Raw genomic sequence first — 55,942 nt, 5'->3', positions numbered from 1 at the left:
CCGCCAAGAACCACGCCAACGGCGCGCTCAACCCCTGGGCGCACATGCGCAAGGACCTGGGCTTTGAGTTGTGCAACACCGTGTCCGACCGCAACCCGATGATTGCCGCGCCCCTGCGCAAGACGGACTGCTCTCTGGTGTCTGACGGCGCGGCGGCGGTCATCCTGGCGGCCGATGATGCAGTGGCCGACTTCCCCCGCGCCGTGCGCCTGCGGGCGCGGGTGCAGGTGAACGACTACCTGCCCATGGCGCGCCGCCGCGTGGTGGACTTTGAAGGCCCCCGGCGCGCCTGGCAGCAGGCGCTGCAACAGGCCGGGTGCGCGGTGCACGACCTGTCGCTGGCCGAGGTGCATGACTGCTTCACCATTGCCGAGCTGCTCACCTACGAGGCCATGGGCCTGGCGCCCGCAGGCCAGGGCCACCGCCTGCTCGAAGACGGCACCGTGCTGCGTAGCGGCCGCTTGCCCGTCAACGCGTCGGGCGGGCTCAAGGCCAAGGGCCACCCGATTGGCGCCACGGGCGTGTCAATGCATGTGGTGTCGGCCATGCAGCTCATGGGCGAAGCGGGCGACCTGCAGGTGCCCGGCGCCACGCTGGCGGGCGTGTTCAACATGGGCGGATCGGCCGTGGCCAACTACGTGAGCATTCTGGAGCGCGCCCGATGAACATGGCCCACCTGCTGCGCCGCAGCGCCTTGCTGTACGCCCACCGGCCCGCACTGCTGCATGGCGACCAGGTGCTGTGGAGCTACGGCACGCTGGCCGCGCGCACCGCTGCGCTGGCCGCCCATCTGTGCACGCGCTGTGGCGTGGCCCCGGGCGACCGCGTGGCCATCTACGCCGCCAATGCGCCCGAATACCTGGAGGCCCTGCACGCCATCCTGTGGGCGGGCGCTGTGTCGGTACCGGTCAACTACAAGCTGCATGCCAAAGAACTCGCCTACGTGCTGGCCGACTCGGGCGCGCGCGTGGTGCTGACCTCTGAAGCGCTGGCACCCGCCGTGCGCGAGGCCGGGGCGCCGCAGGACGCGGTGCTGGTCTTTGGCTCCGACGCATACCGCGCCGCAGTCACCCACACGCCCATGGATGTGTGCGACCGCGCGCCGCATGACGTGGCCTCGCTGTTCTACACCTCGGGCACCACTGGCCGACCCAAGGGCGTGATGCAGACCCACCGCAACCTGCTGGCCATGACGGCCTGCTACTTCACCGATGTGGACGACATCCTGCCCGGCGACGCCATGGTCTATGCCGCGCCCATGTCGCACGGCGCGGGGCTCTACAACTACGCCCAGATGCTGCGCGGCGAGCGGCATGTGGTGCCGCTGTCGGGCGGGTTCGAGCCGGCCGAGCTGGTGCAGTTGGCGGCCAGCGTGGGCCAGCTCACCCTGTTTGCCGCACCCACCATGGTGCACCGCCTGGTGGACCATGTGCGCGCCACGGGCGCCGATGTGTCGGGCTTCAAGACCATCGTCTACGGCGGCGGCCCCATGTATGCCGACGACCTGCGCAACGCCCTGGCCGTGATGGGCAATCGCTTTGCACAGATCTACGGCCAGGGCGAAAGCCCCATGACCATCACCGCCCTATCGCGCGCCCAGCTGGCCGACCGCGACCACCCTCGTTGGGCCGAACGCATGGTGTCGGTGGGCGTGGCGCAGTCGCTGGTGGAGGTGCGTGTGGTCGATGCTGCAGGCCAGCCTGTGCCTACTGGCGAGACCGGCGAGGTCGTGGTGCGCGGCGACACCGTGATGCCCGGCTACTGGAACAACCCCACCGCCACGGCGCAGACGCTGCGCGACGGCTGGCTCTACACCGGCGACATGGGCGCGCTGGATGCCGATGGCTTTCTCACACTCAAGGACCGGTCCAAGGACGTGATCATCTCCGGCGGCAGCAACATCTATCCGCGCGAGGTGGAAGAGGTGCTGCTGCTCCACCCCCAGGTGCGCGAGGTCGCCGTGGTGGGCCAGCGCGATGCGGAATGGGGCGAGGTGGTGGTGGCCTTCCTGGTCGCTGGGGAGGGTGGTGCAGTGCCCGGGGCAGAGCTGGATGCGCTGTGCCTGGAGCACATTGCGCGGTTCAAGCGGCCCAAGGAATACCAGTGGGTGGAGGCGCTGCCGAAGAATGCCTATGGGAAGGTGTTGAAGACGGAGTTGCGGAGCAAGGGGTAGTCATGCGGCGGTGCGGCACGATGGGCAGTAGCGCGTCGAGACAGCCCGCTCTCACGGCGGGCCGTCGTCGGCGGGTTGTTTGTGGACAGGTGTCCGCGCAAGTTCGGACGCTTTTCAAACCGGCTTTCGACACCAGCGCCAGAACGTGGACCTGCTGACCCCCAGCTCTGCAGCGGCTGCGCCGGTGCGTCCGCCATGGCGCTCCAGCGCTGCCAGGGCCCGTGTGTGCCGGTCAGGTTTTTCTGGCGGGTGCTCTGTGGCGGTTGGGGTGTCTGGGGCTTCTTCGATGTGTGGCGTGCCCGCAAAGAGTTCCGGGCATTCGTCTCGCAGACTGCTCCACTCCACGCTGTCGCTGCGGCGATACTGGGACAGCCATACGGCGATGCGGTCGCACAGGTTTTCCAGCTCGCGCACGTTGCCGGGCCAGGGATGCTGTTCCATGGCGTCTCCCCATTGGGCCAACACCTCAGCGGCGGTGACACCGGACGCGCCGACCCGGCTCAGACTGTGGGCCAGCAAACGCGCGGCCAGGACTTGGACGTCGCCCTTGCGATCCCGCAGCGCAGGCAATGCCAGCGTGAGGGTGTTGAGGCGGTAGTACAGGTCCTGGCGGAATTGGCGCGCGTTCACCATCTGCAGCAGTGGCTGGTGGGTTGCCGCTATCACGCGCACATCGACCGGGATGGACGTGACGGACCCCAAGCGGGTGATGCGCCGCTCCTGCAGTACGCGCAGCAAGCGGGTTTGCAGCGTGAGTGGCATGTCGCCGATTTCGTCCAGAAACAGGGTTCCCGTGTGGGCTGCTTCAAACAGCCCGCGCTTGCCGCCGCGGCGTGCGCCGGTGAAGGCGCCTTCCTCGTGGCCGAACAGCTCGCTTTCGAGCAGCGTTTCCGGGAACGCGGCGCAGTTGATGGCGACAAAGGGGCGGCGCGCCCTCTGGCTCGCGTTGTGCATGGCCTGTGCAAAGAGTTCTTTGCCGGTGCCGCTCTCGCCAGTGATCAGAACGCTGAAATCGGTGGCGGCATAACGGCGGGCTCTGGCGATGGCTTGCAAAAACGCCGGGGCTTGCCCCACCAGGCTCTCAAAGCGGTGGCGCGCAGCATGGTCGCTGCGGCGGTGCTGAATGCGCAGGCTGTTGTCCGCCTCGTGGATGGTGCGTGCGTCGTACAAGGTCAGCGCCGCACCCGTGGTGTGGCCGCCTTCGTAAATGGGTGTGCGATTGGCAATCCAGTCGCGGCCTTGCAGGCGCAGCACCGCGCCATGTTCGGGCTGGCCGCCTTCCAGTGTCTCGCGCAGCGACAGATCGGTGGTGACGGACGCCAGCGGTTCACCCAGGCGCGGCGCACGCACCAGGCCCAAAATGCGTTGCATCGCCGGGTTGATGGCAATGATCTGCTCGGACTGATTCACCGCCAGGACTGCCTCTTGCAGCGTGTGCAGCACCGTGTTGAGCTGTTCGTATCGCCCGGCCTCCAGCTGCGCCACCCGCGCCAGCTCCAGGGCGTCTTCAAAGCCCTGGCGGATGCTGGCATGCGAATACGCCAGCAGGCCAACCAAGCCTGCGTTTTCTGCCAGTTCTACCACCAGGCTGGAACCCACGACCACGCGGATGCCATCGCTGTGCAGCTGGCGGATGCACGCGCGGGCCGTGTCGGGCGTCTGGTAGGCGTACTGGTGGATATCGATGTTCAGCAGGCCCTTGACGGATTCCAGCTCCGGAAGGGTGTGGCCGTACATCACGATGCCCACGCGGTCGGCCGTTGCCCGGGCCTTGATGAGCGCCTGCAGGATGTCAAACCCGCTCAACTGGATGGTGGCCACCGGGGCGCTGATCCCGCTGCGCAGCAGGCTGGCGTTGGACCCTGCGCTGACAAAGACATCGACCAGTCCGCTGTCCAGCCGCTTGCGGGCCAGGTCCAGCGCCACTTCAAAGCTGCCATCGATCACCTCGATCTCCGCTCTGTCCCGGTATTCCGCCACGATGGGCATGGCCATCAGCCGGATCTGGCGATAGCTCATGAAGCAAAGGCGAGGGCGACTGGCAAGTGGGGTGACGGGGGTTGGCATAGGGCGGACGGTTGTGCGGACGATGCGTTGGCTGTGCAAGCGTTTCAACGACAGGTCGTTGCGTTTCATTCTTGCTTGAGTGAAACACAAATATGAAACATTGGGGCGAATGGTGAAACATGCACGCCGCTGCTGTACGACATTGCTGCGGGCATGGCCAATCAAATCAATGCCTTACGGCAGGTGGGCGGGCTGGCACGTACTGTGCAGTAGCTGCCTTCATACCACCCTGTTTGCAACATCACTCCATGACCATGTCTGAATCTGCTCCTTCTTCCAAGCCCTCCATGCCCGCTGCCACCTCTTTGTGCCAGCGCCTGGCCCAGCCCGGGCTGGTGATCGCCCCCGGGGTGTACGACATGGTGTCGCTGCGGCTGGCCGACACCTTCGGCTTTGATGCTTTGTACATGACGGGCTTTGGCACCGTGGCCTCGCACCTGGGCTTGCCAGATGCCGGGCTGGCCACGTATTCGGACATGGTGGGGCGGGTGAAGGCCATGGCAGGCATGGCCCGCTCCCCGCTGATTGCGGACGGCGATACGGGCTATGGCGGTCTGCTCAACGTGCGCCACACGGTGCAGGGCTACGAGGCTGCTGGCGCGCAAGCCATCCAGTTGGAGGATCAGGAATACCCCAAAAAATGTGGCCACACCCCTGGCCGCCGGGTGATCCCCATGGAAGACATGGTGCGCAAGATTCGCGTCGCTGTCGACAGCCGCAGTTCGTCCGATTTCCTGGTGATTGCGCGCACGGACGCCCGTACCAGCCTTGGTCTCGATGAAGCCCTGCGCCGGGCAGAGGCTTACGCCCGCGCTGGCGCGGACATTCTTTTTGTCGAGTCCCCCGAGAGCGAGGACGAGATGCGAAAGATCGGCCAAACCGTGGACAAGCCCCTGCTGGCCAACATGGTGGAGGGCGGGCGGACGCCTGTGCTGTCGCACAGCGAGCTGGAGTCCATTGGCTACAAGCTCGCCATCTTTCCGGTCACTGCCTTGCTGGCTGCCACCCAGGCCATGAAGACGGTGTATGCGCAGTTTCAGCGCACGGGCTCGTCAGTGAACAGCGACGCTGGCTTGATGCCCTTTGCGGAATTGACGCAGCTCATGGGTTTTGAGGACGTCTGGGCGTTTGAACGCCAGTACGCCGAGACACCTTGACTTGCGAAGCGTGCGCCGGCTGCAGCCTTTAACCCCCTCGACAAGACGACCTCAAAACACAACACGAAGGAGACAAACATGAAGCCCCATCCATTTCTCGTCCAACACAGCCATGTGCCGCCTGCGTCCGCCATGCCGCGTCGGCGCAAGCTGCTGGCCCTGTCAGCCCTGCTGTGCCTGGGCGCGGTGGCCGGTATGCCCAAGGCCACGCACGCGCAGGACGTGTGGCCCAGCAAACCCCTTCGGCTGATTGTTCCTTTCACGCCCGGGGGCGTCACCGACACCAGCGGGCGTCTGATCGCAGAAAGTCTGGGCAAGCGCCTTGGCCAGCAGATTGTGGTGGACAACAAGCCGGGGGCCTCCGGAAACATTGGCACCGCGCTGGCCAAATCGGCGCCGGCAGACGGCTACACACTGGTACTGGGTTTTGACGGCACCATGGTGATCAATCCGCATGTGTTCTCCAAACTGCCTTTTGACACGGCCAAAGACTTCGCGCCGGTCGGCAAGATTGGGGATGCGACCCTGGTGCTGGTGGCAAACCCCGGTGTGCCGGTCAAGGGCCTGGCCGATGTGATTGACTTGTCGAAGACCCAGCCGGGAGGCCTCTCGTTCGGCACCTCGGGGACGGGGGGCACCCCCCACATTGCTGGTGAGCTGCTCAAGATCCGGACTGGCGCCAACCTGACCCACGTGCCCTACAAAGGTGGCGGCCAAGCCATGACCGATGTGCTGGGGGGCACGATCCCGCTGGTGTACACGGCGGTGGCGGGCGCGCATGGGCACATCAAGTCCGGCAAGCTCAAGGCCATTGCGGTGTCGAGTGCGCAGCGCACCAGCGCGTTGCCCGATGTGCCCACGTTTGTCGAGAGCGGTGTGCCAGATTTTGTCGTCAACTCCTGGGTGGGGCTGCTGGCACCGGTGGGTACGCCTGCGGCGGTCATCACGCGACTCAACACTGAACTGAACGCGGTGCTGAACGATGCCGCCGTGCGCGAGAAATTGCGTGTGATGGGCATCGAGCCGACCCCTGGCACTGCCGAGCAATACCGCGATGAAATCAAGCGGGACCTGGACCGGTATGGTGCCGTGGTGAAGGCGGCTGGCATATCGATCGAATGAGGCGGCTGGTCCTGCACACTTCACCTTTCTCGGAGCAAATCCATGGATCTGAATCTGAAGGACAAACATGTCCTCATCACGGGGGGCAGCAAAGGCATTGGTTATGCCTGTGCGGCGGCGTTTCTGGCCGAAGGGGCGCGCGTCAGCCTGGTATCCCGCAGCACCGAACACCTGGAGGCCGCACGTGGTCGGTTATCGGCGGATGTCCATGGCAGCGCTGGGCGCATCAGCGTCCATGCGGCGGACCTGCAGCAGCCGGAGGCGGCAGCGAAAGCGCTGGCGGCTGCTGAAGCCGCCTTCGGGGACGTCGATGTGCTGGTCAACTCTGCTGGGGCTGCCCGGCGCACCCCGCCCGAGGAGCTGAGCGCGCAGGCCTGGCACGACGCGATGAACGCCAAATTCTTCACGTACGTCCACATGGTGGATCTGGTGGTCAAGAAGATGGGCGCGCGGGGCCGGGGATCCATCGTCAATGTGGTGGGTGCCGGAGGAAAGGTCGCCAGCCCCATCCATATGCCTGGCGGAGCCGCCAATGCGGCGCTGATGCTCATGAGCGCGGGCATGGCGGCCGCCTATGGGCCGAGGGGCGTGCGCGTGAATGCCGTCAACCCGGGCGCCACCCACACCGAGCGATTGCAGGCAGGGATGATCGCCACGGCACGCATGCACAACATCTCGGAGCAAGAAGCGCTTGCGCAGGCCACGAGCAAGGTGCCGCTGGGTCGCCTGGCGCAGCCGGAGGAGGTTGCCAACGTGGTGCTCTTTTTGGCGTCCGAGCGTGCCAGCTATGTCACGGGCGTGGTTCTGACGATGGACGGCGCAGCAACGCCCATGGTGGTGTGATACTGGCGGCACACTCTGGTTGGACAGCGCTTCAATCGCTACCGGAGGCGCTCATTAAGCCTGCGGCCTCCGCGGTTTTGAAGCCCGTCCTACCATCCTGGCTTGCCATCCACAGACCTGACCCATGACCACCACCCTCAAAATCGATTTCGTCTCCGATGTCTCCTGCCCCTGGTGCATCATCGGCCTCAAGGCGCTGGAACAGGCGGCGGACCGGCTCCAGGGCGAGGTCGCGCTGGACCTGCACTTTCGGCCGTTCGAGCTGAACCCGCAGATGGGGCCTGAGGGTCAGGACATTGGCGAGCACCTGCAAGAAAAGTACGGCGCCACGCCCGAGCAGAGCCAGAAGAACCGCGAGGCCATTGCGGCGCGCGGGGCGGCGCTGGGGTTCACCTTCAGCATGGACAAGCGCAGCCGCATCTACAACACCTTTGATGCACACCGCCTGCTGCACTGGGCCGAAGAGAAGGGCGTGCAGGCCGCGCTGAAGAAGGCGCTGTTCAAGGCCTATTTCACCGACGGTCAGGACCCGAGCAACCACGAGGTGCTGGTGCGTGTGGCGAGCGAAGTGGGGCTGGATGCGGCCGAGGCGCGTGCGCTGCTGGCCTCAGACCGCTACGCCGACGAGGTGCGCGAGCGCGAGCAGTTCTATCTGCAAAACGGCATCCATTCGGTGCCTGCCATCATCATTAACGAGCGCCATCTGATCCAGGGTGGGCAGCCGGTGGAGGTGTTTGAGCAGGCACTGCGGCAGATTGCCACGCAGGGTTGATTGCTATTTATTTAATAGCTGATTGGGCATGTTGCACTAGCGCTACCGGTGGTTTTGATCAAAAAAGGGGCCCAAGGCCCCTTTTTTTGTGTGTGCGCGGTGCCTGGGCGGCCGCGTGGACCCGTCACTTGCGCAGCGGGATGGCGGTGGCGCGGTCCACCGGCACTGCGGTCACGCTGTTCTGCGGCGAGCCGTCGATGAGCTTGTCGGAGTAGGTGAGGTACACCAGCGTGTTGCGGGCCGGGTCCACCATGCGCACGATGCGCAGCCGCTTGAACAGGATGGACATGCGCTCGCTGAACACTTCTTCCTGCTTTTTCAACGGCTCGGGAAAGCTGATGGGCCCCACCTGGCGGCAGGCAATGGAGGCCTCGGCGCGGTCTTCGGCCAGGCCCAGGGTGCCCTTGATGCCGCCGATCCGGGCGCGCGACACGTAGCATGTGACGCCCTGCACGCCGGGGTCGTCATAGGCCTCGACGATGATGTCGTGGTCGCGGCCGATCCACTGGAAGGCTGTGTCCACGGTGCCGATCTTTTCGGCAGTGGCAGCCTGCGCTGCGCCGCCTGCAAGGGCGGTGAGGGCAGCAAGGGCCATAGCGGCTGCGGCTGCCAGCGTGCGCGCGGCGGTCATGCCGTGGTCTCGCCTTCGGTGCAGCGCTGGGCCAGGTGGGCCAGGGCTTCTTCGACCTGATCGACCAGCACCAGGCACAGGTCGCCAGGTTGCAGGCGCGCCAGCGCGGCGTCGATGGCGATGAACTCGCCACGGATCTCTTCCACATGCGTGGTGCGGGGGGCGCCCGCCAGGCCTTCGCGCAGCAGGGCCATCACTTCGCCATCGGCGCGGCCCCGCTGGGCGGCGTCCTGGTACAGGATCACGTCGTCAAACGCGGCACCCAAAATCACGGTCTGCTCGCGGATGTCTTCGTCGCGCCGGTCGCCCGCACCGCTGATGACCACGCTGCGGCGCTTGCCGGGGAGGGCGTCCACGGCCTGCACCAGGGCGCGCATGGCGTCGGGGTTGTGGCCGTAGTCGGCGATCACCGTCGCACCCCGGTAGTCCATGATGTTGAAGCGGCCAGGGGCGTTGTCGCTATCGTTCACAAAGCCCGACAGGCCCCGGCGGATGGTCTGCCAGGGCATGCCCACGCCCCAGGCTGCGGCCACAGAGGCCATCACGTTCTCGACCTGGAAGCCGATCTTGCCGTTGCGCGTGATGGGCACGTCACGCAGGTGGATGGTCTCGCGCCAAGAGCCTTCCGAGGCCACGATGGAGTCGCCATCCACATACACGGTGCGGTGGCCCTGGGCGCGGTGCGTGACCATCACGGGGTGGTGGCGGTCGCTCGCAAAGTAGATGACCTTGCCGGGGCAGGACGACGCCATGGCCGCCACGATGGGGTCGGCCGCGTTGAGCACGGCGTAGCCCGTGGGGGCCACGTTCTGCACGATCACGCGCTTGAGCACGGCCAGGTCTTCCACCGTGGTGATGTAGTTCAGGCCCAGGTGGTCGCCCGCGCCGATGTTGGTGACCACGGCCACCTGGCAGCGGTCAAAGCCCAGGCCTTCGCGCAGGATGCCGCCCCGCGCGGTCTCGAACACGGCGGCGTCCACCTCGGGATGCAGCAGCACGTTGCGGGCGCTCTTGGGGCCGCTGCAATCGCCGCTGTCAATCTGGCGGCCATTCACATACACGCCGTCGGTATTGGTCATGCCCACGCGCAGGCCCTGCGCGGTGAACAGGTGCGCAATCAGGCGGGCGGTGGTGGTCTTGCCGTTGGTGCCGGTCACGGCCACGGTGGGGATGCGGCCGTCGTCGCCATAGGCAAACAGTTTGTCCACCATGGCAGCCCCCACGTTGCGGGGCTTGCCGTAGCTGGGGGCCAGATGCATGCGCAGGCCGGGGGCGGCGTTCACTTCCACAAAGCCGCCGCCTTGCTCTTCGAGCGGGCGCAGCACGGTCTCGGCCACCATGTCCACGCCGCAGATGTGCAGGCCCACCATCTGGGCGGCGGCTACAGCGCGGGCTGCGACCTCGGGGTGCACGTCGTCGGTGACATCGGTGGCGGTGCCGCCGGTGGACAGGTTGGCGTTGTTGCGCAGGATGACGCGTTGGCCTTTTTCGGGCACCGAGTCGGGCGTCAGGCCCTGCATGGCCAGGCGGGCTACGGCAATGTCGTCCAGGCGGATCTTGGTCAGCGAGGTGGCGTGGCCTTCGCCACGGCGCGGGTCCTGGTTGACCACGTCCACCAGCTGGCGCACGGTGTGTTCGCCATCGCCCAGCACCTGGGGCGGCTCGCGGCGTGCAGCGGCCACCAGTTGGTCGCCCACCACCAGCAGGCGGAAGTCGTGGCCGGGCAAAAAGCGCTCGACCATCACGGTGCCATAGTCGGCGGCGTTCTTGTAGGCCTCTTCGAGCTGGGCGCGGTCGGTGATGTTGACGGTGACGCCCTTGCCCTGGTTGCCGTCTTGCGGCTTGACCACCACGGGCAAGCCGACCTTGAGGGCGACTTCCCAGGCTTCGTCCACGCTGTCCACGGGCTTGCCCAGGGGCACGGGCACGCCGGCCGCATGCAGCAGGCGCTTGGTCAGGTCCTTGTCCTGGCCGATGGATTCAGCCACGGCGCTGGTGGAGTCCACCTCGGCCGCCTGGATGCGGCGCTGCTTGGAACCCCATCCAAACTGCACCAGGCTGCCGCGTGTGAGGCGGCGGTAGGGAATGCCACGGGCCACGGCGGCCTCGACGATGGAGCCGGTGCTGGGGCCCAGGCGCTCGTCCTCGTCCAGCTCGCGCAGGTCGGCGATCACGGCGTCCGCGTCAAAGCTGCCGTTGCCCAGTGCGGCCTCGATGAGCTGTTGTGCGTATTCAAACGCCTTGCGGCCCACGGCTTCTTCGCTGTATTCGACGACCACCTGGTACACGCCCGCATCGGTGGTGGCGGTGGTGCGCGCAAAGGTCACGGGGCAGCCGGCCTGCGCCTGTAGGGCCAGCGCGGCGGTCTGCAGCACGTGGGCCAGCGACACGTCGCCGCCACCGGTTTCCGGGTGCAGCGCGCCGATGGCGGGGAACAGGGCCCGCAGGCGGGCTTCGAATCCGGCCATCTGGCCCACGGCGCGCTCGTTCTCGGCGCAGGTCACCACGGCCTCGATGGCCATGTGGCGGCTCCAGAGGTTGGGGCCGCGCAGGGCCCGGGTGCGGGTTACATCCATGGAAGTCTCTTTCAGTGGTCCATCAGGGCACTGGGGCCCTGTTCAGGTCGTGGGATGTGAGGTCAAACAACAAACAAAGGCAAACGCGCGGCGGGCCATCAAGACCGCAGGGCGGCAGTGGGGACCAGCTCGGGCTCGAAGGTCTTGATGCCTGCGCCGATCAGGTCGGGGGCAATGTCCAGCGCCCAGGCCGCGCCGATGGCGGCCAGCAGGGCGTCGGTATCGGGCACCACTGCATTGCGGCCAAAGGTCAGGTCGGACAGGGCGCCCAGCACATGCTCGGCACTGCCCGTGGCCAGGACCACGCGGCCGTTCTTCACGAAGACCGCGCGGCCGTTGTCCTTGGCGCGGTGCTCGGCAATCACGGGCAGCGTGCCGTCCTGCGCATACAGCACCACGTCGCCGTCCGACAGAGGGGCCAGGTCGGCCACCTGGGGGATGGCCGCATTGAGCACCGCAGCGCCTTCGGCCAGCACCACGTCCACCTGGGTGCGCATCACCTTGGTCATCTGGTCCTGTTCGTGCACGTCAAACTCGGCCAGTGTTTCCACGCCATCCATGTCGGTCACCACGCCCACCTGGCAGCGGTCGTAGGCGAGGCCGTCGCGCAGGATGGTGCGGGCGTCGCTTTCGATCACGGCGGCCTGCACCATCTTGTTCATCAGCAGGCGGTGTGCGGCTTCCCAGTGGGCGCAGTCGGTGGCTTCCACAAGGCGGCGGTCCAGAAAGAGTCCATCACGGCAAGCCAGGCCAGTGTGGTGGCCGCTCAGGTGCAGCAGCCAGGCCACCACGCGCGAGATGGTGGCGGTGTTGCGCGTGCCTGCCACGCCCACCAGGGGGATGCGGCCCGCGGGGCCTTCGTCATCGGCATCGGAGGGGAACAGGTGCTCGGCAATCGCCTGCCCCACGGGGCGGGGCGCGCCCACGGCAGGCTTCAAGTGCATGAGCAGGCCGGGGCCTGCGTTCACTTCAACAATTGCGCCGCCCTGCGTGTGCAGGGGCTTGGAGATGTCGCGGGCCACCATGTCGATGCCGGCGATGTCCAGGCCCACCACCTTGGCGGCGAGTTGGGCGATGTAGGCCACCTCGGGGTGCACGTCGTCCGTGCAGTCCACAGCCACGTTGCCGTTGCGCTGCACCACCACTTGGCGGCCAGCGGCGGGCACCGAGTCGGCGCCCAGGTCCTGGCGCTTGAGTTCGAGCTGCACCTTGGTGTCGGTGGCAAGGTCGATGATTTCGAGCGGGTACTCTTCCTCGTAGCCCCGGCGCGGGTCGGAGTTGAGCTGGCTGTCGATGAGTTCCTTGACCGTATTGCGGCCGTTGCCGGTGATGCTGACCACCTCGCCGCGTGCGGCGGCGACCACCTTGCCGCCGACCACCAGGATGCGGTGCTCGTCGCCGGGGATGAAGCGCTCCACCATCACGTCGCTGCCCTCGGGGTAGGCCACGTGGTAGGCCGCTTCGATGTCTTCCTTCTTGCGCAGGTCCAGTGTCACGCCCCGGCCGTGGTTGCCATCGGAGGGCTTGACCACCACGGGCAGACCGATGTCCTGCGCAGCTTCCCAGGCTTCTTCAGGGCTGTTGACCACCTGGCCTTCAGGAATGGGAACGCCGCAGGACTTGAGCAGGCTCTTGGTCAGGTCCTTGTCGCTGGCGATGCCTTCGGCAATCGCGCTGGTGTATTCGGTCTCGGCGGTCCAGATGCGGCGCTGGCGGGCGCCATAGCCCAGCTGCACCAGGTTGCCGTCGTTCAGACGGATGTGGGGGATGCCCCGGTCGGTGGCGGCGGTGACGATGCAGGCGGTGCTGGGGCCGAGGTACTGGTCGTCCACCTCGGTGCGCACGCGGGCCACGGCGGCTTGCACATCAAAAGGCTGGTCGTTGATGGCCGCCATGATCAGCGCATGGCCCTGGGCCAGTGCCACGCGGGCCACGCTCTCGTCGCGGGCGCGGAACACCATGCGGTACACGCCGCGCTGGCTGGTACTGCGCGTCTGGCCAAAGCCGGTGGGCATGCCCGCTAGGTTGAGCAGCTCGATCACGATGTGCTCTAACACGTGGCCGCACCAGGTGCCCTCCTGCAGGCGTTGCAGGAAGCCGCCGCGTTCGCCCACGCCGCAGTGGTGTTCGATCAGCGCGGGCAGCCATGCCGTCAGGCGGTCATTGAAGCCGGGGATGGTGTTGGAGGGGTAGTCCTCCAGCTCGCCCAGGTCCAGCCAGACTTCCAGGACCGGCCGGTAGGTCCAGATATTGGGGCCCCGCAGGTAGTTGATGCGAAGCAGTTGGATGTCGTTGAGTTTCGCCATGGATTGCAGCGGTTGTGGTTCCGGCCTTGGTAAGGGCTGTGCGGTAGGGGGACGAAAGGGAATTTTGTGGACGATGATTGTGCGCCAGTCCAGCGCCTCTGCGCAGTGTCAGCCAAAAGGCGTCCACAGACGTTACAGGAGGATGCCGTCGCACCGTGGCGTGCAGTATCGGTGAGAATTCTTGCTTTCGCGAGAGCGGCCACCGCAGGCAGCCGGTGGCGGAAAACCCAACCAAAAATGCAACATCACCATTCTGTGGACGCCTCGGGTGTCTTTTCTGGCCCTGTGGGGGCCGATTTGCGGGCCATGCTCGCTTCCAAAGAGAACGTGTTGGCAGCTTTGCCGGTTGACCTGAGCGCCACGCTGCGCTTTGCGGCAGGGTGGGTGGTGGTGACGTCCGAACGGCTGCTGGCTTGCGACCCAGGCACCACCACATGGAGCAGCTGGCCTCTGGGTGAGGGCCTGGCGCTCAAGCTGCATGACCACGGTGGAGTGGGCTCGCTGGAGTTGCACAACCCGGCCGAGCGCCTGGCGCAGTGGCGTTTTACGCTGGCGAACCATCCACAGGCGCTGCGCCTGGTGCAGCGTTTCGAGCAGCAATTGACCCTGGGTGCCGGCAACGTCTCCGCCGATGACGACGAGCCCACCTGCCCCACGTGCCATGCCCCCCTGCCGCCCGACACTGAAGAATGCCCGGCCTGTGCCCGCGCCCAGCCGCCGCAAACCTCTACCTGGGTGCTGCTGCGCCTGTGGCGTTTTGCCCGGCCCTACCGCAAGCAGCTGGCCGCTGGTTTTGCGCTGACGCTGGCATCCACCGCCGCCACGCTGGTGCCGCCGTACCTCACCATCCCGCTGATGGACGACATCCTGATCCCGTTCCAGAACGGCAAGCAGATCGACCCCTTGCTGGTGCTGATGTACCTGGGCGGGTTGCTGCTGTCGGCCCTGCTGGCCTGGGGCCTCTCCTGGGCGCGTACTTATATATTGGCGCTGGTGTCCGAGCGCATTGGCGCCGACCTGCGCACCACGACGTACGAGCATCTGCTGCGCCTCTCGCTGGATTACTTTGGTGGCAAGCGCACGGGCGATCTCATGACGCGCATCGGGTCGGAGACCGACCGCATCAACGTGTTCCTGTCGCTGCATGCGCTCGATTTCATCACCGACGTGCTGATGATTGTGATGACGGCGGCGATTCTGTTCTCCATCAATCCCTGGCTCGCGCTCGTTACGCTGGTGCCGCTGCCCTTCATCGGCTGGATGATCCACACCGTGCGCGACCGCCTGCGCACCGGCTTTGAAAAGATCGACCGCGTGTGGTCTGAAGTGACCAACGTGTTGGCCGACACCATCCCCGGCATCCGCGTGGTGAAGGCCTTTGCGCAGGAAAAGCGCGAGGCCCAGCGTTTCCGCGACGCTAACCAGCACAACCTGGAAGTGAACGACAAGCTCAACAAGACCTGGAGCCTGTTCACGCCCACGGTGTCGCTGCTGACCGAGATCGGCCTGCTGGTGGTCTGGGCGTTCGGCATCTGGCTGGTGTCGCGCAACCAGATCACGGTGGGTGTGCTCACGGCTTTCATTGCCTACATCGGGCGGTTCTATGGGCGTCTGGATTCGATGAGCCGCATCGTCTCGGTCACGCAAAAGGCCGCCGCCGGCGCCAAGCGCATATTTGACATCCTGGACCACGTGAGCAACGTGCCCGACCCTGCCCAGCCCGTCCAGGTGGACAAGGTGCAGGGCGCCATCAGCATGCAGGGCGTGGGTTTCCGCTACGGCAGCCGTGCGGTCATCAAAGGACTGGATCTGGACATCCGCCCCGGCGAGATGATTGGCCTGGTGGGCCACAGCGGCTCGGGCAAGAGCACGCTGGTCAACCTGATCAGCCGCTTTTACGACGTGAGCGACGGCTCCATCCAGGTGGATGGCATCGACATCCGCCGCTTTGCCGTGGCCGACTACCGCCGCCACATCGGCCTGGTGCTGCAGGAGCCTTTCCTGTTCTTCGGCACCATTGCCGAGAACATCGCCTACGGCAAGCCCGAGGCGACGCGCGAGGAAATCGTGGCAGCCGCCCGCGCCGCCCATGCGCACGAGTTCATCCTGCGCCTGCCGCACGGCTATGACTCGCTGGTGGGCGAGCGGGGCCAGGGCCTGTCGGGCGGCGAGCGCCAGCGCATCAGCATTGCGCGTGCGCTGCTGATCGACCCACGCATCCTGATCCTGGACGAGGCCACCTCGGCCGTGGACACCGAGACCGAAAAGGAAATCCAGAAGGCGCTCGACAACCTGGTGCAAGGCCGTACCACGATTGCCATTGCCCACCGCCTGTCCACCCTGCGCAAGGCCGACCGCCTGGTGGTGATGGACCGTGGCGAGGTGGTCGAAGTGGGCCCGCACGACGAGCTGATGGAAAAACAGGGCGCCTACTGGCGGCTGTACGAAGCCCAGGCCCGCCGCGCCGAGGAAGACGCGCAGGCAGCGGGCGTCATCATCGACAGCAGCCTGCTGCACCCGGCCCACCCCGCCGGCAACCCCTGAGACGCTGTGAGCAACCCTGCCATGAATGCTTCCCTGACCCCATCGTCGTCCATCCCCGCCTTCCAGCTCACGCGCAACCCGCACGGCCGCCTGGTCCTGACCCTGGCCGATGGCACGGCCCACGAGGGCGTGACCCCCGTGCGCGCCTTTCCCATCGCCGCGCCTGGCGAGGGGCTCTCTCTGGTGGGTGCCGACGGCCATGAACTGCTCTGGGTTCCCCGGTTGGAGGCCGTGACGGGCGCCGCCCGGCAGCTCATTGAAGAAGAGCTGGAAGTGCGCGAGTTTGTGCCCACTATCCAGAAAATCTTCGCCGTTTCTAGCTTTTCAACACCCAGCACCTGGGATGTAGAGACCGACCGGGGGCCCGCCCGCCTGGTGCTCAAGGCGGAAGAGGACATCCGCCGCCTGGGCGGGCGCACCCGGCTGCTGATCGCCGGTGGCGACGGTTTGCAGTTCCGTGTGAAGGACACCACGGCGCTGGACAAGCATTCGCGCCGCCTGCTCGAACGTTTTCTGTGACCTTTTGCGGCGGAGTCAGTCCGGCTCTGCCCATGGCCCAGGCCCAGGCAGCTGTCCTGCCGCCGTGAGTTGTCTGTGCGCTACTGCGCGACCGTGAGCAGGCTCTGAAGAGCAATTAGAAGGGGGCTGCGCCTGCCCTCTTGCGCATTTCCTGAGATTTCCAGGGAACGACCCGACCCTTGCGTATCCCTGCCCCTGCCCGCTCTCTTGCGCTGGGTGATGCACGCCCTGCCAGCGCTCTCTCCCTCTTAGGACTACGTGGTGGTGCTGCGACATTTGCACGTGCACGGCGTACTTCGGCATCCCTTTGGAAGGCTTCTGCTCGCCATTGCTACCCCTGGAAGGCGCTAAACCGTTCCCAAAGGCTGGATTTTTACTAGGGAAAACCCTAAATTTCGGCCAATCGGTGAAAAAGACCTAAATTCACCCTTCTTTTTGCCGTAATGGATGTACGAACAGGCCGAAAGACCCTCTCCACACTTTTGTTCAACTACGGGCCAATGTCATGCAAATGCCACCTGTCGATCGATCGCCGTCCTGGCGTCCTCAGGGCGCTGATTTGTATTCCACTGGCGCCTCGGGTGCGCCTCCGGTGCGTCCCATCAACGCTCCCAACCCGGTCGAGTCCATGGACCGGCTGGGTGAGGGGGCGATCGTGCGCGAGCCGGACAAACCCTCGGCGCCCGAGGCGCCCAACCGGGACTGGACGGCGGTAAAAAAGAAAGAAACCGTCGAGGAGCCGCCGGAGCCTCCCAAAGAGCCGATCTACAAGCAACTGCTGGAGTTCATCCAGTCAATGTGGCGCGCCAGCGGCAGCGCGGTGGAGGTGGCTCAGGACGTCAACAAGATGACCTTGCAGGAGCGCCTGGCCCAGCAGGCCAAGAACGAGCCGCTGACCTACACCGACCCCAAGGTCAAGCGCACCGGCGGCGTTTGAGCCATCGACGCTGCCGGGCTGCCGCCGCGAAGGCGCCCCATTGCATGTCATGGCGCCCGGTGCAGTTTGGCGAAGCCCCTGTGCAGCGGCAATCTGTGGCGTACAGGAGCCGTATCCGGTGGGCGCCCCTTACCGTGCGCACAGGCTGTGGGGACTACCTCGATGCATCCAGTATTCTTGCTATCAAATAGATAGCTGATGGCGCATATTGCACTAGCGCTCCTAGTCAATTGGATTCATTTTTTGGGTTTGCCGCTCAGCAAAGTGCAACCTGCGTTCCTCAGGGACGGGCCTCCGGTGCTGGGAGCGACGCAGTCGGGGCTGATGGCGTGGCTGCCGCTTGTGCGGCTGCCCGCTGACGATCGCGCTCGGCGCGGTATTTTGCGGCAAAGGCGCGCACTTCGGCATACGACACAAAGCCATCACCATCCGTATCGGCCTCGTCGAAGGCCGCCGCCAAACGCGGGAACAGTTTCACCTCGGAGCGGCTGAGCTTGCCGTCTCCGTTGAAGTCCAGCATCTTGAATTCGCGCTGGGCCTTCAGTTCGCCCGGGCTCACCGCCGCTGCGGGTTCTGTGGCCGCGTGTGTCTCCACTCGATGGGCAGGTGGTGGTGGGGGTGTTTGTGCCAGGGCTGCACAGGCTGCGAACAGGGCCACCGTCGCGAGGATAGGCTTCTGCAGCCACAGGGGCGCCCAGGATTTGCGAATGCGCAAAGTGTTCTCCTTCAAAGTCTCAATGGCCATGGTGGCACATGAGGGGCGAGGGCGGTGGTTTGCAACCAGGGCTTTGCAGGCTTTCACCGGGCGTTGCAAGTCTTTGCAGATCTTTTCGCAAGGGCCGGGCATGGAGCGGCAGAGCCCGCAAGCTTGCAAGGGAGGCTCCGGCGGTCAGTTCCCCACAACCCGCACCGGATTCGAGATGCCACTGTTCACATGGCCCGCAGGCACATGGCGCGCTGCCGACGTGACGTGACCGGTCTGGTCGTCAAAGAAGAAATCGGGTTCGAATTCACGCAGAAACTCGCCCTTAGGCAGGCCGCCCAGAAACATGGCCTCGTCCACCGCAATGTTCCAGTCCATCAGGGTGCGGATGGCGCGCTCGTGCGCGGGGGCGCTGCGGGCGGTGACGAGCGCGGTGCGGATGCGCATGCCGGTGCCACCCGCCTCGCCTGCCGACTGCAGACGGTGCAAGGCGGCGAGCAGGGGTTTGAACGGGCCGTCGGGCAGGGGCTGCGCGGCCTTGTCGGTCTCATGCTGCTGGAAGGCAGCCAGCCCTTCCGCCTGGTACACGCGCTCGGCTTCATCGGAAAACAGCACCGCGTCGCCGTCAAAGGCAATCCGCACTTCGTGGGGGTTGGAGTCGCCGGCCTGCACCGACTCCGTCACCACCCGCGCTGCGGGGTAGCCCAGGTGCAGGGCCTCGCGCACATCGGCTTCGTTGGCGGACAGGAACAGGTGCGCGCCCAGTGGCCGCAGGTAGCGAAACGGGTCGCGCCCTTGCGTGAACACACCGCGCTGGATGGAGGGGAGCCCGTGGGCATGGCATGAGCGGAACACGCGCATGCCGCTTACCGGGTCATTGCGCGACAGCAGCACCACCTCCACGCGCTGGTGCTCGGAGGTGTTGAACGCGAGCAGCTTGCGCACCAGCGAAAACGCCACGCCCGGCGCAGCAGGCACGTCGAGCCGCTGGCGCTGCAGGTCCACGTAGGCGCGGTCATTGTCCTTCTCGAAGACGCGGTTCTCTTCCTCAAAATTGAACAGCGCGCGCGAGGAGATAGCGACCACCAGCTTGTCGTCGAGCGTTACAGCCATAAGGTCACTTCACAAACTGGTTGAGTTGGATGATCGGCAGCAGCACGGCCAGCACGATCAGCATCACGATCAGGCCCATGCCCACGATGAGCAGCGGCTCCAGGATGGTGGCCAGCGCCATGGCGCGGCGCTGCACCTCGGCCGAGAGCTGGCGGGCTGCGCGCTGCAGCATCACCGGCAGTTGCCCGGTCTGCTCGCCCAGGCGTGCAAACATCGACAGCAGGCCCGGAAAGCGCTTTTTCTGCGCCAGGGCCGATGCCAGCGGAGCGCCTTCGCGCACCAGCACCAGGGCGTCGAGCGCGTCGGCCCGCAGCGCGCGGTTGTTCAGCGTTTCAGCAGCCGCCTGCAAGGCCTTCAGGATCGGCACCCCGGCGCCTGCCAGCATGGCCAGCGTGCCGGCAAACCGTGCTGCGTTGTAGCCGCGCGCCAGTTTGCCCACCAGGGGCAGATTGAGCCAGGCGGCATCGAACTTCTCGCGAATATGGCCGATGGTGAGCGCCCATCTTGCCCCAAGTGCTATCAAAACTGAAGCGATCAGCATCACCCAGCCATAGTTGCGCACAAAGGCGCTCAGGCCCAGCATGGCCACCGTCAGGAACGGCAGCGCGCGCTTGGTGCCTGCAAACACGCTGGCCACCTGCGGCACCACATAGCCCACCAGGAACAGCACGATCACGATGGCCACCAGGGTCACGATGGCCGGGTACAGCGCGGCGCCCACCAGCTTGGCCTTGAGCGCCTGGCGCTCTTCAAGGTCGTCGGCCAGGCGCTCCAGCACCAGGCCCAGGTTGCCGCTGTGTTCGCCCGCGCCGATCACGGCGCAATAGATGTCAGAGAACTCGCGCGGGTGCTGCGACAGCGCGCGGGCAAAGGTGGCGCCCGCGTTGACCTCGGCACGCAGCGCGGCGACCAGGTGGCGCTGGCGTTCGTCGTCGGCTTCTTCAGACAGCGCGGTCAGCGCACGCTCCAGCGGCAGCCCCGACGACACCAGCCCGGCGATCTGCCGGGTCCAGATGGCCAGCCCGGTCGCGCTGAACACCGGCCGGGTGAAGAGGCGCTGGCCCAGGCTTGCGGACCGGCCGTCCAGCGACTGGCCGGTCTGCACCATTTCCACCGCCAGCGGCACCAGCGCCTGGGCCCGCAGCAGGCTGCGCGCGGCCTTGGCGGTGTCGGCCTCCAGGAGGCCTTTGCGGGTCTGGCCTTGGGCGTCCAGGGCTTCAAAGGAAAAAGCAGGCATGCAAATGCGGGCGTGGGTGGTGGGGCGTGGGCGTGGAAATCACGCAGTCCTGCAACGGGCAAACATCCGTCGCAGGACCGGCAGCCCCTGATGGTAGCCGCTACCCAAGGCCCAGTGCCTCCACCCAGCTTCCATGCCCGGGGCATGACACAGGTCAAGGCGCTGACGCATTGCGCGCGCAGAATGAAAAGTGATCTGTGGCATCGGGTTGCAGGCGTTTTGAACGAACAAGGGGTCTTTCATGCTGAAGAACAAGGTGGCATTGGTAACGGGCGCATCGTCGGGCATCGGTCGCGCCATTGCGCTGGTGTGGGCGCGCGAAGGTGCCAAGGTGGTGGTGTCGGACGTGAATGTGCAGGCGGGCGAGGAAACCGCCGCGCTGGTGCGCTCCGCCGGGGGCGACGCGATCTTTGTGGCGGCCGACGTGGGCAAGCCCGAGGATTGCGATGCGCTGGTACAGCGCACCGTCGCCCACTACGGCCGCCTGGACGTGGCCTGCAACAACGCGGGCATTGGTGGCCCACAGGCACCGACAGCCGATTACCCGCTGGACGGCTGGGCGCAGGTCATCAACATCAACCTGTCGGGCGTGTTCTACGGCATGAAGTACCAGATCGCCGCGATGCTGAAGAACGGTGGCGGCTCGATCATCAACATGGCGTCCATCCTGGGCTCGGTGGGCTTTGCCACGGCGCCCGCCTACACGGCGGCCAAGCACGGCGTGGTGGGGTTGACCAAGGCGGCGGCCATCGAATACAGCGCGCACGGCGTGCGCATCAATGCGGTGGGCCCAGCGTTTATCCACACGCCCATGATCAGCGGGCTGGAGCAGGACGCCGGCATCAACGCCATGCTGGTCGGAGCCCACCCCATCGGCCGCCTGGGCCAGCCCGAAGAGGTGGCTGAATTGGTGACCTGGCTGGCGTCCAGCAAGGCGTCGTTTGTGACCGGGGCGTATTACCCCGTCGATGGGGGCTATCTGGCGCGCTGAAGCGCGAACAAACGACGGGCGCTCAGGCCGCCACGGCGGCCTGGCCCAGCGTGGCGTGCGCCTGGGCGGCGATGTCCAGCGAGCGCAAACGCAGTGCCGGGTCGTACACGTCGCTCACCAGCATCAGCTCGTCGGCGCCGGTGGCCTCTATCAGGCGCGCCAGCCCCGCACGCACTGTGTCCGGCCCACCGATCACGGCTGCAGCCAGAAAGTCGCCAATTGCTGCCCGCTCCTGCGGTTGCAGGCGCGCAGCGTAGCCCTCGATGGGCGGCAGCAGGCGTCGGCGGTCGCCCGTCAAGATGCCCAGAACCCGCTGGTAGGTGCTACTGGCCAGGTAGTCGGCCTCTTCGTCGGTCGGGGCTGCGATCAGTGGCACGCCAATGGCCACGTGGGGCTTGGGCCAGACAGCGGAGGGGCGGTACAGATTGCGGTACAGGTCAATCGCCTGGTGCAGCATGCGCGGCGCAAAGTGCGAGGCAAAGGCATACGGCAGACCCCGCTCGGCCGCCAGCTGGGCCGAAAACAGGCTGGAGCCCAGCAGCCAGATCGGCACATTGGTGCCCGCGCCGGGCATGGCAATCAGGCGCTGGCCGGGTTCGGCAGGGGCCAGCAGGCGCTGCAGTTCGGCCACGTCGCGCGGAAAGTCTTCTTCGGTCTCCACCCGGTTGCGGCGCAGCGCACGCATGGTGGTGGGGTCGGTGCCGGGCGCGCGGCCCAGGCCCAGGTCGATGCGGCCGGGGTACAGCTCGGCCAGCGTGCCGAAGGCCTCGGCCACCACCAGCGGGGCATGGTTGGGCAGCATCACGCCGCCGGACCCCACGCGGATGCGCGAGGTGCCACCGGCAATGTGGCCCACCAGCACAGCAGTGGCGGAGCTGGCAATGCCCGCCATGTTGTGGTGCTCGGCCAGCCAGTAGCGGGCAAAGCCCAGTTTTTCGGCATGCTGGGCGGTGCGCAGCGCAATCTGCAGCGCATCGGCCACGGTGCCGCCTTCGCGGACGGCCACCAGATCAAGCATGGACAGGGCAGGGCGGCGGGGAGTAGAGGTCATCCCCGGATTGTCCAGCGCGCGCGGCTTTTGCGCAGGCGGTGGGCGTAGAGCTGGCAGTGTCAGCAGGGTTGCCTGCGCCGATTTTTACCAGAGGGTCATTTTTTGGTAGCCAAAACGGCGGAGGCACCACAGAATGTTTCAAGACATTTCCGCGCTGGTTGCCATCCTGCGCTGCGCGGACCAGTCGTGCAAAAGGGATGACGCATGGGTTTTTTCAGCCGCTTGTTCAAGATCCGGGAGCAGGACCCCACCAGCCCCGAGACCACCTGGGCCATGGAAGACAACGGCAGCGAACTGGTGCTGGACGCTGAATACGCGGCCACGCTGATGACCGAGATCGATATCGATGCCGCCATCGCCAGCCACGAGCGCTGGCGCCTGCAGCTGCAGGACATGGTCAACGGCCGCTCCGACGAAGTCATGCGGCCCGAGCGCATCTGTCAGGACGACCGCTGCGACCTGGGTCGCTGGCTCTACGGCACAGGCCGGGTGCGTCTGGGGCACTACCCCGCGTTCGACATGCTGGTGGCGCGGCACAAGTACTTTCACCAGCAGGCGGCCGATGTAGTGACGGCCTTCCAGTCGGGCGACCAGCCCAAGGCGGCACAGCTGCTCAACGGCAGCTGCCGCCACGCGTCCAACCAGGTGCTGCTACTGCTCAAGGAACTCAAGCGCGGGTTGGGGCGCTGAGACGCGTCGCTCCGGCGGGCGGATTCTTCCGCTGAGCCAGTCGGCCCTTCGAGGTCTTCACTTTCTATCGCTGGGCGCCTTAGGCGTTGTGATGCGGCGGTGTCGCTAGCGCTGTTGTTGGATTGCGCGCCGCACCGCCCTGAGCATCGGCACACAGCTCTTACATCTGCAGACAGGACCCACCCCCGGAAACAGGAGGTGGCGTCGCTATATTCCGGCGCACTTGAGAACCATTGCTTGCACAAGGTTGCTCAATAAAACATCCATACCTAAAGCAACGACCACAAAGAGAGAGGGAATTCGATGGACCGCCGCCAATTACTGACGCTTGTGACCCTGGCATCCGGCGTGAGTGCCGTATCGCCCGTCTGGGCGCAGTTTGACCTGGGCAAGATGCTGGACGCCGGCAAGGACCTGGCCAAATCCGAGTCGCTGACCGATGACGAAGTCAAGGCCGCCTTCGACCAGATGGCCGCCGAGAGCGACCGCCAGAACCGTATCGCCCCCGCAGGCAACCCGTATGCCACCCGCCTGAACAAACTCACGGCGGGCCTGGGCACGTATGACGGCCTGAAGATGAACTTCAAGGTCTACCTCACCCCCGACATCAACGCCTTTGCCATGGCCAACGGCACCATCCGTGTGTATTCGGGCCTGATGGACAAGTTCACCGATGACGAAGTGCGCTACGTCATCGGTCATGAAATCGGCCACGTCAAAAAGGGCCACAGCAAGGCCCGCATCCAGGCTGCCCTGCGCACCAGCGCCCTGCGCAACGCCGTGTCGTCCAGCAACAGCCGCGCCGGCGCCATCGCCAACTCGCAACTGGGCGATTTGTTTGAAAAAGTGGTGCGCGCCCAGCACTCGCAAGGCAACGAGCGCGAGGCCGACGACTACGCGATGGACTTCATGAAAGCCAAGCGTTACCAGCCCGGCGCCTGCGTGAGCGCTCTGGAAAAGCTGGCCGCGATGTCGGGCGGTGATTCGAGCAGCTTTCTGTCCACCCACCCCTCGCCAAAAGAGCGGGCGGAGCGGATGAAGACGCAGTTGGCGTGAAAGCCTTGAACACCCAGTGAGCGCACAGGAGACGCCGATGATCACAGACACCGTGGGCCAAGGTGGCCGCAATTCCTTGAACGACACCATGATCGTTCAGCGGTTGCTGAACGAGATCGACATGCCGGGTGTCCAGCAACTGGTCGCGGATGGTTCGCCGGGTGCGCGGACCATTTTCAAAATTCAGGCATTTCAACGCAGCATAGGCATAACGCGTCCGGATGGGTTGATTCGGCCTGGCAGCAAAACAATGACCGAGCTCATGTGCCGGGCTGACGCCGAAAACACGGTGCAAGCGAAGCTTGCGTTGACCAACCCCGCGCCCTCCAGTGCTGATTTAGGGGCTCCTTGGATCGCGACGGCCGAACGCGAACTGGGTCAGAAAGAAGTGGCAGGGGCTACCGCCAATCCGCGCATCATGGAGTATCACAAGGCCGCGAAATACTGGGCCAAGGATGATTCAGGCAAAAAGGATGCTTGGTGTGGATCGTTTGTGGCTTGGGTCATGTCCCAGCACGGCTACGCGCCTCCTCCCAATGCATTCAGAGCCAAGGAGTGGTCCAACTTCGGCGTGGAACTCAAAAGCCCCGTTATCTGCATCAAAAGCCGGCCTGGCGGAGGGCACGTCGCATTTGCGGTGGGCCAGAGCCGCGATGGCAAACACTACTTCATGCTTGGGGGTAACCAGGGCAACGAGGTCAATATCAGTCGATATCCCGCGGGCGTCTGGGATGCATTCACTTTTCCTTCCGGGGCGGCGCAGGGCAAAGCTTTGCCAGTTTTTCAGGGAACGTCGTCTGAAGCGGGGAGCGAGGCATGAATTTGCGCGGAAGCTTGTTGGCAGCCACAGTTGCCGTGGGTTCTTGGCTGAACATGTGCGGTGCCTTGGCTGTAACGATGCCAGTTGCCGGGGAGACTATCTCGGCCGAAACCATGGCGTCTGCCGAAAGGGAGTTTCTGGCAAAAGCGATTGCGCAGACACCTTACTCGGCCCTTGTTGTGCACACCCGCGTGGACATAGCGCCAATACACAATAAAAGTGCACACCCGGAGGCGGCGGACGCAGTGACTGAGGAGCGCCACATCTATCACGCTCGCGTCTTGGAGACCTTTCGAGGCAAACCCGCTTCAACCATCCGCTATGAGATGGTGGTGGAGCGGGGGGAAGGGGCGGAGATTGATACCAAGCCGCAGATCTTGACGCTTTGCTTAGGACCGCGTGGTCTCTACTGGCCTGGGACCGGCGCCAGCTTTGATGCCGTTCAGTCATCCGTCATGTTGGCAAGGCGGATTGCGCGTGAGACGTCATCCCTGCCATCGCGAGGCTATTCACAGTGCAACTGATGCAAATGCCCCGGTCAAAGGTAGCTCGGGCGACTCACCAAATCTAAATAGGTCGATGCTGACAGCGGCGGGATATCAATAACTCCGCCCATCCTTGTACATCGCATGCTGCCGCCGGTTCAGCGTGGCGGCTTCGCCCAGGCGGCCCATGGCGGACCCGGCATGGGCATGGGTGATGGCCATGCCCAGGCCATCGGCGGCGTCGGTGCCTGGCAGGCCTGGTAGTTGCAGCAGGCGCCGCACCATTTCCTGTACCTGGCTTTTGGCGGCGCGGCCATGGCCGACCACGGCTTTTTTCATCTGCAGTGCGGTGTATTCGGCCACGGGCAGGTTGCTGGCCACCAGGGCGGTGATGGCGGCGCCGCGTGCCTGGCCCAGCAGCAGCGTGGACTGCGGGTTGACGTTGACGAACACGATTTCGACCGAGGCTACATCGGGCTGGTAGCGGGCTGCGACCTCGGTGATGCCGTCGAACAGGATCTTCAGGCGCCCAGGCAGATCGCCCAGTGCGAGGGTGGTGGTGCGGATGGTGCCGCTGGCCACGTAGCTGAGGTGGTGGCCGTCCATGTCCACCACGCCGAAGCCGGTGGTCTGCAGGCCGGGGTCAATACCAAGGATGCGCATTTGCTCTCGTTTTTATAGCTATTGGGGCAATGGGGACTAGCGCTATCGGCCGATTTTTCTACAAACCGAAGTACCAGCGTGCCGAATGGAAGAACACGGGTGCCGCAAAACACAGCGCGTCCACCCGGTCGAGCAGGCCACCCGCACCGGTGACGGACATGCCCTGCATGCCCCAGCTGGTGATGCCCCGGTCGCGCTTCAACGCCTTCATCACCAAGTGCCCCAGGCTGCCCGCCACGCAGGCCAGCAGCGCCATGCCGAGCGCCTGGCCGGGTTTAAAGGGGGTGATGAAGGTGAGCAGGCCGCCCGCGAGGCCCCCGGCGGTCACGCCAGCCAGCCAGCTGGTCCACTGAAAGCTCTGGCTCACCTGCGGTGCCACCGGCTTGTGCGGAAAGCGCCGCCCCAGCAGGTGCTGCACCAGCATGCACGTCTGCACCACAAACACCAGGAAGAACACCAGAAACGCGCCCTTGTCGCGGTAGCCCGGAAAGTCGAGCAGCAGCAACGCGGGCACATGGCTCATGCCGTACACGCAGACCATGATGCCCCACTGCAGCTTGGCATTGCGCTCCAGAAACCGCTGCGGGTCGTTGGCCAGTGCGCTCACCACCGGCAGCGCCAGGAACACGTACACGGGGATGAACACCGTGAACAGGTCGAAGTGCTTGCTGCCCACCAGCCAGAACTGCAGGGGCAGCACCACGAAGAACGCCAGCACCAGGCTGCGGTGGTCGCCTCGGCGTGTGGGCGACAGGGTGATGAACTCGCGCAGCGCAAAAAAGCCCACGATGGCAAACAGCACGGTGGCCACTGTCTCGCCCAGCACCCAACCCACCCAGAACACGGTGGCCATGACCCAGGAGGTCTTGAGCAGCCCCCAGAACCGCCGGGCCTCCAGGGCCTGGGCTTCGGCTTCGGGGTCGTCGCTCGGGTGCTCGCGCAGATTGCGCACAAAGGCCCACACGGTGACGATGGACAGGATGCCGAACACGACCAGGAACAAGGCCCCGATCTGCTGGGTGGCGGTGAGATTGCGCAGGAATTGGTTCATGTCAGCGCGCGCTCTGGGGCGCAGCGTTCGGCAAGGTCAGGGGCTTCGCGCGGGTCATGGTCAGACTTCCCGCAGTGCAATGACGGCGCGGCGCGCGCGGTCGAGGAACGGGCGGCGCTCCTCACCTGCTTCGAGCTGGATGGGCGCGCCAAAGGTCACTGAGCACAGGATGGGCACCGGCACCACTTCGCCCTTGGGCATCACGCGCTGCACGTTGTTGATCCAGGCGGGCACCAGCACCACCTGCGGAAACATCTGCGCCAGCTTGAACAGGCCGGATTTGAAGGCCTGGGGTTCGTCGCCATGGCCGCGCGTGCCTTCCGGAAAGATCACGATGGAGTCGCCGCTCTCCAGCGCGCGCACCAGCGGGGCCAGCGGGTCGGATTCGGGCAGCGCGGCGCGCAGTTCTTCGGGCGTGGGTGCGCGGGGGGGCGCTTCGGGCGAGGGGTCTGGGCCCCCGGCAGCTGCCGTGTCGGCATCGGCTGCGGCGGCCTGGGTCACGGTGGGATCTGCGGCCTCGGGCGCTGTGGGCCGCGCGGGCGTGGCCTGGCGGTCCACATACACGGCGTTGAACACGGCGGTGGTGATCCACTGCCGGAACGGCGTCTTGGTCCAGTAGTCTTTAGCGGCAATGGGCCGCGTGATGCTGCGCAGTTCCTCGGGCAGCGCCGCCCAGATCAGCACCATGTCGGCATGGCTCTGGTGGTTGGCGAAATAGATACGCTGCTCGGCCTTGGGCGGACAGCCATACCAGCGGGCTTGGGACCCGGTGAGAAACCGCACGATCCCCAGCAGAAGGAAACTCATCAACTTGGCAAGCATGGCGGGGATGATACGGGCAGGCTTGGATGCGCTTTGCCAAACGGCGTGCGCAGGAGCGCTAGGCATCCTCTGCACGAATCGAGTGGCAAGTGGGCACTGCGGATCGGGATGGGCTGCAAGGCGCAAAACGCAGCAATAGCCGTAGCTATTGCGAGTATTTGCAACGCCGCAGACCGCCCGAGCCCGCAGATGTACACGGCGCGCTGACTCGTGCAGAGGGTGCCTCGCAGCGTTTGCCTAGAATCCACCGCTTCCTTTCCCCTTCGCACCTTGTTTTGTGCGCCGCAGCGCCTATCTGGCCCGGTGCATTGGCGTGCTGGTGTGCGGGCCGCTGCTGGTGGCTGCGCGGCCGTGATTGCCTTGTGCCAGCTCGCTCCACCCCGTCATGTTGGGCGGAGCGCCTTGCGTTTTTACTTCCCTTTTCCTTCCGTGGGTCCATGGTTCTAGACGTTGTGTTGTTGCTGCGCAGGTGCCTTCGCCCCTTGGGGCGACGCTCCGCCGTGGCGTGGGCGGCGGCTTTGCTGTCGTGCCTGTGGGGGATGCATTGCGCCCAGGCGCAGCCGGCCACGGCGGGGGCGCCCTGGGTGGCCGCGCCCGCCTCTCCGGTCGCATCCCCCGCCTTGCCTGGCGCCATTACCGTGCCCACCCCGCCCGCAGCGCCATTGGCAGCGCAGCCCCCGTCGGCGCAGGCGGGCTCTGCCAATGCGGCGAGGCTGGCGGCCGTCTTGCGGCTCTTTGTCCGGCCGCAGGGCCACTTGCTGATCGTGGGGGGCGGGGAAACGCCTGTCAGCGTGCAGCAGCGGTTTGTGGCGCTGGCCGGGGCAGAGAACGCCCGCATTGCCGTGTTTCCCATGGCCAGTTCCAAGTCGGACGAGGAGGCCCTGGAAGTGGCCCGCGACTTCAGCCGCCTGGGCGCGTTTGCGCAGGTGGTGGACATCCGCCCCGGTGAGGCCAACAGCGCTGCCGTGGTGCAGATGCTGGAGGGCTTCACGGGATTCTGGTTCTCCGGCGGCGACCAGTCGCGCCTGTCCACGCTGCTGGTGGGCACCCGCGCATTGCAGACCATCGAGTCGCGCTACGTGGCCGGGGCGGTGGTGGGCGGAACGTCGGCCGGGGCCTCGGTCATGAGCCGGTTGATGCTCACCGGCAAATGGCGGGCGCCGCGCAACTCCGATGAAGAAGAGCAGGTCAACATCGCCCGAGGCATGAAAGAGCTGGCACCCGGTTTTGGCCTCTTCCGGGGTGCGATCGTGGACCAGCATTTCATGCATCGCGCCCGCTACAACCGCCTCATCAGCGCGGTGCTGGACCACCCCCAGCTGATCGGTGTGGGCATTGACGAGGAAACCGCCCTGCTGGTGCGCCCGGACGGCCTGTGGGAGGTGCTGGGCAACTACTACGTCAAGCTCTTTGACGCCCGCCGGGCGCAGATCGTGGACGACGACGGCCCCATGGCCAAGGCTGCGGATATCCGCATGCATGTGCTGCCCGAGGGCGGCCTCTTCGACCCGCAGCGGCGCCGGGTGACCTTCCAGGAAACGCACATCCCGTGAGTGGGACCGCACCCCGGGTGGGCTCCGCGTTGTTGCCCTACACCCAGATCCGGTACACCCAGAAGGCCTCGTCGCCATAGATGCCGTCGTACAGCGCCTGCGGTGCGTAGCCGGTGATGCGGCGTGTGACGCGGCACAGGTGCGACTGGTCCGAGAACCCGGCGCCCGCTGCCACGTCGGCCCATTTGACGCTGCCTTGCGCAGCCTCGGCCGCGATGGTGTCAAAGAACGCCTGCTCGGCCTTGCCAAAGCCGCGCAGTTCGCGCAGGGGCAGCCCAGCCCAGCGCTTGATGCGCCGCTCCAACTGGCGCAGGCTGCGGCCCGGGGCGGACAGGGCGGCGCGCTGTGCGAGGTGTGCAGCCCAGTCGCCGTAGCGCTGTGTGGGCAAGGATTGTGCGGGGCGGCAGGCCTGCCAGCGGGGCTCCAGAAAATCTTCCAGGTGCTGCAGGCGGGCCGCGTTGTCGGGCAGGTTCTGCATTGCCTCGCACAGCGCCAGCCAATCGGGTGGCAACAGCGATTGCGCGTCCACCATGCGATCGGTCAGGGCCCCAGGGTCCACGCCGGTGAGCTGGTGCAGCGCGTCGGGCATGAACATCACCATCATGGCGTGTGTGGGCCCGGCGCAGTAGCTGGAGGTGGGGCGCGTCTGCGGGCCGGCCAGCACCCAGCGGCCGGGGTAGGCCTCGCGCGGGCTGTGCTCCGTGGGCATGGAGTCGGGGCGCTCGGCCACCAGGGCCTCGCTGCGGCCTTCAAACCACCAGCTCAGGCTGCACAGCGGCGAGGCCGGAAAGCGGTTGATGCGCTGTGCATCGCTGAGCGTGTGGCCCACCGTGCTGCGCGCGATGGCAGCACGCAGGCAGGCCGTGAGACTGGGGCGCGGCAGCCACAGCTCGCCCGAGGGGATCAGCCCGGCAGGGTGCCGAGGGGAGAGGGGGGCCAAGCTTGCCATGGGGCGCGAGTGTAGGCGACGGGGGCTGTCGCAATCGTTCAATACCGACTCGTCGCTGCGCTGCAGCATGAGTGGCATAAAGTCGGCATCACTGAACTACTTTGACATTTTGTACGCTCAATTCATGCTTTTAGCGCCGAGCTACAAAGGAGGCTTTTTTTGCTCTGCCAGGCCGACTCATGCCAGTCAGTGGCGAAGGATAAGATGCCGTGCAAGCGCCTCTTTATAGTTACATTGAGTCGCTGATATCCCAATACTCCGGCTTTGCCTTGACATGATCCCTTTGCAGGGAGATGTCCAATTATTTAAGCATGCCGTGTGGGTGTTCGTTCGTGGCGTTAATAGTAGGTCTCTTTCTAGGAGGACTGTTATGAAGATGTTTGTGATGCTGATCGGAATAGCTGCTGTTGCGGCCTCATGTCTTGCCAGTGCTCAATCGCAGGTTGAGCGGCGCACCGCCGCCGAGCGATGGCTTTCGCAGGAGGTGATTAAAGTTCAGTTCTCGTCATCCGGAGGGTGGTCGTCAACTTTCGAGGTCAATACCAAGTCCGGTAAGACAAACTTCATTGGTAGCTTTGACCGGGTTTGTTTGGGTAGTGGGGTGCCAACTAAAGTCGAATATGTCGAGCCAGAACTTGTTTTGGTCTTTCAACCGATGACATCCGGGTGTAATCCTCCTCGTTACACATTTGATCCTGTAACAGGTAGAGGCAAGGTTTTCTCGACCAAGGACGGTGGTACGACATGGACAGAGAGCACTTCAACAGTATTTTTAGTGCAATAGCGCCCCCCGGGCTGCTTTTGGTGTTGTGTCATAACGCTCGTCTGGTTTAAGCGCAGAGCGTAGATTGGGTATCACGATGACTGATAACTTTGCCTTTGGCCGCTTGAAGCTTTGCTAGCTTCTCAAGGTAGTTCAGCACTCCCCATGCGCCCCAGGATCGTGCGTGTCCGTCCTGCCAGATACGCCGACCCGGGCGTTTTCTCAAAGCGCTTGGGCGCAGGCAGCATCACGGCCAGGCGTGCAGCTTCGGCGGTGCTCAGGCGGCTGGCGCTTTTGCGGAAGTAGTGCTGCGCAGCGGCCTCGGCGCCGAACACGCCTTCGCCCCATTCCACGTTGTTGAGGTAGATCTCCAGGATACGCTGCTTGGAGAGCAACTGCTCCAGCGCCAGTGTGAGAACAAATTCCTGCCCCTTGCGCAGCAGCGTGCGTTCGCCCGACAGCAGCAGGTTCTTGGCCAGTTGCTGGGTGATGGTGGAGCCGCCCCGGATCTTCGGGGCACGCACCGGGCGCTCCGGGGCGCGGGCCTGCGCCTTGCTGGCCTGGGCTTCGGCCTTGGCGTTGCGCTCCCAGGCTTTTTCGATGGCGTTCCAGTCCACGCCATCGTGGTTCACAAAACCATCGTCTTCCGAGGCGATCACCGCGCGCTTGAGGTGGTCAGAGATGTCGGCGTACGGAACCCATTGCTGGCGCCAGGGCACATGGCCTTTGCTGGCCAGCAGCGTCCAGGCTTCGGACCGCTGAAAGGTGGTGGACTCGGGGTTGATGGCTGCCATGGCGGCAATGCGCAGCACAAAGAACAGCTGCAGCGCCACGAAGGCGATCACCAGCAGTCCCAGCCAGCGCAGCACGGCTTTCATCGTGGCGTCCCCGGGGGGTCAGGCGGTGGCAGATTGCTGCATTTCGCGCAGCACCTGGGCCGAGGGCGGGCGCACGCCGCGCCACAGCAAGAAAGCCTCGGCGGCTTGCTCCACCAGCATGCCCAGGCCGTCACGGGGCACGGCGCCGTGCTGCCGGGCCCAGTCGAGGAAGCCCTGTGCTGCGGGGCCGTACATCATGTCGTAGGCCAGGGCACCGGGGCGCAGCACGCTGGCGGGCACCGGGATGCCGCCGCCAGAAAGGCTGCTGGCCGTGGCGTTGATGATTACATCGAAATGGGCCGATAGCGCTAGTGGTTCTTGCGCTGACAGCTCTGCTTTTTGTAGCGCAGCCAAGGCGCTGTGCGACTGCACCAGCGCCTGCGCCTTGGCCAGGGTGCGGTTGGCCACAGTGATGTGGCGGGCCCCCGCCAGCAACAGCGGGCCCAACACACCTGCGGCGGCGCCCCCGGCGCCCACCAGCAGCACATCGCGCCCGGCCAGCGACACGCCCGCGTTGCGCGTGATGTCGGCCACCAGGCCCAGGCCATCGGTGTTGTCAGCGTAGATGCTGCCGTCGGCGCGGAAGGTGAGGGTGTTCGCCGCACCCGCCAGTTGCACGCGCTCGCTGCATTCGGTGGCCAGGCCCGGCGCTTCGGTCTTGAAGGGCACGGTGACGTTGCAGCCGCGCCCGCCCTCAGCGGCAAACGCGCGCACGCCCTGGGCAAAACCGTCCATGGGCACCAGGCGGCGTTCGTAGGCAATGTGTTCGCCGGTCAGCTCGGCAAAACGGGCGTGGATGGCAGGCGAGCGGCTGTGGGCCACGGGGTTGCCCATCACGCAGTACAGGTCGGCAGGGGAGGCGGGGGATGTCATGGAGTGGCTAGGGCTGCGTGGGGCTGGCGGTACGGGCGGCCTTGCGGTGTGTTCTGTGGGGCGGGTGGGTGGGCTCGGAGGCCTGCTTGGCACGCCTCGTTACTACCCCCCGCCGGGCAGTTACTTCACCACGGTTTCCAGGGTCTGGTCGCGGGTGAACTTGAAGCGCGCCACCATGGCGATCTGGTCGGCCTTCTTGCGCATCTCGGCATCGAAGGCGCCAAACGGGCCTGCGGCGCGGGCAATGGCTTCGGCGCGGCGGTCCAGTGTGCTGTTGCCCGAGCCTTGCACGATCTCGGTGCCCAGCACACGGCCGTCGTGGTTGACGGTGACGATCATCGTCAGCTCGCCATAAAGCTTGCGGCCGCCTTGTTCGGGGAAGTTCTCGGTGCCCTTGTCTTCCACCTTGCGGCGCAGCGCGTCGTAATAAATGGCATAGGCCTCTTCGCGGGTGGCGGGGCTGATGTAGCGCTTCTTGGGGCGCGAGTTTTCTTCGTTGATGCGCTTTTCGATCTCGGCCAGCAGCTTGACGAGCTGGCGGCGCTTTTCCTGCTCGCTGGCCTGTTCGGCGCTCTGGCTGGCCTGGCGCGGATCGGGCACGGGCATGGTGGCCAGCTGTTTGCGCAGCTGGGCCAGCAGCTGGGCTTGCTGCTCCTGCATCGCGTCCATCTTGCGCTGGGCTTCTTCGTAGTCGTCACCCACCGTGGTCAGCGCGGTGTACGGCAGGGGGCTGGTGGCCCGGCCCTTCTCTGCATCGCCACCGCCCGCCAGATTGGCCTGGGCAATCGCCTGGGCCTTGTCGGGGCGCTCGTTGGACTTGGCGTTGACCAGGATGACTTCGAGTGGCGTGTCCTGGAACACGCGGTTGAAGCCCTCGGGGTCGATGAAGCGCACGGAGATCAGTGCGGCATGCACGGCGATGGAGACGCCCAGCGCCAGCTGCAGCGTGCTGAAGGTGCGGAGGAAGGCAGGGAGTTTCATCGCCGGCAATTATCAGGGGGCTGTCCGGGCCTTCAAGCGGTGGGGGCCGCTGCAGCGGCGTCGGCGGGGGCCTCGTTCACATCCACCGCAATCGCAATCGGGCCGGCCACGGTGTCGTCGTCCTCGGCATCATCCACGGGGCCATCGTCGCTGGTGTCTGCGGGGTCGTCCAGGCGCTCGATCACGGTGCCGTGGATATCCAGCGTGATTTCGTCCACCTCGCCCAGCTTGACCTTGAGGCGCGCGCCGCGCGGCAGGTTCTGCGCGCCCAGCACGGGGAAGACCAGCGGAATGTCGTCCGCGCGGACGAGGAAGCTGCCGCCCGGACCTTCCTTGAAGACGGTGGCGTTCAGCTCGGTGATGCCGTTCTGCTCCACATACTTCAGCGTCCAGAAGCGTTCCATGCCCGCCTGGTAGCCGTTGTAGGCGCTGTAGGCCGCGTCAAAACTGCTGATGATGGAGAACAGGTCGGCGTCCTTGGGCTTGAAGGGCGCGGCCAGCGCAGCGGTCTTGCCGTGGCGGGCGCAGGCAATGATCTGCCACTGGTTGACCAGGTCGGTGTAGCGGCGCAGGGGCGACGTGGCCCACGAATACGCTTTGACGCCGATGCCTGCATGCGGCAGCGCCTTGGTGCCCATGCGCACCTTCACGCCCGGCGCCATGCTGGCCTGGCTGCGGTAGATGCCGGGTACGCCCAGCTCGGCCATCCAGCTGCCCCAGGTGCTGTTGGCCACGATCATGGCCTCGGCCACGATCAGATCGAGCGGCGCGCCGCGCTGGCGCACGCTGATCTGCACCTGCTCGTCGCCCGTGGGCTCGGCGCCGTTGTTGCCGACCAGGCGGAAGTTGTAGTCCGGCCGGTTGAAGTTCTCGGGCTTGCCGCGCACGACTTCGCGGCGGGCCTTGAGGTCCTTGGCGAGGCGGTGCAAAAACGATAGCTGCGGGCGCAATTCGGACAAGCGCTTGGGGTCACTTTGGTGCTCAAACGCCGGGTTGGTGAGCCATTCTTCCGTCACCACGCTGTCTAGCTGGTCGTGGCGCAGGTTGGCGGCCACGTGCACGCGCTCCAGCTTGGTCTCGGAGCCTTTGAACTCCAGCGTGGCCTCGTCGATGGTGACGTAGAGCGACACGGCGGGGTTGGCGCGGCCTTCGTCCAGCGTGTAGGTTTGCACCACGTCGTCGGGCAGCATGGTGATCTTGTAGCCCGGCATGTACACGGTGGACAGGCGGGCACGGCCGAGCTGGTCGATGGCGCTGCCGGGCTGGATGGCCAGGCCCGGCGCAGCGATGTGGATGCCCAGCACCACGGTGCCGGTGCCCAGGCCCTGCACCGACAGCGCGTCGTCGATCTCGGTGGTCTGCGAGTCGTCGATGGAGTAGGCCTGTGCGGGCGACAGTGGCAGCTCGTCCGCAATGACCGGTGCAGTGACTGCCGGAAAGCCCGTGCCCTTGGGGAAGTTCTCGAACAAAAAGCGCTTCCAGTGGAACTGGTAAGCGGAGTCGATGGCACCCGCCTTTTGCAGCAGGTCGAGCGGCGCGGTGTGCGTGGCACGGCTGGCCTCGACCACGGCCTTGTACTCGGGCGCGTTCTTGTCGGGCTTGAACAGGATTTTGTAGAGCTGCTCGCGGATGGGCTGCGGGCATTCGCCCCGGCCCAGTTGCGCTGCCCACTCGTCGATCTGCGCGAGGATGGCTTTCTTCTTTTCGATGGCGGCCAGCGCCTGCTGCAGGATCTCGGCCGAGGCCTTCTTGAAGCGGCCCTTGCCCGCACGGCGGAAGTAGTGCGGTGCGTCGTACAGGCGGAACAGCGCACCGGCTTGCTGGGCCAGGGTGGCGTTCTCGGAGAAATAGTCCCGCGCCAGGTCGGCAAAGCCGAATTCGTCTTCGGGAGCGAATTCCCAGGCCAGGTCCAGTTCAATGGTCTCCGCCACGGCCTGGGCCTGGGCGATGAGTTCTGCCGGGGCGGGTTTTTCGAACTTCAGGAGGATGTGGGCGGCCTTGACCTTGACCCGTTTGCCCGAGTCCAGCTCCACTTGGGCAGAGGTATCGGCTTCGGACAGGATACGGCCGGCGAGAAATTTGCCGGCTTCTTCAAACAATGCGTGCATGGCGGCGATTGTCCCATGGGCGCAGCGGGCGCCCGGGCGGCGGCGCATATGATCCACGGCGCGCCTTTTTGCCCCTACCTGCCATCCCATGCCCTTTGCCACCATGGCCACGCCGCTGACTCTGCTGGCACTGGCGCTGCCGTTCCTGTTCTGCTTCACGCAGGCCCCCATCAACAACTTCTGGCCCCTGCTGGCGTCCTGGGGCTGCGGCGCGGTGCTGGTGTTGCTGGCCCTGGCTCGCTGCGGCAGTACGCCGGGGCGGGGTCAGCAGGGGGAGACCGGGGGGGCGCCCGCCCTGGTGTCGAGCCGGATGCTGGCCGCCGGCCTGCTGGTCGCAGCGCTGGCCAGTGCGGCCATCGGGCTGCTGCAGTATTTTGTGGGGGACCCCGGCCTGCCCGGCGTGCAGCCCTCCACCCTGGGGCAGGCCATTGGCAACCTGCGCCAGCGCAACCAGCAGGCAACGTTGCTGAGCCTGGGCGTCTGGGCGCTGCTGTGGGCCCTGGCCCAGATGCAGGCACGTCTGGACCACCCCGGCATCGCCGCCCCTGTGCAGGGAGGAAAGGCCTGGCCCGGGTGGTTGACGGGGTTGCTGGTGGCCTGGGCGTTGGCGTTGCTGGCGATGTCGAGTGCCGCCACGGCCTCACGCACCGGGGCCGTTCAGTGGCTGTTGATGCTGGGGCTGATGTTCTGCTGGCGGGTGTCGTGGGGGCGCCTGGTCCTGGGGCTGGGACTGGTGGGTTTGATCTTGTACGGCGCAGCGGCCTGGCTGCTGCCTCGCTTGCTGCTGGACTGGACCGGTTTTGCATCGGACGGACTGTTTGTGCGCATCCTCGACGAAGAGCCGGGCTGCACCAGCCGCCGTGTGCTGTGGGCCAATGTGCTGCACCTGATCGCGCAAAAGCCCTGGGCGGGCTGGGGCTGGGGGGAGTTGGACTACGCCCACTACGTCACCGTGTTCCCGGGGGAACGGTTTTGTGTGCTGCTGGACAACGCCCACAACCTGCCCCTGCACCTGGCGGTGGAGATGGGCGTGCCGGTGGCGCTGATCTTTTGTGCAGCCGTGGTGGTGTGGGTGCTGCGCGAAAAGCCCTGGCGCGAGACCGATCCGGCACGGCAACTGGCCTGGGGCGTGCTGGCGCTGGTGGGGCTGCACAGCCTGCTGGAGTTTCCGCTGTGGTACGGGCCGTTCCAGCTGGTCACGTTGCTGGCCGTTGCGTTGCTGTGGCGCTGGCAGCTGCCCGGCTGGGCAACTTCGCTGGCCGCACGCCGGGGTGCGGCCACCGTCGTCGTGGGCGCGCTGGCACTCGGGGCCTATGTGGGCTGGGATTTTTACCGCGTCAGCCAGCTGTACCGGCCGCTGGCCGACCGGCCACCCTCCCTGCGCCAGGACACCGTTCGCAAGGTGGGCAGCACCCCTTTCTTCACCGATCAGGTCGATTTTGCGCTGCTGACCACCATCGAGCTTTCACCCAGCAATGCGGGCCAAGTCTTTGGCGTGGCCAACAAGCTGCTGCACTTCTCGCCCGAGCCTCGGGTGATCGAGCCGCTGATCGAAAGCGCCACGATGTTGGGGCTGGACGACGAGGCGGCGTTTCACCTCAAGCGATACCGTGCTGCGTACCCGGCGGACTATGAGCGCTGGCGCGAGCAGGGGCGGCGGATTTCGTCCCACCTGAAGCCCTGACCGCATGCGCTGCGGACGGCTGCCGCGCGTTCCGTTCAGGCCAGTTGCAGGAACTGGCTCACCAGCGGCAGGTAGTCCCCATAGTTGCCCAGCGCGTGGTCGCCCCCCTCCAGCACCACCTGCTCAGCTTGCGGGTAGCGCCCCACCATCTCGCGCCAGTCCAGCACTTCGTCGCCCTTGGCAATCAGGGCCAGTTCGCGGGCGGCAGCGGGGCGGGCCCGCATGTCCAGCACCTGCAACTCTTCAATGTACTCCGGCAAAAAATAAAAGCGCTCGCTCGGGTCGTGCCAGCTGGTCTGCTCGCCGATGTAGCGGGCCAGATCACGTGCCGGGTCCACGGCGGGGTTGAGCATCACGCTGGGGCAACCCGCGTGCTGCGCCACCCAGCTGGCATAGAAGCCGCCGAGCGACGAGCCAATCACGGCCATCGAATCCCGGGGCCAATCGGCAATGCCCTGCGCCACCAGCGCCATGGCGGCCCGCGGCGATGGCGGCAACTGGGGGCACCAGAAGGTCACGGAGGGGTGGTGGGCCGCCACGTGGGCCGCAGTCTGGCGCGCCTTGGCCGACGAGGGGGACGAGCGAAACCCGTGCAGGTACAGCAGGTGGGTGGTGGTCATGAGACAGAAAGTGATCGGGGCAGGGGAATCACTGCTTTAACCGGGCTGGCGCAGGCATAAGATGTGTGCACAAGGGCGCCACACCGTGCGGTGCCTGGTTTTGCTACCCGCACCATGACCGATTTTGCCCCGCTTTCCACTGCCAGACGATGGGCGCTCGGATCAGGCGACAAGCCGCCTGCGTCGCTGGGGCGGTTTGAACTCAAGAAGCAGCTGGGCCGGGGCGCCCAGGCCACCGTGTGGCTGGCGCTGGACCCGCGCCTGCAGCGCGAGGTGGCCATCAAGCTGATGCGCCCCATGCAGGACCAGGACCCCTCCGTGCTGGAGCAGTGGCTGCGCGAGGCCCGCCACGTGGGGCGTTTGGCCCACCCCTACATCGTGCCGGTGTTTGAGGCCGATGTGCAGGGCGCGCAGCCCTACATCGTGTTCGAGTACGTGCCCGGAAGCACGCTGGCCGAGCACCTGGCCCAGCAAGGGCGCTGCACGCCCCACGATGCCGTGGCGCTCATGGTGGATGTGCTTGATGGCTTGCATGCCGCCCACCAGGCGGGCATCGTGCACCGCGATCTCAAGCCGTCCAACATCATGATCGATGCGCACCGGCACGCCCGGGTGATGGACTTTGGCATGGCGGCCCCTGTGCAGGCCGCACCGGATGCGCAATTGGCGAGCGGCACGCCCGCCTACATGGCGCCGGAGGCTGCGGCGGGCGCCGCGCCCACCCCCGCGATGGACGTGTATTCCGCTGGCTTGGTGCTCATCGAGATGCTGACCGGGCGCCCCCTTATCCACCAAAAGGACACCTGGCAGGCGCTGTACCGCATTGCCAACGAAAACCTGGCCCTGCCCGCCGACCTGGGCCCCGGCGTGGACGATGGCCTGCGCGCCATTCTTCAACGGGCCATGGCGCGTGACCCGGCGCAGCGCTACGCCACGGCGGCGGACTTTCGGGATGCGTTGCGCGCCTGGGCGGCACCGGCCAGCGCGCCATCGGCTGCCAGCAACGCCACGCTGGACTTTTTGCTGCGGCGCATGCGCCACAAGAGCGACTTCCCGGCCTTGTCGGATTCGGTGGCGCGCATCCAGCGGGTGGCCAATTCGGAAGACGACAGCATCAGCGACCTGACCCACGAAATCCTGAAAGACGTGGCGCTGACCAACAAGCTGTTGCGTCTGGTCAACAGCGTGCATTACGCCCACGCCAGCCGGGGCACCATCAGCACCGTGTCGCGCGCGGTGAGTCTGGTGGGCTTCAATGCGGTGCGCAACATGGCGCTGAGCCTGGTGCTGCTGGACCACATGCAGGACAAGGCCCATGCCAGCCAGATGCGCGAGGAATTTTTGCGCGCCATGATGGCGGGCTCGGTCGCGGCCGAACTGTGCAGCACCAGCCAGGCGGCCGAAGAGGCCTTCATCGGCGCGATGTTCCAGAACCTGGGGCGCATGCTGTGCGAGTTCTACTTTCCCGAAGAGGCGCGGCAGGTGCGCAGCTTGGTGGCGTCCGGGCGGCTGGAAGGGGGCGAGGAGGCCGCGTCCGTCCAGGTGCTGGGCCTGGGGTTTGAAGACCTGGGTGTGGGCGTGGCGCGCGTCTGGGGCCTGCCCGACAGCCTGCAGCGCTGCATGCGCAAACCCCTGGGCTCGCCCATGCAGCGTGCGCCCGAGCAGGGCGTGGAGCGTTTGCGCTGGGCCGCCATGGCGGCCAACGAGGTCGCCAGTGCCCTGTTGTTCAGCGAGCCCGCCCAGCTAGAGGGACAACTGGGACAGGTGGGCACACGCTACGCCCGCACGCTGGCGCTGTCGGCCGAGGCCATTGCCGACGCCACGCTGCGCGCGCGGCACAAGCTGGTGGCGCTGGCCGAGGCGCTGGACCTGCGCGTGGACCCCGACACGCCGGCGGCCCGCCTGCTCAAGCTGCCCCCGGCCGCCGGGGCGCAAGCCGCACCCGACGATGCCCTCGGCGCCCACGAGTTGCGGGTGACGGAAACGCAGCCCCTGCCCGCTGTGCTCGAATCCCAGGCGGGTGGCGCAGTGTCGGTAGCGCAGGTCAATGAAGTGCTGGCGGCGGGCATCCAGGACATCACCAACGCGATGGTCGAGAGTTTTCAGCTCAACGATGTGCTGCGAATGATCCTGGAGACCATGTTCCGCGCCCTGGGTTTTCGGCGCATGGTGTTTTGCCTGCGCGAGGCCCGCACCGACATGCTGACCGGCCGCTTTGGCCTGGGGGAGGGCAGCGAGAGCGCCGTCCGGGCCCTCAAGGTGCCGCTCAAGGCCCAGGGCGACCTGTTTGCCGCCGTGTGCCTGCGCGGCGCCGACACCCTGATCAACGACGCCACCGAGCCCCGCATGCAGGCGCGGCTGCCCGAGTGGTACCGCAAGGGCGTCAATGCGCCGTCGTTTCTGTTGCTGCCGCTGCAGATCAAGGGGCAGCCCTTTGCCCTCATCTATGCCGACCAGGCCACGCCGGGCGGCATTGTGGTGGACGACAAGGCCTTGGGCCTGCTGCGCACCCTGCGCAACCAGGCGGTGATGGCCTTCCGGCAGGCGGGGTAGGGCTGCGGCTCGCGATGTCCCTGCAGGGGCGTGGGCTGCTCTGGTGTGCGGCATCCGCCCGATAATCGGGGGATGGCCGTCGTTTTTGAAAAGCCCACGCTCGTCCAGCGTCTGGCGCCCCTGTTCCGGGGCTTTGACCTCCCCCTCCTGTTGCTGGTGCTGATGCTGGCCAGCGCCGGGTTGCTGGCCATGTATTCGTCGGGCTATGACCACGGCACGCGGTTTGTGGACCATGGGCGCAACATGCTCATCGCAGGGGCCATCCTGTTCATGGTGGCCCAGGTACCCCCCCAGAAAATCATGGCCTGTGCCGTGCCGCTGTACCTCACCGGCGTGGCCCTGCTGGTGGCGGTGGCGCTGTTTGGCATCACCAAAAAAGGGGCGACGCGCTGGATCAACGTAGGCATCGTCATTCAGCCCAGTGAGATCCTCAAGATCGCCATGCCGCTGATGCTGGCCTGGTGGTTCCAGAAGCGCGAGGGCACGCTGCGCCCGCTGGACTTTGCGGCTGCAGGCCTGCTGCTCGCCGTTCCTGTGGGCCTGGTTATGAAGCAGCCTGACCTGGGCACCTCGCTGCTGGTGCTGGCGGCCGGGCTGTCGGTAATCTTCTTTGCGGGCCTGTCCTGGAAGCTGATCCTGCCGCCGGTGCTGATTGGCGGTGTGGGCATCGCTACCCTGGTGCTGCTGGGCGACCAGCTGTGCGCGGATGGCGTGCGCTGGGTGGTGCTGCACGACTACCAGCAGCAGCGCATCTGCACCTTGCTGGACCCCACCCGCGACCCGCTGGGCAAGGGCTTTCACATCATCCAGGGCATGATCGCCATTGGCTCGGGCGGCCTGTGGGGCAAGGGCTTCATGGCGGGCACGCAGACCCACCTGGAGTTCATCCCCGAACGCACTACCGACTTCATCTTTGCTGCCTATTCGGAAGAATTTGGCCTGGCAGGCAACCTGTTCCTGCTGGTGTGTTTTCTGCTGCTGGTCTGGCGGGGGCTGGCCATCGCGGCGGGCGCCAGCACCTTGTTCGGCCGTCTCATGGGGGGCGCAGTGTCGATGATCTTTTTCACCTATGCCTTTGTGAACATGGGCATGGTCAGCGGCATCCTGCCGGTGGTGGGCGTGCCCTTGCCCTTCATCAGCTATGGCGGCACGGCCATGGTCACCCTGGGGCTGGCACTTGGCATCCTGATGTCGGTGGCGCGGTCCCAGAAGCAGGAAACCAAGGACCCTCTCCCTGCCGCGTTGTAGGGCCTTGTGCAGGCGGTTGCCCGCAGCACGCCCTCGGGGTACAAACCGGCTGGCCAACCGTGTTTTGGCCGCTCAGCATCCGGAGGGTTTCCTATGGCGGCGAAGTTTGAGCTTAAAAAGTCGAAAAACGACAAGTTTGTTTTCAACCTGCTGGCCGCCAACGGCCAGGTCATCCTGACCAGCGAGATGTACGAGTCCCGCGCCAGCGCGCTGAATGGCATCGAAGCGGTGCGCAAGAACGCCCCGAACGATGGTCGTTTTGGTCGGCTCAGCGCCAAGAACGGCGCGCCGTATTTCACCCTGAAAGCCGCCAACGGCCAGGTGATTGGCCAAAGCCAGATGTATTCGGGTGCCAAGGCCCGGGACGCAGGCATCGAGTCGGTGCAAGCCCATGCGGCCGAGGCCGGGCTTGACGACCAGACGGCCACCTGACGCGGTGGGCGGCGCTGAAGGTGCGCCGGGTGCACATAGGGGCATGTGGCCCCCACCCGGGCAAGGGCTGGTCAGGCGCCTAAAATGCTTTGATGACTTTCCGCTCCACCACTGCCGCGCCCCAGCGTGCGGCCACCAGCCAGCGCATCGATGTTGCCCGTGAACTGCTGCTGACCCCTTTTGGCCTGGACGAAGGCCACCTTGCCCGCGCTTTGGCCGAAATCCGCGCCCACCAGGTGGACGATGCGGACCTGTACTTCCAGTACACCCGCAGCGAAGGCTGGAGCCTGGAGGAAGGCATCGTCAAGACCGGCTCCTTCAGCATCGACCAGGGCGTGGGAGTGCGTGCCGTCAGTGGCGAGAAGACAGCCTTTGCGTATTCGGACGACATTTCCGAGGCGTCTTTGCTGGATGCGGCCCGCACCGTGCGGTCTATTTCGTCTGCAGCGCAGGCAGGTAAAGCGCGAGTAGCTCCCAAAAAGGTAGCGGCCAGCCGCAGCCTGTACCCGGGCGTGGACCCCATCGCCTCGCTGGACAGTACGGCCAAGGTGGCGTTGCTGGAGCGGCTGGAGCAGCGCGCCCGCGCCAAGGACCCGCGCGTGGCGCAGGTGATGGCCGGGCTGGCCAGCGAATACGACGTGGTGCTGGTAGCGCGCGCCGACGGTACCCTCGCGGCGGATGTGCGCCCCCTGGTGCGGTTGTCAGTGACCGTGATTGCCGAGCAGAACGGTCGCCGCGAGATGGGCTCTGCAGGCGGCGGTGGCCGTTTTGGCCTCGCCTATTTCGACGACGAGCAGATGGGTAAATACGTGGACGAGGCCGTGAATGCGGCCCTGGTCAACCTGGAGTCCCGCCCCGCCCCGGCGGGCGAGATGACCGTGGTGCTGGGCTCGGGCTGGCCCGGCATCCTGCTGCACGAGGCCATCGGCCACGGGCTGGAAGGCGACTTCAACCGCAAGGGCTCCAGCGCGTTCAGCGGCCGCATTGGCCAGCGTGTGGCGGCCAAGGGCGTCACGGTGCTGGATGACGGCACCATTGCAGACCGCCGAGGTTCGCTGAACGTGGACGACGAAGGCCACGCCAGCCAGCGCAACGTGTTGATCGAGGACGGCATCTTGAAGGGCTACATCCAGGACTCCCTGAACGCCCGCCTGATGGGCGTGGCGCCCACCGGTAACGGCCGGCGCGAGAGCTATGCCCACATCCCCATGCCGCGCATGACCAACACCTACATGCTGGGCGGTGACAAGGACCCGCAAGAGATCATCGCCAGCATCAAGAAGGGTCTGTACGCCAGCAACTTCGGGGGCGGGCAGGTGGACATTACCTCGGGCAAGTTCGTGTTCTCGGCCAGCGAGGCGTACTGGGTGGAAAACGGCAAGATCCAGTACCCCGTCAAGGGCGCCACCATCATCGGTAGCGGCCCGGAGTCGCTCAAGAAAGTGACCATGATCGGCAACGACATGCGCCTGGACAGCGGCGTGGGCACCTGCGGCAAGGAAGGCCAGAGCGTGCCCGTGGGCGTGGGGCAACCCACGCTGCGCATCGAAGGCCTCACGGTGGGCGGTACGGCCTGAGGGTTGCGTTGGCAGCCTGCCGGCAGACCTTGGGTGGTGCGTGACTTCGCGTTTTCACCTGCTTTTCGGGGCTTGTACTGCGCATTGGCCAGCGCACAATGGGTGACACCATGCCCGCCACGCGCCCCAGTCAACTGCTGACGCTCCAGTCGTTTGGAGACATCAGCCGCTTCTTGCGCGAAGGCGTGGCGGACGAAGATTCACGCCAGCTCCGTGACAGCCTGGGCGTGCTGTCCACCCAGATCGACGAGGTGGTGCGCACCCGCCGCACCAGCACCGACACCACCGAAATCACCCGCCGCGTGGTGGCCTTGTCCCACAGCGCGCGTGAGCACCAGCTGTTTTTGACCGGCCTGGGCTCAGCATGGCACGCGCTGTACGAGTTTGGCGCCTACCAGCGCGCACTGAGAGAGCTGCGCAACGCCATTGCCGACTGGCAGTCGATGCTGGAGCAGCGCAGCACCAAAGAAAGCGCCAGTTTCGACCAGTTCGAACTACTGGCCTGGCGCACGCTGGGCGAGGCGTTGCTGCTCATCGACATGTACGAGCACCAGAGCAATCCGGCAAGCGATTTGCAGGACATGCCGCCGCCGCGCAAGCCCTCGGCACTGCAGCGCTTGCGGGCATGGTTTCGGGGCGGCCGGCGGTGAATGGCCGGAGCGCCACGTGTTGTAAGCGGGCGCGTGTCGTGCATTCGCAACAGGCCGAGGGGGCCGAACCGGCGCACTCCTGTGCTACATTGGCTGCCATGCAAGTTCGCAGCGCGTTTTATTTTTGGTTTTTTATCTCGGTCCCCGGCGGATGAGAGGAAAACGCGCAAGCACACACAACCTCCCCATACCAACCGCCGACGCTGCAAAGCCCGGCGGTTTTTGTTTTTCAGCCCTCCCGTTTTTCCATCCACTCCAACCGACTCCACGAGGAAGCAACCATGACGGCCACTACCAACCCCACCAGCGATGCCTGGTACCGCAGCGTCGAGAAAACCAGCCAGACCGACGACGAACGTATCAAGGACATCACCGTGTTGCCTCCTCCCGAGCATCTGATCCGCTTCTTCCCGATCGGCGGCACGCCGGTCGAATCGCTGATCACCCAGACCCGCAAGAACATCCACAACATCATGGCTGGCAAAGATGACCGCCTGCTGGTGGTCATTGGCCCTTGCTCCATCCACGACCCTGCCGCTGCTGTCGAGTACGCCCGCCGCCTGATGGCCGTGCGCACCCAGTACGCCGACACACTCGAAATCGTGATGCGCGTGTACTTCGAAAAGCCACGCACTACCGTGGGCTGGAAGGGGCTGATCAACGACCCCTACCTTGACGAAAGCTACCGCATCGATGAAGGCCTGCGCATTGCGCGCCAGCTGCTCATCGAGATCAACCGCCTGGGCATGCCTGCAGGCAGCGAGTTCCTGGACGTGATTTCGCCCCAGTACATCGGCGACCTCATCAGCTGGGGCGCGATTGGCGCGCGCACCACCGAAAGCCAGGTGCACCGCGAGCTGGCCTCGGGCATCTCGGCGCCCATCGGCTTCAAGAACGGCACGGACGGCAACATCCGCATCGCCACAGACGCCATCCAGTCGGCGAGCCGGGGCCACCACTTCCTGTCGGTGCACAAGAACGGCCAGGTTGCCATCGTGAACACCAAGGGCAACAAGGACTGCCACGTGATTTTGCGCGGCGGCAAGACGCCCAACTACGACGCCGCCAGTGTGGCCGCCGCCTGCAAGGACCTCGAAGCTGCCAAGCTGCCTGCCACATTGATGGTGGACTGCAGCCATGCCAACAGCAGCAAACAGCACGAAAAGCAGCTGGACGTGGCCCGCGACGTGGCGGCCCAGGTGGCGGGTGGTTCGCGCAGCGTGTTCGGCCTGATGATCGAAAGCCACCTGACGGCAGGCGCCCAGAAGTTCACGCCTGGCAAGGACGATCCTTCGGCACTCGAATACGGCAAGAGCATCACCGACGCCTGCCTGGGCTGGGACGCCTCGCTGCAGGCGCTGACCGAGCTGTCGGACGCCGTCAAGGCACGCCGTGCCCGCTGATCGCTGGCTTCATTGCAAGGTCTAAACTGGGGGCGCTTGCTGCGCGCACTCTGCGTGCAGCAGCGGTCACCAGTCACCGCAACAACACAGAAAGGCGATCCATCATGCACAGCGAAGTGTCGGTCAAGCTGGCCGCAAACCAGGAATACCGTTTTGATCTGGAGGGCGCCGAGCCCATGGCCCACGAGGCGGGGCGGCGCTGGCTCGACGATCAGTTCATCGCGCTGGACTGCGAGCCTCTGCGCGCCAGCGGCAAGGTGCTGCTGGCCGACAAGGTGCTGACCGTGGCCCGCGCGGCCGGTGTGGCGCTGATGCAAGACCCCACCTGGTCCCGCGACTTTGCGCGTGCCGCCAGCGCCGCACTCGCCAAGCCCATCGTGCGGGTAGACGTGCCGGGCATGGCGGTCACGTTCTGAACGCCATTTGATAGAAATTGGCTGCTAGCGCTAGTGGAATATGCGCTAGCAGCTATTATTTTTGTAGTGCTTGCAGCAGCTTGGCGTGGATGCCGCCAAAGCCGCCATTGCTCATGCACACCACGTGGTCGCCCGGGCGTGCGGCCTGGGTGACCTGGGCCACCAGCGTATCGATGTCCGGCGCCGTCTGGGCGCGCTGGCCGGGCCCGACGCCCAGCGATGCCAGCGCCTGTGCGGCATCCCAGTCCAGCCCTGCCGTGTGGCAAAAGGCCAGATCGGCGGGCTCCAGCGCCCAGGGCAGCTGGCTTTTCATCGCACCCAGCTTCATGGTGTTGCTGCGGGGCTCGAACACCGCCAGGATGCGTGCGCCAGCGCCTAAAGTACGGCGCAGGCCGTCCAGCGTGGTGCGCAAGGCGGTAGGGTGGTGGGCAAAGTCGTCGTACACGGCCACGCCGCCCACCGTGCCACGCAGCTCCATGCGCCGCTTCACGTTCTGAAAACTGCCCAGAGCTGCCGCGGCCTGTGCGGGCGCCACGCCCACGTGGTGGGCCGCCGCGATGGCTGCCAGCGCATTGAGCTGGTTGTGCACGCCGGTCAGCGTCCATTCCACGCGCGCCACGGTTTGCCCTTGGTGCAGCACATCAAAAGCCTGCGGGTCACCCACGGCGTGAAAGTCGCTGACGGCAGCGCCAAAGCTGGTCACCTCGCTCCAGCAGCCGGTGTGCAGCACGCGGGCCAGGCTTTCTTCCAGTCCATTGACCACCACGCGTCCCGAGGGCGGAACCGTGCGCACCAGGTGGTGGAACTGGCGCTCGATGGCCGCCAGGTCGTCAAAGATGTCTGCGTGGTCGAACTCTAGGTTGTTCAGCACGGCGGTGCGGGGCCGGTAGTGCACGAACTTGCTGCGCTTGTCGAAAAAGGCGGTGTCGTATTCGTCGGCCTCGATCACGAACAGCGGTGCGGCGCCGAGCGGCGTGGCGGCTGGCGCGGGGCGCTGCGCAGCGCCCAGGCGCGCAGACACGCCAAAGTTCAGAGGCACGCCGCCGATCAGAAAGCCCGGTTGCTGCCCGGCCGATTCCAGAATCCACGCCAGCATCGAGGTGGTGGTGGTCTTGCCGTGCGTGCCAGCCACGGCCAGCACATGGCGACCCTGCAGCACATGCTCGGCCAGCCATTGGGGGCCGCTGGTGTAAGGCAGGCCTGCGTCCAGAATGGCTTCCATCAACGGAAACTTGGGGGAGCCGTCGGCCAGCCGGGCGCGGCTGACAACATTGCCCACCACAAACATGTCGGGCTGAAGCGCGAGCTGGTCGGCGCCGAAGCCTTCGATCAGGTCGATACCCAACGCGCGGAGCTGGTCGCTCATGGGTGGGTAGACCCCGGCGTCGCAGCCCGTCACCTTGTGCCCTGCCTCGCGCGCCAGGGCAGCGAGGCCTCCCATGAACGTGCCGCAGATGCCCAGTATGTGTATATGCATGGGCGCAGATTCTAAGGCCGGGGGGTGGGTGCCTCCTTCAAGGCAAAAAGGACTGCAGGTACCCACTCTGTCTGCCTTAGGTGCTCTCAAAATAGTAGTTCCTCTGCGCGTCGGTTGTCTGGGTCGCCAGTGCGGCCTGGGGCCATCGGCCGCCGTGTCACGGCTTCGCGCCACAATGCAGGTTCTTTAGTTCCCCACCGCTGCCATGCACACACCCCTGAGCGATGAAATCGCCCAAACGACCGCCCGCCTGGTGGTGGAAGAGGGGCTGGAATGGGGCCCCGCCAAGCGCCGGGCGCTGCGGCAGATGGGCCTGCCGGCCCGCACCCCGCTGCCGGACAATGATCTGGTGGAAGAGGCGGTGCGGGAGTACATCCAGCTCTTCTGTGCCGATACCCAGCCGCGCGAGCTGCGGGCGTTACGCCAACTGGCCCTGGTGTGGATGGACCGCATGGCGGCCTTTCGGCCGCATCTGGCGGGGGCGGTGTGGCATGGCACGGCCACGCGCCTGTCAGACATTTACCTGCAATTGTTCTGTGATGACCCCAAATCGGCAGAGATCGCGCTGATCGATCATCATGTGGACTACGAACCGCGAACGGTCACTGGCTTTCATGGCGAATCGGTGGAGGCGCTGAGCCTGGGTAGCAAATCGCCCGAGCTCAATGAAATGATCGGTGTGCACCTGCTGATCTATGACCTGGACGACCTGCGGGGTGCGCTCAAACCCGACTCGAAGGGCCGGACACCGCGCGGTGACATCACGGCCGTGCGCCGCTTGCTTCAGGAAACCACGACCCCATGACACAGCCTGCTGAATCTCTCGCCCCGGTGACTCCCGATGTCTCTGCTCCCTCGGCAGCGCGCAGGCGCCTGTTGTATGCGGGGGTGGCTGGGGCTGCGGCTCTGGGTGGCGCGGGCTTCGCATGGTGGAAATTTCAGCCCCATGCCGTGGAGCCGGGGGCCGAGCAGGCGCTCTGGGGGCTGGAGTTTGAAACGCCCGCCGGTAGCACCGTGGCCATGAAGTCCCTGGCAGGCAAGCCGCTGCTGCTCAATTTCTGGGCCACGTGGTGTCCACCTTGCGTGGAAGAGCTGCCCATGCTCAACGCCTTCTATCGCGAACAATCTGCTAAAGGCTGGCAAGTGCTGGGTTTGGCGATTGATCAGCCTTCGGCGGTGCGCAAGTTCCTGACCCGTATCCCGCTCGATTTTCCCGTGGGGCTCGCCGGTTTGGGCGGCACAGACCTGGGGCGGTCGCTGGGCAACCTGACAGGAGGCCTGCCGTTCACGGTGGTCCTGGGCGGGGAGGGGAAAGTGCTGCATCGTAAAATGGGGCAAGTGACCACCCAGGATTTGCAGCTTTGGGCAGGTCTGCGTTGAGGATGCGCGCCCATATACACGGGCTGCATAGGGGTTCTCGACGTGTCTTCTCTCGATGAAACGGCACTTTCCCATGTCGAAGTTCATGAAAAATGCGGGTGGAAGACTGCGATAGGGTGAAATTGGAGTAAATTCGCGCCCTATTCAGTTTTATAGCCGTTGGAGCTTCCATGGATTTGCGAAAACTCAAAACCCTCATCGATCTCGTGTCCGAGTCGAATGTCTCTGAACTCGAAATCACGGAAGCCGAGGGCAAAGTCCGCATCGTCAAGAGCGTGGGGGGAGTTGTCCAGCAGTACGTTGCTGCCCCCGTGCAGGCCCCTGTGGCCCCCGCACCCGCTGCTGCACAAGTTGCCGAGCTGCCTGCGCCGTCGACACCCGCAGCCCCAGCGGGCCATATCGTGAAGTCCCCCATGGTGGGCACCTTCTACCGCTCGTCCAGCCCCGGCGCCAAGCCTTTTGTCGAGGTGGGCAGCCAGGTTAAGGAAGGCGAGACCATCTGCATCATCGAGGCCATGAAGATCCTCAACGAGATCGAGGCTGACAAGTCGGGCACTGTGACCCGCATCCTGGGCGAAAACGGCCAGGCCGTGGAATACGGACAACCTTTGTTCGTCATCGAATAAGGCGCGCATGTTCAAGAAAATCCTGGTCGCAAACCGAGGGGAAATCGCCCTTCGCATCCAGCGCGCCTGCAGTGAACTCGGGATCAAGGCCGTGATGGTCTACTCCGAGGCCGACCGCGACGCCAAATACGTCAAGCTGGCCGAGGAGGCCGTCTGCATTGGCCCCGCGCCCTCGCCACTGTCGTACCTCAACATGCCGGCCATCATCTCGGCGGCCGAGGTGACCGATGCCGAAGCCATCCACCCTGGCTACGGTTTCCTGTCCGAGAACGCCGACTTTGCCGAGCGCGTCGAAAAGAGCGGCTTCCAGTTCATCGGCCCCACGCCCGAGTCGATCCGCATCATGGGCGACAAGGTGTCGGCCAAGCAGGCCATGATCCGCGCGGGCGTGCCCTGCGTGCCGGGTTCCGAGGGCGAATTGCCCGACGACCCGGTGCAGATCCGCCGCATCGCCAAGGCCATCGGCTACCCGGTCATCATCAAGGCTGCCGGCGGCGGCGGTGGTCGCGGCATGCGCGTGGTTCACACCGAGGCGGCCCTGGTCAATGCCGTGCAGATGACCAAGGCCGAGGCGGGCGCTGCGTTTGGCAACCCGGCGGTGTACATGGAGAAGTTCCTCCAGAACCCGCGCCACATTGAGATCCAGATCCTGGCCGACAAGCACCGCAATGCGGTGTACCTGGGCGAGCGCGACTGCTCCATGCAGCGCCGCCACCAGAAGGTGATCGAAGAGGCACCTGCCCCTGGCATCCCCCGCAAGCTGATCGAGAAGATTGGCGAGCGCTGCGTGGCCGCCTGCAAGAAGATCGGCTACCGCGGCGCGGGCACGTTCGAGTTTCTTTACGAGAACGGCGAGTTCTATTTCATCGAGATGAACACCCGCGTGCAGGTGGAACACCCCGTGACCGAGTGGATCACTGGCGTGGACATCGTGAAGACGCAGATCATGGTGGCGGCGGGCGAGAAGCTGCCCTTCACCCAGCGCCAGATCGAAATCCGTGGCCACGCCATCGAATGCCGGGTGAACGCGGAAGACCCGTACAAGTTCATCCCGTCGCCTGGGCGCATCACCACGTGGCATCCACCGGGGGGGCCTGGCGTGCGTGTGGACTCGCATGCCTACAGCAACTACTTTGTGCCGCCGAACTATGACTCGATGATCGGCAAGATCATCGTGCACGGTGACACGCGTGAGCAGGCCCTGGCCCGCATGCGCACGGCGCTGTCTGAAACCGTGATCGAAGGCATCAACACCAACGTGCCGCTGCACCGCGAGCTGATGGTGGACGCCAAGTTCATGGCGGGTGGCACCAACATTCACTACCTGGAAGAGTGGCTGTCGCAGCACAAGCGCTGAGCGGGCAGACTTGCAGGTCGTTCACATGCTGGCTCCTGGCAACGGGTGCCAGCATTTCACTTTTTTCGAGAGACGCCTATGTTTGAGCTGAGTCTGATGTGCCCCGAGGACCGGATTGAAGCGGTCAGCGATGCGCTGGACGCGCTGGATGCGCTTTCCGTATCGGTGGAAGACGCCGATGCGCAGACCGACGCCGAACAGGCGCTGTTTGGCGAGCCTGGCATGCCGCCGCCCAAGGATGGCTGGCAGCGCAGCCGTGTGGTCGCCTTGTTCCCCTCCGAGGTGGCGGCCCGCGAAGCGCAGCAGTTGCTGGTGGTGCAGGACTTTTTTGTGGGCTGCCAGGTGCTGGGTGTGGCCCAAGTGCCCGAGCAGGACTGGGTGCGGCTGACCCAGTCGCAGTTTGCCCCGGTGGACATCACACCCGATTTCTGGATCGTACCTACCTGGCATGAACTGCCTGCCCAGGCGGTACGCAGCATCCGGCTCGACCCTGGTCTGGCCTTTGGCACGGGCACACACCCCACCACACGCATGTGTCTGCGCTGGATTGCGCGCAACGGCGCTACGCAGCCCGGTCAGGGTAACCCCCTGGGGCGGGTGCTGGACTATGGATGCGGGTCGGGCATTCTGGCCATTGGTGCGGCCAAGTTCGGCGCCACAGACATTGACGCAGTCGATATCGACCCTGCGGCTGTGGAGTCCACCGTACAGAACGCCCAGGCCAATCAGGTCACGCTCAAAGCAGGTCTGCCGGACAAGGCACAAGGCGAATACCAGACGGTGCTGGCCAACATCCTGGCGACGCCGTTGCGGGTGTTGGCCCCGCTGCTGTGCAGCTATGTGGCTGCGGGCGGCCATCTGGTGTTGGCGGGCATTCTGGAGCGCCAGGCAGATGAGCTCAAGGAGGCGTATGCGCCCTGGCTGCCGCTGGAAGTGGCGGACACCGAGGATGGCTGGATTCTGATGACCGCACGCCGTTGAACGTGCGCGAGCGCTGTTCTGGCGGCCGTGGCATGGCCTCTACAATCCTTCGCTGATGAGCCAGATCACCCGCTGCCCGTCCTGCGCCACCACCTTCAAGGTCGTGGCGGACCAATTGCGCATCTCGGAGGGATGGGTGCGCTGCGGCCAATGCAAGGAGGTATTCGATGCCTCTGCCCATTTGCTGCCGGTGGCGCCTGAAGCGCTGCTGCCCGATGTGTCGCTCACGGACCTGCGGGCGCCCACAGCCCCGGTCGTCCGCAAGCCCGATGCGCTGGGTGCGTGGGGCGGCGGCAAATCAACTGGCGCCGCTCCGCCCGCTGCTGCGAATGCCGTCAAGGCGACCACGCCTGTCACTGGGAGTGTTTCGGAGTCCGCTACCCGGGCAGCGGTGACCAACACGGTTGACGCCCCGCTGTTCAGCGCGGTGCATGATGTACCTGCGGCCCCTGTGCTGGATATCCCCAGCCCGGCGGTGCCCGCGTTTCTCACGGCAGGCGCTCGCAAGGAAGCCTCTGCTGAAGTTCTGGGGGATGACCTCGTCGCCCCCTTTGCATGGAGGGCCCACAGCGCGCCACGGGCCCCGGCTGCGGTGGGTGCCGGGGCAACGCTATCGGCCCCAGTGCCTACGGAGATTCCGGGGCCGATAGTGGAACCCACCACGGCTCCACGCGCCGGTGATTCCGCATTGGATGCGAACGGGTCTGTACATGGACACAGGGATGCTTCGGCGGTGCCCTCGGGCTCGGTGACACCAGTTGTCGGCGAGGAGGCCGGCAGCTTGGCCGGAGGGCCTTTGCCGCCGGTGACCGAGCCCCCCAGCCCTGCTGGTTACGAACTGCCTTTTGCAGAACTTCGCGATTCCGAAGTGACACCGGATGCGTCCTTGGATGCGGATGCTGCTGGCCTCGTCGACCTGTCGGGCGATCCTATCCATTCAACGGGGGCATCGGAGGCTTTGGCGCAGCGGCCATCCGACTCCAGTGCCGCGCTTCTGGACGAAGTGCGGAAGCCCGCGCCAGCGCCGGTCGGGGAGTCCGTTGCTCTGGCGCCTCCGCTGCCTTCCGTCGACTTTGTGCCCAAGGCGGATGCCCCGGAGACGCCGGCTATGGAACTGGTGAAGGACGATTCGCACGCGGCCATCCTGCGGGCGCGACCTCGGCGGGCTGCGGACGACGACGATGAGGCCGAGGACCAGGAGTCCGACCCCGAGGTCAGTTTTGTACTTGCTGCGCGCCGCAAGGCGTTCTGGCGCAAACCTGTCGTGCGGATGGCGTTGGGGCTGGTGTTCTTTATTTCCCTGCTGGGCTTGGCGTTGCAGATTGCCGTGCAGGAACGCGACCGCATTGCCGCGCTGGACGCTCGCACCCGCCCCTGGCTGGTGAAACTGTGCGAGCCCTTGCGCTGCGAGCTTGCGCCCGTGCGCCAGATTGCCGATGTGGTCATCGACAGTTCTTCCTTCAACAAGGCGCGCGGCGACAGCTACCAACTGGCGCTGACGATGAAGAGCTCCGCCACCATCCCCTTGGCCATGCCTGCGGTGGAATTGACCTTGACCGATGCGCAGGACCAGCCCGTGTTGCGGCGGGTCTTGTTGCCCACCGACATGGCCGCGCCGGCGGAGTTGCCCGCGAAGGGGGAGTGGGGCACCTCGGTGTCGGTGCTCGTGACCACGGGCGGTGCACGTGTGGCGGGCTACCGGCTGCTGGCGTTCTATCCCTGATTTCTCCCAACAACTTACCGAGTTTCACTATCTATGGCTGCCCTCATTTGTGGTTCCCTGGCGTTCGACACCATCATGACTTTCGAGGGGCGTTTTGCTGAGCAGATCCTGCCGGATCAACTGCACATCCTGAACGTGTCCTTCCTGGTCCCTTCGCTGCGCCGCGACTTCGGGGGGTGTGCGGGCAATATCGCTTACAGCCTCAAGCTGCTGGGTGGTGAGCCACTGCCCATGGCCATGCTGGGCAGCGATGGTGCTGATTACTTGCAGCGGCTGGAGTCGCTGGGTATCAGTGCTCGCCACGTTGGGCAGGTGCAGGACAACTACACCGCACAGGCGATGATCATGACGGACCGTGACAACAACCAGATCACGGCCTTTCACCCCGGTGCCATGATGCAAGCCCATGCCAACCGCATTGGTGCCGACAGCCGTGTCGGCGTGGGAATCATCGCGCCGGATGGGCGCGATGCCATGCTGGAGCATGCAGCCCAGTTCGTCGCAGCGAGCATCCCGTTTGTGTTCGATCCGGGCCAGGGCCTGCCCATGTTCAACGGGCAGGAATTGATCCAGTTCATTGAACAAGCCACCTGGGTCACCGTCAATGACTACGAGGGGAAGATGCTGTGCGACCGCACCGGCTGGTCGCTGGCCGATATCTCCCGCAAGGTGCAGGGGCTGGTGGTGACATTGGGCGCAGAGGGCTGTGAGGTCTGGGTGAATGGTGACAAGACCCATGTCCCCCCCGTGAAACCTGCCGCCGTGGTGGACCCTACGGGCTGTGGCGACGCCTGGCGCGGCGCGCTGCTGTTTGGTCTGGAAAAGGGCTGGCCACTCGTACGTTGTGCCGAATTGGGCAACCGGGTGGGCGCTCTCAAGATCGCGCAGCGTGGCCCACAGAACTACACGCTGGATTTCGATCCGCTGGCATAAGCCACTCAGGCCACTCAGCCAATGTCGCCCGCGTTGCGTTACGCCGGGCGATACAGCGCAACTTGCTCACGGGGCAACTCCCGGGAGAGCCCTTACCAAGATGCAGACGAAAAAAACCCGGTGCGTGTGCACCGGGTTGAGCGCGTGGCGCGCCAGGATCAGGGCTTGTTGCCCGTAGGGAAAGGCCAGGCTGCCTGAGGGTTCAGCGTGGTTTGTGCTGCGGGGGCAGCGGCCGCAGGGGCAGGCGCCTTGGGGGCCTTCTTGGCTGGTGCAGCTTTCTTTGCGGGGGCAGCCTTGGCAGGTGCGGCAGCCTTCTTTGCAGCTACGGCCTTCTTGGCGGGAGCGGCTTTCTTTGCCGGTGCTGCTGCCTTCTTGGCGGGTGCGGCCTTCTTCGCAGCTACGGCCTTCTTGGCGGGAGCGGCTTTCTTTGCCGGTGCTGCTGCCTTCT

General features: G+C 65.5%; 50 protein-coding genes (1 of these 50 cut by a window edge). 31 read left to right on the top strand and 19 right to left on the bottom strand.

Annotated features, from left to right (window positions below; all coding sequences use genetic code 11):
• Both ACODSU_RS18170 and ACODSU_RS18165 read left to right on the top strand, forming a co-directional pair.
• Positions 1-665, top strand: partial view of an acetyl-CoA acetyltransferase gene (locus tag ACODSU_RS18170; RefSeq protein WP_488843738.1) — the 3' portion only. It extends 502 nt beyond the left edge of the window; 665 of the gene's 1,167 nt are visible here — the last part of the coding sequence; the start codon falls outside the window, past its left edge; it ends in the stop codon at positions 663-665.
• Complete coding sequence (locus ACODSU_RS18165) at positions 662-2,173, top strand: AMP-binding protein (protein ID WP_488843736.1); 1,512 nt, start codon at positions 662-664, stop codon at positions 2,171-2,173. The genes ACODSU_RS18170 and ACODSU_RS18165 overlap by 4 nt, the downstream gene beginning before the upstream one ends.
• A gap of 114 nt (positions 2,174-2,287) precedes the next feature.
• Here ACODSU_RS18165 and prpR read toward each other — a convergent pair whose 3' ends face one another.
• Positions 2,288-4,240, bottom strand: a complete 1,953-nt coding sequence (gene prpR / locus ACODSU_RS18160) for a propionate catabolism operon regulatory protein PrpR (protein ID WP_488843734.1) — start codon at positions 4,238-4,240, stop codon at positions 2,288-2,290.
• 248 nt (positions 4,241-4,488) lie between these two features.
• Here prpR and ACODSU_RS18155 point away from each other — a divergent pair, with 248 nt between their 5' ends.
• The 4 genes from ACODSU_RS18155 (at position 4,489) to ACODSU_RS18140 (ending at position 8,134) form a co-directional block, all read left to right on the top strand.
• Entirely contained in the window at positions 4,489-5,397 is a 909-nt protein-coding gene (locus ACODSU_RS18155) for an isocitrate lyase/PEP mutase family protein (RefSeq protein ID WP_488843732.1), read from the top strand.
• A gap of 78 nt (positions 5,398-5,475) precedes the next feature.
• On the top strand, positions 5,476-6,519 hold the full coding sequence (locus ACODSU_RS18150; RefSeq protein WP_488843730.1) for a Bug family tripartite tricarboxylate transporter substrate binding protein: 1,044 nt from the start codon (positions 5,476-5,478) through the stop codon (positions 6,517-6,519).
• A gap of 42 nt (positions 6,520-6,561) precedes the next feature.
• On the top strand, positions 6,562-7,362 hold the full coding sequence (locus tag ACODSU_RS18145) for an SDR family oxidoreductase (RefSeq protein WP_488843728.1): 801 nt from the start codon (positions 6,562-6,564) through the stop codon (positions 7,360-7,362).
• Between the two features lie 124 nt (positions 7,363-7,486).
• Positions 7,487-8,134 carry a DsbA family oxidoreductase gene (locus ACODSU_RS18140; RefSeq protein WP_488843726.1) on the top strand — a complete coding sequence of 216 codons (648 nt, stop codon included), beginning with the start codon at positions 7,487-7,489 and terminating at the stop codon, positions 8,132-8,134.
• Between the two features lie 124 nt (positions 8,135-8,258).
• Here ACODSU_RS18140 and ACODSU_RS18135 read toward each other — a convergent pair whose 3' ends face one another.
• The 3 genes from ACODSU_RS18135 to ACODSU_RS18125 all read right to left on the bottom strand — a co-directional run bounded on the left by ACODSU_RS18135 (position 8,259) and on the right by ACODSU_RS18125 (position 13,647).
• Positions 8,259-8,765 carry a CreA family protein gene (locus ACODSU_RS18135; protein ID WP_488843724.1) on the bottom strand — a complete coding sequence of 169 codons (507 nt, stop codon included), beginning with the start codon at positions 8,763-8,765 and terminating at the stop codon, positions 8,259-8,261.
• The gene (gene cphA, locus ACODSU_RS18130; protein ID WP_488843722.1) at positions 8,762-11,341 is read right to left on the bottom strand and encodes a cyanophycin synthetase; all 2,580 of its coding nucleotides are present in this window, start codon (positions 11,339-11,341) and stop codon (positions 8,762-8,764) included. The genes ACODSU_RS18135 and cphA overlap by 4 nt, the downstream gene beginning before the upstream one ends.
• A 98-nt stretch (positions 11,342-11,439) precedes the next feature.
• On the bottom strand, positions 11,440-13,647 hold the full coding sequence (locus tag ACODSU_RS18125) for a cyanophycin synthetase (protein ID WP_488843720.1): 2,208 nt from the start codon (positions 13,645-13,647) through the stop codon (positions 11,440-11,442).
• Positions 13,648-13,884: 237 nt separating this feature from the next.
• Here ACODSU_RS18125 and ACODSU_RS18120 point away from each other — a divergent pair, with 237 nt between their 5' ends.
• From ACODSU_RS18120 to ACODSU_RS18110, 3 genes are all read left to right on the top strand, one after another.
• Positions 13,885-16,191, top strand: a complete 2,307-nt coding sequence (locus tag ACODSU_RS18120; protein WP_488843718.1) for a cyanophycin metabolism-associated ABC transporter — start codon at positions 13,885-13,887, stop codon at positions 16,189-16,191.
• Positions 16,192-16,212: 21 nt separating this feature from the next.
• Positions 16,213-16,710, top strand: a complete 498-nt coding sequence (locus tag ACODSU_RS18115; protein WP_488843716.1) for a cyanophycin metabolism-associated DUF1854 family protein — start codon at positions 16,213-16,215, stop codon at positions 16,708-16,710.
• A gap of 505 nt (positions 16,711-17,215) precedes the next feature.
• Complete coding sequence (locus ACODSU_RS18110) at positions 17,216-17,647, top strand: hypothetical protein (RefSeq protein ID WP_060984310.1); 432 nt, start codon at positions 17,216-17,218, stop codon at positions 17,645-17,647.
• Positions 17,648-17,927: 280 nt separating this feature from the next.
• Here ACODSU_RS18110 and ACODSU_RS18105 read toward each other — a convergent pair whose 3' ends face one another.
• From ACODSU_RS18105 to gspF, 3 genes are all read right to left on the bottom strand, one after another.
• On the bottom strand, positions 17,928-18,362 hold the full coding sequence (locus tag ACODSU_RS18105; protein ID WP_476017480.1) for an EF-hand domain-containing protein: 435 nt from the start codon (positions 18,360-18,362) through the stop codon (positions 17,928-17,930).
• A gap of 174 nt (positions 18,363-18,536) precedes the next feature.
• Positions 18,537-19,463, bottom strand: a complete 927-nt coding sequence (locus ACODSU_RS18100; protein WP_060984309.1) for a 5'-nucleotidase — start codon at positions 19,461-19,463, stop codon at positions 18,537-18,539.
• A 4-nt stretch (positions 19,464-19,467) separates the two neighbouring features.
• Complete coding sequence (gspF, locus tag ACODSU_RS18095) at positions 19,468-20,700, bottom strand: type II secretion system inner membrane protein GspF (protein ID WP_488843714.1); 1,233 nt, start codon at positions 20,698-20,700, stop codon at positions 19,468-19,470.
• Positions 20,701-20,941: 241 nt separating this feature from the next.
• Between gspF and ACODSU_RS18090 the strand changes: the two genes are divergently transcribed.
• Positions 20,942-21,691, top strand: a complete 750-nt coding sequence (locus ACODSU_RS18090; RefSeq protein WP_015015654.1) for an SDR family NAD(P)-dependent oxidoreductase — start codon at positions 20,942-20,944, stop codon at positions 21,689-21,691.
• Between the two features lie 22 nt (positions 21,692-21,713).
• Here ACODSU_RS18090 and ACODSU_RS18085 read toward each other — a convergent pair whose 3' ends face one another.
• Entirely contained in the window at positions 21,714-22,742 is a 1,029-nt protein-coding gene (locus tag ACODSU_RS18085; protein ID WP_110960242.1) for an LLM class flavin-dependent oxidoreductase, read from the bottom strand.
• Positions 22,743-22,946: 204 nt separating this feature from the next.
• Between ACODSU_RS18085 and ACODSU_RS18080 the strand changes: the two genes are divergently transcribed.
• The 4 genes from ACODSU_RS18080 (at position 22,947) to ACODSU_RS18065 (ending at position 25,832) form a co-directional block, all read left to right on the top strand.
• Positions 22,947-23,432 (top strand): CZB domain-containing protein, encoded by a 486-nt coding sequence (locus tag ACODSU_RS18080; RefSeq protein ID WP_015015652.1) that lies wholly within the window; start codon positions 22,947-22,949, stop codon positions 23,430-23,432.
• A gap of 330 nt (positions 23,433-23,762) precedes the next feature.
• Positions 23,763-24,488, top strand: coding sequence for a M48 family metallopeptidase (locus ACODSU_RS18075; protein ID WP_488843711.1), 726 nt, complete (start codon positions 23,763-23,765; stop codon positions 24,486-24,488).
• 37 nt (positions 24,489-24,525) lie between these two features.
• Complete coding sequence (locus ACODSU_RS18070) at positions 24,526-25,308, top strand: NlpC/P60 family protein (RefSeq protein WP_488843709.1); 783 nt, start codon at positions 24,526-24,528, stop codon at positions 25,306-25,308.
• Positions 25,305-25,832 carry a hypothetical protein gene (locus ACODSU_RS18065; protein WP_488843707.1) on the top strand — a complete coding sequence of 176 codons (528 nt, stop codon included), beginning with the start codon at positions 25,305-25,307 and terminating at the stop codon, positions 25,830-25,832. The genes ACODSU_RS18070 and ACODSU_RS18065 overlap by 4 nt, the downstream gene beginning before the upstream one ends.
• 75 nt (positions 25,833-25,907) lie before the next feature.
• Here ACODSU_RS18065 and ruvC read toward each other — a convergent pair whose 3' ends face one another.
• The 3 genes from ruvC to ACODSU_RS18050 are packed head-to-tail and all read right to left on the bottom strand — an operon-like array spanning position 25,908 to position 28,329.
• On the bottom strand, positions 25,908-26,456 hold the full coding sequence (ruvC, locus tag ACODSU_RS18060; protein ID WP_015015650.1) for a crossover junction endodeoxyribonuclease RuvC: 549 nt from the start codon (positions 26,454-26,456) through the stop codon (positions 25,908-25,910).
• 58 nt (positions 26,457-26,514) lie between these two features.
• Positions 26,515-27,507, bottom strand: coding sequence for a phosphatidate cytidylyltransferase (locus tag ACODSU_RS18055; RefSeq protein WP_488843705.1), 993 nt, complete (start codon positions 27,505-27,507; stop codon positions 26,515-26,517).
• A 60-nt stretch (positions 27,508-27,567) separates the two neighbouring features.
• Positions 27,568-28,329 (bottom strand): lysophospholipid acyltransferase family protein, encoded by a 762-nt coding sequence (locus ACODSU_RS18050; RefSeq protein ID WP_488843703.1) that lies wholly within the window; start codon positions 28,327-28,329, stop codon positions 27,568-27,570.
• Positions 28,330-28,811: 482 nt separating this feature from the next.
• Between ACODSU_RS18050 and ACODSU_RS18045 the strand changes: the two genes are divergently transcribed.
• The gene (locus ACODSU_RS18045) at positions 28,812-29,882 is read left to right on the top strand and encodes a cyanophycinase (RefSeq protein WP_488843701.1); all 1,071 of its coding nucleotides are present in this window, start codon (positions 28,812-28,814) and stop codon (positions 29,880-29,882) included.
• A 37-nt stretch (positions 29,883-29,919) separates the two neighbouring features.
• Here the strand turns inward: ACODSU_RS18045 and ACODSU_RS18040 are convergent, their stop codons facing one another.
• Positions 29,920-30,831: a helix-turn-helix domain-containing protein gene (locus ACODSU_RS18040; protein ID WP_488843699.1), complete on the bottom strand. Its 912-nt coding sequence runs from the start codon at positions 30,829-30,831 to the stop codon at positions 29,920-29,922.
• A gap of 370 nt (positions 30,832-31,201) precedes the next feature.
• Between ACODSU_RS18040 and ACODSU_RS18035 the strand changes: the two genes are divergently transcribed.
• Positions 31,202-31,615, top strand: coding sequence for a hypothetical protein (locus tag ACODSU_RS18035; protein WP_488843697.1), 414 nt, complete (start codon positions 31,202-31,204; stop codon positions 31,613-31,615).
• 122 nt (positions 31,616-31,737) lie between these two features.
• Here the strand turns inward: ACODSU_RS18035 and mtgA are convergent, their stop codons facing one another.
• The 4 genes from mtgA to ACODSU_RS18015 form a co-directional block, all read right to left on the bottom strand.
• Positions 31,738-32,472, bottom strand: coding sequence for a monofunctional biosynthetic peptidoglycan transglycosylase (mtgA, locus tag ACODSU_RS18030; protein ID WP_488843695.1), 735 nt, complete (start codon positions 32,470-32,472; stop codon positions 31,738-31,740).
• 18 nt (positions 32,473-32,490) lie between these two features.
• Positions 32,491-33,345, bottom strand: a complete 855-nt coding sequence (gene aroE, locus ACODSU_RS18025) for a shikimate dehydrogenase (protein WP_295943063.1) — start codon at positions 33,343-33,345, stop codon at positions 32,491-32,493.
• A gap of 120 nt (positions 33,346-33,465) precedes the next feature.
• Positions 33,466-34,326 carry a TonB family protein gene (locus ACODSU_RS18020; RefSeq protein ID WP_116747920.1) on the bottom strand — a complete coding sequence of 287 codons (861 nt, stop codon included), beginning with the start codon at positions 34,324-34,326 and terminating at the stop codon, positions 33,466-33,468.
• A gap of 32 nt (positions 34,327-34,358) precedes the next feature.
• Positions 34,359-36,434 carry a ribonuclease catalytic domain-containing protein gene (locus ACODSU_RS18015; RefSeq protein ID WP_488843693.1) on the bottom strand — a complete coding sequence of 692 codons (2,076 nt, stop codon included), beginning with the start codon at positions 36,432-36,434 and terminating at the stop codon, positions 34,359-34,361.
• Positions 36,435-36,522: 88 nt separating this feature from the next.
• Here ACODSU_RS18015 and ACODSU_RS18010 point away from each other — a divergent pair, with 88 nt between their 5' ends.
• A complete protein-coding gene (locus ACODSU_RS18010) occupies positions 36,523-38,118 on the top strand; it encodes a Wzy polymerase domain-containing protein (protein ID WP_488843691.1) in 1,596 nt (531 codons plus the stop codon).
• Between the two features lie 35 nt (positions 38,119-38,153).
• On the opposite strand, the gene ACODSU_RS18005 is transcribed toward ACODSU_RS18010, so the two are convergent.
• Complete coding sequence (locus ACODSU_RS18005) at positions 38,154-38,738, bottom strand: YqiA/YcfP family alpha/beta fold hydrolase (protein WP_488843689.1); 585 nt, start codon at positions 38,736-38,738, stop codon at positions 38,154-38,156.
• Between the two features lie 114 nt (positions 38,739-38,852).
• On the opposite strand from ACODSU_RS18005, the gene ACODSU_RS18000 reads away from it, so the two are divergent.
• The 7 genes from ACODSU_RS18000 to ACODSU_RS17970 all read left to right on the top strand — a co-directional run bounded on the left by ACODSU_RS18000 (position 38,853) and on the right by ACODSU_RS17970 (position 47,017).
• A complete protein-coding gene (locus ACODSU_RS18000) occupies positions 38,853-41,291 on the top strand; it encodes a protein kinase domain-containing protein (protein WP_488843687.1) in 2,439 nt (812 codons plus the stop codon).
• A gap of 72 nt (positions 41,292-41,363) precedes the next feature.
• Positions 41,364-42,539, top strand: a complete 1,176-nt coding sequence (gene rodA, locus ACODSU_RS17995) for a rod shape-determining protein RodA (protein WP_209818162.1) — start codon at positions 41,364-41,366, stop codon at positions 42,537-42,539.
• A gap of 93 nt (positions 42,540-42,632) precedes the next feature.
• Positions 42,633-42,971 carry a YegP family protein gene (locus tag ACODSU_RS17990; protein WP_015015637.1) on the top strand — a complete coding sequence of 113 codons (339 nt, stop codon included), beginning with the start codon at positions 42,633-42,635 and terminating at the stop codon, positions 42,969-42,971.
• 92 nt (positions 42,972-43,063) lie between these two features.
• The gene (gene tldD, locus ACODSU_RS17985) at positions 43,064-44,548 is read left to right on the top strand and encodes a metalloprotease TldD (protein WP_295943076.1); all 1,485 of its coding nucleotides are present in this window, start codon (positions 43,064-43,066) and stop codon (positions 44,546-44,548) included.
• A 110-nt stretch (positions 44,549-44,658) separates the two neighbouring features.
• On the top strand, positions 44,659-45,198 hold the full coding sequence (locus ACODSU_RS17980) for a hypothetical protein (RefSeq protein WP_488843684.1): 540 nt from the start codon (positions 44,659-44,661) through the stop codon (positions 45,196-45,198).
• A 281-nt stretch (positions 45,199-45,479) separates the two neighbouring features.
• On the top strand, positions 45,480-46,601 hold the full coding sequence (locus ACODSU_RS17975; RefSeq protein WP_488843682.1) for a 3-deoxy-7-phosphoheptulonate synthase: 1,122 nt from the start codon (positions 45,480-45,482) through the stop codon (positions 46,599-46,601).
• 104 nt (positions 46,602-46,705) lie between these two features.
• Complete coding sequence (locus ACODSU_RS17970; RefSeq protein ID WP_015015633.1) at positions 46,706-47,017, top strand: hypothetical protein; 312 nt, start codon at positions 46,706-46,708, stop codon at positions 47,015-47,017.
• Positions 47,018-47,072: 55 nt separating this feature from the next.
• On the opposite strand, the gene mpl is transcribed toward ACODSU_RS17970, so the two are convergent.
• Positions 47,073-48,494 (bottom strand): UDP-N-acetylmuramate:L-alanyl-gamma-D-glutamyl-meso-diaminopimelate ligase, encoded by a 1,422-nt coding sequence (gene mpl / locus ACODSU_RS17965; protein ID WP_488843680.1) that lies wholly within the window; start codon positions 48,492-48,494, stop codon positions 47,073-47,075.
• A gap of 205 nt (positions 48,495-48,699) precedes the next feature.
• On the opposite strand from mpl, the gene ACODSU_RS17960 reads away from it, so the two are divergent.
• The 7 genes from ACODSU_RS17960 (at position 48,700) to ACODSU_RS17930 (ending at position 55,494) form a co-directional block, all read left to right on the top strand.
• Complete coding sequence (locus tag ACODSU_RS17960) at positions 48,700-49,299, top strand: hypothetical protein (RefSeq protein WP_488843678.1); 600 nt, start codon at positions 48,700-48,702, stop codon at positions 49,297-49,299.
• A complete protein-coding gene (locus tag ACODSU_RS17955) occupies positions 49,296-49,874 on the top strand; it encodes a TlpA family protein disulfide reductase (RefSeq protein WP_015015630.1) in 579 nt (192 codons plus the stop codon). Before ACODSU_RS17960 ends, ACODSU_RS17955 begins: the two co-directional genes overlap by 4 nt.
• Positions 49,875-50,044: 170 nt before the next feature.
• On the top strand, positions 50,045-50,500 hold the full coding sequence (gene accB, locus ACODSU_RS17950; protein ID WP_488843676.1) for an acetyl-CoA carboxylase biotin carboxyl carrier protein: 456 nt from the start codon (positions 50,045-50,047) through the stop codon (positions 50,498-50,500).
• A gap of 7 nt (positions 50,501-50,507) precedes the next feature.
• Positions 50,508-51,857 carry an acetyl-CoA carboxylase biotin carboxylase subunit gene (gene accC / locus ACODSU_RS17945; protein ID WP_209818176.1) on the top strand — a complete coding sequence of 450 codons (1,350 nt, stop codon included), beginning with the start codon at positions 50,508-50,510 and terminating at the stop codon, positions 51,855-51,857.
• A 78-nt stretch (positions 51,858-51,935) separates the two neighbouring features.
• On the top strand, positions 51,936-52,838 hold the full coding sequence (prmA, locus tag ACODSU_RS17940; protein ID WP_060985127.1) for a 50S ribosomal protein L11 methyltransferase: 903 nt from the start codon (positions 51,936-51,938) through the stop codon (positions 52,836-52,838).
• A gap of 55 nt (positions 52,839-52,893) precedes the next feature.
• Positions 52,894-54,561 carry a DUF3426 domain-containing protein gene (locus ACODSU_RS17935; protein WP_488843673.1) on the top strand — a complete coding sequence of 556 codons (1,668 nt, stop codon included), beginning with the start codon at positions 52,894-52,896 and terminating at the stop codon, positions 54,559-54,561.
• 33 nt (positions 54,562-54,594) lie between these two features.
• Positions 54,595-55,494, top strand: coding sequence for a carbohydrate kinase family protein (locus ACODSU_RS17930; RefSeq protein ID WP_488843671.1), 900 nt, complete (start codon positions 54,595-54,597; stop codon positions 55,492-55,494).
• Between the two features lie 158 nt (positions 55,495-55,652).
• Here the strand turns inward: ACODSU_RS17930 and ACODSU_RS17925 are convergent.
• On the bottom strand, positions 55,653-55,942 hold a 290-nt coding region (locus tag ACODSU_RS17925; protein ID WP_488843669.1), incomplete at its 5' end, for a histone.

The organism is Acidovorax sp. FG48, assembly GCF_057809085.1.
Note: the sequence above shows the minus strand (reverse complement) of the source record. Positions and strands in the feature narration are given on the sequence as shown.

What these genes read in the sequence shown, in the direction of transcription:
- ACODSU_RS18165 (WP_488843736.1), top strand. Translation starts at nt 662, where the DNA reads ATGAACATGGCCCACCTGCTGCGCCGCAGCGCCTTGCTGTACGCCCAC.
- prpR (WP_488843734.1), bottom strand. Translation starts at nt 4,240, where the DNA reads ATGCCAACCCCCGTCACCCCACTTGCCAGTCGCCCTCGCCTTTGCTTC.
- ACODSU_RS18155 (WP_488843732.1), top strand. Translation starts at nt 4,489, where the DNA reads ATGACCATGTCTGAATCTGCTCCTTCTTCCAAGCCCTCCATGCCCGCT.
- ACODSU_RS18150 (WP_488843730.1), top strand. Translation starts at nt 5,476, where the DNA reads ATGAAGCCCCATCCATTTCTCGTCCAACACAGCCATGTGCCGCCTGCG.
- ACODSU_RS18145 (WP_488843728.1), top strand. Translation starts at nt 6,562, where the DNA reads ATGGATCTGAATCTGAAGGACAAACATGTCCTCATCACGGGGGGCAGC.
- ACODSU_RS18140 (WP_488843726.1), top strand. Translation starts at nt 7,487, where the DNA reads ATGACCACCACCCTCAAAATCGATTTCGTCTCCGATGTCTCCTGCCCC.
- ACODSU_RS18135 (WP_488843724.1), bottom strand. Translation starts at nt 8,765, where the DNA reads ATGACCGCCGCGCGCACGCTGGCAGCCGCAGCCGCTATGGCCCTTGCT.
- cphA (WP_488843722.1), bottom strand. Translation starts at nt 11,341, where the DNA reads ATGGATGTAACCCGCACCCGGGCCCTGCGCGGCCCCAACCTCTGGAGC.
- ACODSU_RS18125 (WP_488843720.1), bottom strand. Translation starts at nt 13,647, where the DNA reads ATGGCGAAACTCAACGACATCCAACTGCTTCGCATCAACTACCTGCGG.
- ACODSU_RS18120 (WP_488843718.1), top strand. Translation starts at nt 13,885, where the DNA reads ATGCAACATCACCATTCTGTGGACGCCTCGGGTGTCTTTTCTGGCCCT.
- ACODSU_RS18115 (WP_488843716.1), top strand. Translation starts at nt 16,213, where the DNA reads ATGAATGCTTCCCTGACCCCATCGTCGTCCATCCCCGCCTTCCAGCTC.
- ACODSU_RS18110 (WP_060984310.1), top strand. Translation starts at nt 17,216, where the DNA reads ATGCAAATGCCACCTGTCGATCGATCGCCGTCCTGGCGTCCTCAGGGC.
- ACODSU_RS18100 (WP_060984309.1), bottom strand. Translation starts at nt 19,463, where the DNA reads ATGGCTGTAACGCTCGACGACAAGCTGGTGGTCGCTATCTCCTCGCGC.
- gspF (WP_488843714.1), bottom strand. Translation starts at nt 20,700, where the DNA reads ATGCCTGCTTTTTCCTTTGAAGCCCTGGACGCCCAAGGCCAGACCCGC.
- ACODSU_RS18090 (WP_015015654.1), top strand. Translation starts at nt 20,942, where the DNA reads ATGCTGAAGAACAAGGTGGCATTGGTAACGGGCGCATCGTCGGGCATC.
- ACODSU_RS18085 (WP_110960242.1), bottom strand. Translation starts at nt 22,742, where the DNA reads ATGACCTCTACTCCCCGCCGCCCTGCCCTGTCCATGCTTGATCTGGTG.
- ACODSU_RS18080 (WP_015015652.1), top strand. Translation starts at nt 22,947, where the DNA reads ATGGGTTTTTTCAGCCGCTTGTTCAAGATCCGGGAGCAGGACCCCACC.
- ACODSU_RS18070 (WP_488843709.1), top strand. Translation starts at nt 24,526, where the DNA reads ATGATCACAGACACCGTGGGCCAAGGTGGCCGCAATTCCTTGAACGAC.
- ACODSU_RS18065 (WP_488843707.1), top strand. Translation starts at nt 25,305, where the DNA reads ATGAATTTGCGCGGAAGCTTGTTGGCAGCCACAGTTGCCGTGGGTTCT.
- ruvC (WP_015015650.1), bottom strand. Translation starts at nt 26,456, where the DNA reads ATGCGCATCCTTGGTATTGACCCCGGCCTGCAGACCACCGGCTTCGGC.
- ACODSU_RS18055 (WP_488843705.1), bottom strand. Translation starts at nt 27,507, where the DNA reads ATGAACCAATTCCTGCGCAATCTCACCGCCACCCAGCAGATCGGGGCC.
- ACODSU_RS18050 (WP_488843703.1), bottom strand. Translation starts at nt 28,329, where the DNA reads ATGCTTGCCAAGTTGATGAGTTTCCTTCTGCTGGGGATCGTGCGGTTT.
- ACODSU_RS18040 (WP_488843699.1), bottom strand. Translation starts at nt 30,831, where the DNA reads ATGGCAAGCTTGGCCCCCCTCTCCCCTCGGCACCCTGCCGGGCTGATC.
- ACODSU_RS18035 (WP_488843697.1), top strand. Translation starts at nt 31,202, where the DNA reads ATGAAGATGTTTGTGATGCTGATCGGAATAGCTGCTGTTGCGGCCTCA.
- mtgA (WP_488843695.1), bottom strand. Translation starts at nt 32,472, where the DNA reads ATGAAAGCCGTGCTGCGCTGGCTGGGACTGCTGGTGATCGCCTTCGTG.
- aroE (WP_295943063.1), bottom strand. Translation starts at nt 33,345, where the DNA reads ATGACATCCCCCGCCTCCCCTGCCGACCTGTACTGCGTGATGGGCAAC.
- ACODSU_RS18020 (WP_116747920.1), bottom strand. Translation starts at nt 34,326, where the DNA reads ATGAAACTCCCTGCCTTCCTCCGCACCTTCAGCACGCTGCAGCTGGCG.
- ACODSU_RS18015 (WP_488843693.1), bottom strand. Translation starts at nt 36,434, where the DNA reads ATGCACGCATTGTTTGAAGAAGCCGGCAAATTTCTCGCCGGCCGTATC.
- ACODSU_RS18010 (WP_488843691.1), top strand. Translation starts at nt 36,523, where the DNA reads ATGCCCTTTGCCACCATGGCCACGCCGCTGACTCTGCTGGCACTGGCG.
- ACODSU_RS18005 (WP_488843689.1), bottom strand. Translation starts at nt 38,738, where the DNA reads ATGACCACCACCCACCTGCTGTACCTGCACGGGTTTCGCTCGTCCCCC.
- ACODSU_RS18000 (WP_488843687.1), top strand. Translation starts at nt 38,853, where the DNA reads ATGACCGATTTTGCCCCGCTTTCCACTGCCAGACGATGGGCGCTCGGA.
- rodA (WP_209818162.1), top strand. Translation starts at nt 41,364, where the DNA reads ATGGCCGTCGTTTTTGAAAAGCCCACGCTCGTCCAGCGTCTGGCGCCC.
- ACODSU_RS17990 (WP_015015637.1), top strand. Translation starts at nt 42,633, where the DNA reads ATGGCGGCGAAGTTTGAGCTTAAAAAGTCGAAAAACGACAAGTTTGTT.
- tldD (WP_295943076.1), top strand. Translation starts at nt 43,064, where the DNA reads ATGACTTTCCGCTCCACCACTGCCGCGCCCCAGCGTGCGGCCACCAGC.
- ACODSU_RS17980 (WP_488843684.1), top strand. Translation starts at nt 44,659, where the DNA reads ATGCCCGCCACGCGCCCCAGTCAACTGCTGACGCTCCAGTCGTTTGGA.
- ACODSU_RS17975 (WP_488843682.1), top strand. Translation starts at nt 45,480, where the DNA reads ATGACGGCCACTACCAACCCCACCAGCGATGCCTGGTACCGCAGCGTC.
- ACODSU_RS17970 (WP_015015633.1), top strand. Translation starts at nt 46,706, where the DNA reads ATGCACAGCGAAGTGTCGGTCAAGCTGGCCGCAAACCAGGAATACCGT.
- mpl (WP_488843680.1), bottom strand. Translation starts at nt 48,494, where the DNA reads ATGCATATACACATACTGGGCATCTGCGGCACGTTCATGGGAGGCCTC.
- ACODSU_RS17960 (WP_488843678.1), top strand. Translation starts at nt 48,700, where the DNA reads ATGCACACACCCCTGAGCGATGAAATCGCCCAAACGACCGCCCGCCTG.
- ACODSU_RS17955 (WP_015015630.1), top strand. Translation starts at nt 49,296, where the DNA reads ATGACACAGCCTGCTGAATCTCTCGCCCCGGTGACTCCCGATGTCTCT.
- accB (WP_488843676.1), top strand. Translation starts at nt 50,045, where the DNA reads ATGGATTTGCGAAAACTCAAAACCCTCATCGATCTCGTGTCCGAGTCG.
- accC (WP_209818176.1), top strand. Translation starts at nt 50,508, where the DNA reads ATGTTCAAGAAAATCCTGGTCGCAAACCGAGGGGAAATCGCCCTTCGC.
- prmA (WP_060985127.1), top strand. Translation starts at nt 51,936, where the DNA reads ATGTTTGAGCTGAGTCTGATGTGCCCCGAGGACCGGATTGAAGCGGTC.
- ACODSU_RS17935 (WP_488843673.1), top strand. Translation starts at nt 52,894, where the DNA reads ATGAGCCAGATCACCCGCTGCCCGTCCTGCGCCACCACCTTCAAGGTC.
- ACODSU_RS17930 (WP_488843671.1), top strand. Translation starts at nt 54,595, where the DNA reads ATGGCTGCCCTCATTTGTGGTTCCCTGGCGTTCGACACCATCATGACT.